A 57671-nucleotide genomic window follows, 5' to 3' on the forward strand; every position below is an offset into this window, starting at 1 on the left:
ATGGTCCCCTGATCATGAGCAGATCCTGATGCCTGTGGGTCAGAATAAACAATGTTGCCACCGAAATCTGAAAGGACCGATGTTCCCCCTCTGGCGGTAATCACCCCGGTTGATGTATTGGTCCAGGTATCTGTACTTTGTGCCGAATCCCCCCCCAGGATAAAGAGACTGGTGGTTATCACATTATCCTTACCAGCAAAAGCATACTTTCCATCCTCACCGAGCACAGAAATGGTGCCTGAATTATAAATATCTGAGCTGTTCAGGCTGATAATTGAACTAAACCGGCCAGTGACAGCTCCGGTATTAATAAATACACCATTGTCCAGCCGTACAGCATCAAGTGTATACATATAATTGTTTGGGGCAAAAGCAAAGGTAGAATCGTCAACGCCATCATCCAACTCCATACGTCCTGAATTCAAAAATATGGCGTTATCCTCTATCCTTACACGGCCTTTATCATTAATACCATCAGGAACATAAACAGGAAGTGAACTCACTTGGTATGGGTCTATCATATATTTTTGGCCAACTTTATTTTCCACCACTATAGTGCCGGTATATATAATTTCCCCGTTTTCCAATTTCCCACTCACATCGAGATATTGCGACGTCCAGATTTTTTTCCCGGTGGGTGTCGTTGCATCCAGGGTCCATGATTTTCGATCGGCAATGCTGTAACCGGTGATCGCGCCCGTGGCCTGATCCAGCGTCTGCGCAGTATAGGTTTTGCCCGTCGAATCCGTGACAAGCCAGGTGCCGTTCGCCTGCTTCACTGCCTGCATAGTCTCACCGCTGAGCGTCAGCGAAGCGGTCGTTGCGCCCGGCACCATCGTCACTGACAGTCCGTTTGGATAAGTGGTGGTCATCGGCGTTTGATCTGGCGTATCGCCACCATCATCGGGATCCGGTGGCGTATCACCGCCATCGTCCGGATTCGGTGGCGTATCACCGCCGTCATCCGGATTCGGTGGCGTGTTACCGCCGTCATCCGGATTCGGTGGCGTGTTGCCGCCGTCGTCCGGATTCGGTGGCGTGTTGCCGCCGTCATCCGGATTCGGCGGTGTGCTGCCGCCATCATCTGAACCGCCACCGCCACCGCCAGCTGACATGGCAATACCGACCACCGCAGCCACTCCGGCAAGCGCGCCTCCCGTTATCCATAACTGCTGCTCAGTAATTCCTGATTTTTGACACGCTGCGGGAAGTGCGTCTTTATCGGCCTGACTTAAACCATCAATATTTTTTGGACAAGCGGGAGCAGGACCGGAGAGCGGAGTAGCAGCAAATGAATTCTGCTGACTCAGGGCAAGAATAATACAAAGGGGTAATAACTTTATCTTTTTCATTAAATGAATCCTTTCAAACAGAATAAATAATCCCTCATGACCTCTAAAAAAACTCAACCCCTCTGTTAATCAATAGCTGGAGAGTATTTATTTTAGAAGTGCAGGAGTGATCAACCTCATTAACATTTCTGAATAAAAATAATCCATTATATTTTCCATAAAAAATGAAAATTTTCGATCCTGACGATCTAATAATCAAATAAGCAGTAGTTTTATGCAGTTACAGAATATTTACTCGATCAAACCGATCGACGATCTTAAGTAAAATAATATTCTTAGAGAATATATTAATATACAGAATATTTGATTTCTAATTAATAGTTTTTTTATATAGGTTATATATTTCTCTCTTCGGACAGGACTATGCCTCTGTAAAAGAGCGCAGGATTGACTGAAAGATCGGGGGAGAAATCATTACGTCAGGCAAAGAAGTCAGGATGTTGAAAAGGGGGATTTTTCAGAGCGGAGGGAGCTGTGGAATAGGGGCAAAAAAAAACTGGCCACCGAAGTGACCAGCTTTTTAACCCGAAGGTGACGTATTCTTGATGAAACGCCGTATCAGGCTTCGATCGCCACACGCAGTTTTTTCATCGCGTTCTTTTCCAGCTGACGAACACGCTCTGCGGACACGCCGTACTTGTCGGCAAGCTCCTGCAAAGTCGATTTGTTATCGTCATCTAACCAGCGTGCACGAATGATATCCTGGCTGCGCTCGTCCAGACCTTCCATTGCTGAGGAAAGTTTGTCGGTCGCGTCCTGATCCCAGTTATCTTCTTCGATGGTTTCTGCGAAGTCAGAACTCTTATCTTGCAGATACAACATCGGTGCCATCGCCGCGCCGTCGCGTGGTTCGTCATCCGGCGTTGGGTCAAACGTCATGTCCTGTGCGGCCATGCGCGATTCCATTTCCAGCACATCTTTGCTGGTCACGCCCAGTTCGCGGGCAACGTGCTCCACTTCGTCGTGGCTGAACCAGCCCAGACGCTGTTTGTTTTTACGCAGGTTGAAGAACAGCTTACGCTGCGCTTTGGTGGTGGCGACTTTCACGATGCGCCAGTTACGCAGCACATATTCGTGAATTTCGGCTTTGATCCAGTGCACCGCAAAGGACACCAGACGTACACCCACTTCCGGATTAAAACGGCGAACCGCTTTCATCAGGCCGATGTTACCTTCCTGGATAAGGTCCGCCTGTGGCAAACCGTAACCTGAATAGTTGCGGGCAATGTGAGCAACAAAGCGCAGGTGAGACAGGATCAGGTGTTTAGCCGCTTCCAGGTCACCGTCGTAATGCAGCCGTTCAGCCAGTGCCCGTTCTTCCTCTGCGGTCAGCATAGGATAGGCATTGGCCGCCCGAACATAGGCTTCCAGGCTACCTTGGGGTACCAGTGCTAAAGTGCGCATTTCTTTGGTCATTCAAGCCTCTCATGTATGACGTAATGCAGGTTTTATACCACGTTGCTGCGGGATGATACCGCCCTGTTGCTGGCCTAAATTGAAACACAATCTGACCACAACAAAGCAACGCCGAGCCCTTCATATTCGCTGCTTTTCGACCACGAATTTTACAAAAAGTTCAGGGGCAGATTCAACAGTCTGAAGACTGTAAGTGACAGACTGACTATTGGATAGTGAATTTGTGCCATTGAGGGAAAGCAGGAAAGAGAATGAAGATGAGATGAAGCGGCTCTCCCCCTGAAACACAATTCTTGAGCAGCAGGGGGAGATTATAGCAAAAAAACGCTACTGTGGTGTAAATCGCCGTAAATGTTGAACCGTTGCCAGCCAGGCGGCGATCCAGCCGATCATCGCAGAAATCAGGAGCAACAGCAGACTTTCATCCCAGCCCAGACCGTGAAGATCAAAGGTGGTACCGAAGACTTGCGCGACCTGCGTCACCACGCTCTCAAGGCGCAGCACCAGCACTTCCGAGAGGATCAGCGAGAGTAATGCGCCGGTAAATCCAAGCATCGCGCCACCGTTAAGGAACGGCCGCAAAATGAATCCATCGGTTGCGCCAATCAGCTTCATCACGTTGATGGTATCGCGGCGGCTGAAGATGCTCAGACGCACACTGTTACCAATGACCAGGAATACGGCAATGACCATCAGGATGCCGATCATCGCAGCAATCTGCCCGACCAGCCCCGTCAGCGCCGCCAGACGGGCAAACCAGCTGTCATCCATACGCACTTCATCCACGCCCTGTACCGCTGCTACGCGATCGCGCAGGGTGTTGAGTGTGGCGGAGTCCTGGAAATTCATTTTCGGCGTAATGATCGCCACAGCGGGCAGCGGATTTTGCTCAAGCATATCCATTGCACCGCCAAAACCTGACCAGTTACGGAACTCACCCATCGCTTCTTCGCGCGACAGATAGTTAACCTTGTCCACGCCCGCTTCGGTTTTGAGGGTTTTCACCACGTTTTCCGCGGCGTTGTCGTCCAGCGCTTTGTCGAGATACACCGTCAGCTGTGGCGTGGGATACCACTGCTCTGCCGCCGTACTGACGTTTTTCCACACCAGATAGCACACGCTCGGCAACGTCAGGGAAATGGCGATCACCATCACCGTCAGCAGCGTCGCCAAAGGCTGACGCAGCATGTCGGCCAGCGCATTCATCCACGCATAGCGCCACTGTTCACGCCAGCCGCCCTGCAACGCCTTACTTTTGGCGGCGCGGGCGCTTTTTGCGGTTTTTGTCGGGTTTGGGCTGTTCGCCATCAGTACATTCCTCCCGACATACGCCCCTGACTCAGCGTCAGCGTGCGGTAATTACGACGGGCAATCAGACCCACGTCGTGCGTTGCCATCAGTACGGTAACGCCAACCCGGTTAAATTCTTCGAATAAACGCAAGATACCTTCCGACAGTTCGCCGTCGAGGTTACCGGTCGGTTCATCCGCCAGCAGCACCGCAGGCTTGTTGACCACCGCGCGGGCAATGCCCACACGCTGTTGTTCACCACCAGACAGCTGGATGGGCAGATTTTTGGCTTTATCCAACAACCCGACTTTATCCAGCGCTGCCGAGACGCGCCGGCGAATATCTTCGGTGCTCGCACCGGCGATAATCAGCGGCATCGCCACGTTGTCATACACCGTGCGATCCATCAGCAGATGGTGGTCCTGGAAGATCATACCAATCTGACGACGCAGGAACGGCACTTCACTGGATTTCAGGCGGCTGATGTCGTGGCCGCCAAACAAAATCTGTCCGGCGCTGGGACGCTCAATACCGCAAATCAGCTTCAGCAGGGTACTTTTACCCGCGCCAGAGTGACCGGTCAGAAATGCCATTTCCGCTTGCTGGATGTGAAAATTGACGCCCTGAAGCGCCTGTCGTCCGCCCAGATAAGCTTTACTGACCTGTTCAAAGCGAATCATCCGTATTAATCCTCTCGGGCAAAAAGTGCCTCAATAAAATCGTCTGCCTTAAACGGCCTTAAATCTTCGATACCTTCGCCGACCCCGATATAACGAATCGGAATGCTGAACTGATCGGCGATGGCGAATATCACGCCGCCTTTCGCGGTGCCGTCCAGTTTAGTCAACGTAATGCCGGTTAGCCCGACCGCTTCGTTAAACAATTTCGCCTGGCTGACGGCATTCTGGCCGGTACTGGCGTCAAGCGTCAGCATAACCTCATGCGGAGCATCTTCGTCGAGCTTCTTCATCACACGGACGATTTTCTTCAGCTCTTCCATCAGATGCGCTTTATTTTGCAGGCGGCCTGCGGTATCAGCGATCAACACGTCGACGTTACGGGCTTTGGCTGCCTGAATGGCATCAAAAATCACCGAAGCTGAATCTGCACCGGTTTGCTGAGCAATCACCGGGATCTTGTTACGCTGACCCCAGACCTGCAACTGTTCAACCGCCGCGGCGCGGAAGGTATCGCCTGCGGCAAGCATCACTGATTTGCCCTGCGCCTGGAACTGACGCGCCATCTTACCGATGGTGGTGGTTTTACCCACGCCGTTTACGCCCACCATCAGAATGACATACGGGGTTTTCCCGCTGACATCCAGTGGCTGTTCCACTTTTGACAGAATTTCGGACATTTCTTCCTTCAGCTTGCCGTAAAGCGCATCCGCGTCTTTCAGCTGCTTACGGGAAGCGTGCTCGGTCAGGGAAGTGATGATTTTGCGCGTGGTTTCGACGCCAACGTCGGCGATCAGCAGCTGTTCTTCCAGCTCCTCAAACAGCTCGTCGTCGATTTTCTTACCACGGAACAGGCCGACAAAACCGGAGCCCAGATTCTGACGGGTTTTGACCAGACTGCGTTTGAGACGGGCGAAGAAGCCTTCTTTGGTCGGGCGTTCCTGCTCGGTTTCACCGGCGGGCAGCACAACGATCGGCTCCAGCGCCACAAGCGGTTCATCGTCAACCGCCACGCTGTCGTCGATGGCATCAAGAACGTCTTCGCGGGCGTCTTCTGCCATCTCGGCGGCTGACTCGACGAATTCGTCTTCAACAATCTGCGATTCCTGCACCACCGGCTCTTCCACCACCGGCGCGGCAATAATGATCGGCTCTTCGATTTCAGCTTCAATGACGACCGGCTCAGGTACGGCGGTTTCTTCCGCCACCACCGGCTTAGCAGCAACCTGTTCGGTGATGTGAACGATGTCGTCTGCCAGTTCCTCAGCGGCGGCTAAAGGTTCAGGCTCCCTGACCTCTGGCTCAGGTTCTTTAAGAGGTTCAGGCTCGATAACCGGCTCGGGTTCAGTGACCGGCTCCGGTTCAACGGGGACGCCGGGCTCTTCGACAACCGGCAGTTCTTCGCGTGTTTCTTCTTTCTGCTGCTCTTCTTCCTGACGGCCACGGCCAAACCAGGAGAAGAAACCGCGTTTTTTGTCTTTTGCCATTTTACAACTTCACTCCTCGCCGCTAATGATTGGCGAACGGATTATTAATAGGGTTATGATCGGGCAGTCTATCACTTTCCCCTTCCGGCAACACGCCCGTGTGTTGAATTCCGCTGGTTTTTCAATCGCCAATGTTAAACATTTGCCCATTGCCCGCACACCGGTAGAATAGCCCTCCAAACGATATGCAACGAAGCCCGACGGCTTCGGATTACTGAAGTGAACTATGGCAAAGAAACCTAACACGCCCGCAGCAGGCCAGATACGCATTATTGGCGGCCTGTGGCGCGGACGCAAACTTCCGGTTCCACACAGCCCGGGGCTACGTCCGACCACCGATCGCGTGCGCGAAACGCTGTTCAACTGGCTCGCACCGGTTTTACAGGGCGCGCATTGTCTGGACTGTTTTGCAGGCAGCGGCGCACTGGGTCTGGAAGCGTTGTCACGCTACGCCGCCAGCGCCACACTGCTCGAGTTTGAACGCCCGGTTGCACAACAGTTAGAGAAAAACCTGGCGCTGCTAAACGCCAAAGATGCGAAAGTATTCAACGTCAACACATTGAACTGGCTGGCAAAAGCCGGGAATGCCTTTGACGTGGTTTTCCTCGATCCGCCTTTTCGCAAAGGCATTCTGCAAGACACCCTGAATCTGCTTGAGCAGAATCAGTGGCTGGCCGATGAGGCCTGGATTTATGTCGAAACAGAAGCCGAGCACGACACTCTGGACGTGCCCGCCAGCTGGCGGTTACACCGTGAGAAAGTCGCCGGACAAGTTGCTTATCGCCTTTACCATCGCGATGTGACGCCTGAAACCGGCTCACCTGAACAGGAGCAGTAAGATGTTGATCAATATTGGTCGGTTGTTGATGTTATGTATCTGGGGGTTTCTGGCGTTTAACCTGATCCACCCGTTCCCTAAGCCGATCAAATATTTTCTGGATGTGGCGATTGTGTTCATGTTTTTCATGCACGGCCTGCAGGTCATGCTGCTGAAAGCCACGCAGGGCAAGGACAAAGACACCATCGGCCCGTGGCTGCAAACGCGCATTTTCCTGTTTGGCGTGTTTGAACTGATGGCATGGCAGAAAAAACAGCCACCGATGCCGGGCAAAAAGTAATGCCTGCTTTTACGGCGTGCTCTGCGCCGTAAACGCCCCCTTCCTAAACCCACGGTCACCAAACCTGCCGTTACGGGGATTTCTGATTGTCGCCGGTGCGCCCTCTCTCCTACACTGAAAGCAAGTACCGGAAAACAGGATGTGTTTTCCCGAAGGCAGACCTTGCATCGGTTTTATGTTCTGTTCTGAAAGATAAAAGGATAAACAATGAGTTGGCCATTCCTCGCTGTATTTTTCTCCGGCTGGTTGTTCGTTGATGCCAGTTACCGCGGCCTGCGCTGGCAACGCTGGGTCTTCAAACCTGTCACCCTGTTGCTGCTGCTGTTACTGGCATGGCAGGCGCCCACGCTGAATGTTTACAGCTATCTGATCCTGCTGGGTCTGGCGGCAACGCTGGTGGCAGACGGTCTGCTGCTGCTGCCTGAAGAACGCTTTATGTACGCCATCGGGGCGTTCTTCCTGTCGCATCTGCTCTATACGCTGAGTTTCGCCAGCCAGATGACCATTACCTTCTTCTGGCCACTGCCGCTGACGTTGCTGGTGATCGGCGCAATACTTCTTGCGGTGATCTGGACGCGACTGGCCGAACTCAAATGGGCAGTGACCACTTACATCGCCATGACGCTGCTGATGGTCTGGCTGGCAGGCGAACAGTATTTTGCGCGCAGCACCGACATGGCGTTCTCGCTGTTCTGCGGCACAGTGCTGCTGCTGCTGGGTAATATTTTCTGGCTTGTCAGCCGCTACCGCTTTAAATTCCGCGCCGCCGACGGCCTGGTCGCCGCCTGCTATTTCGGCGGGCACTTCCTGATTGTCCGGTCGCTGTATCTTTAAATCCCTTCACCCGCGGAACCGTTCAGGTTCCGCGAGTTAAATACTTCTTGACCTTAGAGCTGACTCCAACGTTTAGACTGGGTGTAATTCCACTCGGTTTGAAACCGGAGGCTCTATGATCCCCCTTAAAAGAACGAACATGTGTCAGTGCGGTTGCCAGGGCAAACATACCCCGGCGTTGCATATCACTAAAATCAGCACCCTTTCCCCCGCAGGCACTCCCCCTGCCGGATGTTGCAGTGAAAGCGCCCCGCTGGCGGCCTCTGCCGGCACCTGCTGCACGCCTAAAACAGCGGAACACGCACACTGTTCTGACGACAGCGGCACGGAAAGTTCACCGGGTGAAGATGATCCCAGCGCGCCTCTTCCCGGAAACCAGCAATACAGCTGGCGCGTCGAAGGCATGGACTGCCCGGCCTGTGCACGCAAAATTGAAAATGCCGTTTCCGGCCTGAAGGGCGTCAGCCATGCAAAAGTGCTGTTTGCCACCGAAAAACTGGTGATTGACGCCAGCCACGACATCTCGCAAAACGTGCTGCAAGCCGTCACCGGCGCAGGGTTCACCCTGCAATCTTTGGATAAAAGCCAGAATCCTCCCGCGCAGGACGAATCATGGCTGAAAGAATATCTGCCGCTGCTGGCGCTTTCGGCGCTGATGCTGCTGAGCTGGATACTCGACAGCGTCAATCCTCAGGCCGGTGAAATTGCGTTTATCGCCACCACGCTGGTCGGCCTGTGGCCGGTGCTGCGTCAGGCGATTCGCCAGACCCGCGCCGGATCGCCGTTTGCCATAGAAACCCTGATGAGCATTGCGGCACTGGGTGCGCTGTTTATTGGCGCAACCGCCGAAGCCGCCATGGTGCTGCTGTTGTTTATGGTCGGCGAACGCCTCGAGTCATTTGCCGCCAGCCGTGCGCGCAGCGGCGTAAAAGCGCTGATGGCGCTGATACCCGATACCGCCGTTCGCGTGAATGAGGGCAAAACGGAATCCGTACCGGTCGCCAGCCTGCGTCCCGGCGATATGATTGAAATCGCCGCAGGCGGACGTCTGCCTGCCGATGCGGTGCTGCACAGCGCGGCCAGTTTCGATGAAAGCGCCCTGACCGGCGAGTCCGTGCCCGTCGAACGTCAGCCCGGCGAGAAAGTCCCGGCGGGCAGCCTGTGCGTTGATCGTCTGGCCCGTCTGGAAGTGGCTTCCGCCCCCGGCAACAGCGCCATTGACCGCATTTTGCAACTTATCGAAGAAGCCGATGAGCGACGCGCGCCGATCGAGCGCTTCCTTGATACCTTCAGCCGCTATTACACACCTGTCATTATGCTGATGTCGCTGCTGGTCATCATCATTCCACCGCTGGCGATGGGGCTTTCCTGGGATACGTGGATTTATCGCGGCCTGACGTTACTGCTGATAGGCTGCCCTTGCGCGCTGGTGATTTCAACACCGGCGGCGATCACCTCCGGGCTGGCAGCGGCGACGCGTCAGGGTGCGCTGATCAAAGGCGGTGCTGCGCTTGAGCAGCTGGCGCTGATCGAAACCGTGGCGCTGGATAAAACCGGTACGCTGACTGAAGGTAAACCGGAAGTGACCCATGTGCAGGTGCTTAACGGCGCCAGCGAAGGCGAAGTGTTAAGCCTCGCGGCGGCGGTGGAAGAAGGCTCCCACCACCCGCTGGCGCAGGCGATTTTAGCGCGTGCGCGAGAACACAATCCGTTGCCGATAACCGCTCAGGACCGCCGAGCGCTGGCCGGTTCCGGTGTGGAAGGCGTTGTCTCAGGCAGAAGGATCCAGGTACTGGCTCCTGTGCGTGTGGCGCCAGGCGTGCTGAGTACGGACGCCACCACGCAAATTACGGGCTGGGAATCTGAAGGTAAAACCGTGGTAGTGGTGATGCAGGACGCACAGGCGATCGGTCTGGTGGCGATGCAGGACCGGCTGCGGGAAGATGCTGTTGAGGCGCTGCGCGATCTGCAGGCGCTCGGGGTTTCTGCGGTAATGCTGACCGGCGACAACCCGCGCGCGGCGAAAACTATCGCTGACCGGCTGGGCATCGAATTCCGGGCGGGCCTGCTGCCGGCGGATAAAGTCTCGGCGGTGACCGCGCTGAATGCCGTTAAACCGGTAGCGATGGTCGGTGACGGGATTAACGATGCGCCGGCGATGAAAGCCGCCACTATCGGTATTGCCATGGGCAGCGGCACCGACGTGGCACTGGAAACCGCCGATGCCGCGCTGACGCACAACCGTCTGAGCGGGCTGGCACAGATGATCAGCCTGTCACGCGCCACACGGGCCAATATCCGTCAGAACATCACCATTGCGCTGGGGCTGAAAGCGATATTCCTGGTCACCACCATTATGGGGCTGACCGGATTGTGGCTGGCGGTGCTGGCCGATTCCGGCGCAACGGCGCTTGTCACGGCTAACGCCTTACGGTTGTTGCGCAATAAATCACGTTAAGGATGTCGGGCTGGGTTTGGTCTACAGCCCTTTGCACAGCAGATAGCGGTACGGCAGGTTTTCGGTATCGGACGCCAGCAACCTGTGCTCCATAAAGCGGCAGAAACCCGGAATATCGCGGGTGGTTGCCGGATCATCGGCGACGATCAACAGGGTTTCCCCGTCTTTCATGGTGCGTACCGCTTTGCGAACCATCATTACGGGTTCCGGGCAACGCAGGCCCAGCGCATCAAGCTGATGGTCCGGGTTGATAAAGGGATCGTTCATTTCGTTTCTCAACATCTGGGTGCAGGAATGCGCGGTTGTCTGGCAAAGGCCAACAGTTTAACCCGCAGAATTTCTGGTGCAACTCACGCGGCTCATTGCGCTAAAATTAACCGTTGGATCTGTTGCGCAAACGGTGCGCAAACAGGTACTATGCGCGCCGCACCGAATTATCGGCGCGAAAAGTCACAATATTCTTGGGTTCCCTCACCCCAATTCACTAAAAAGGTCACATCTATGTACTCTTTTACTGCTCAGCAGCGGTTTTCCGCGCTGATATGGCTTTCGCTATTCCACATCGCCATCATCACCTCCAGTAACTATCTGGTTCAGTTGCCCGTCTCCATTTTTGGTTTCCACACCACCTGGGGCGCGTTCACCTTTCCGTTTATTTTTCTGGCCACCGATCTGACCGTCCGTATTTTTGGTGCTCCGCTGGCGCGACGCATTATTTTGTCGGTGATGGTGCCGGCACTGGCGATCTCCTACGTGATTTCCGCGCTGTTCTTTGAAGCGCAATGGCAGGGTGCACAAGCGCTCAGCAGCCTGAATATCATGGTCGCGCGTATCGCCACCGCCAGTTTTATGGCGTATGTGCTGGGGCAAATTCTCGACGTTCACGTGTTTAACCGCCTGCGCCAGAACCGCCGCTGGTGGATAGCGCCGGTCGCCTCGATGTTCCTCGGCAACATCAGCGACACGCTGTCGTTTTTCTTTATCGCCTTCTACAAAAGCAGCGATGCGTTTATGGCCCAGCATTGGGTGGAAATCGCGATGGTGGATTACACGTTCAAAGTGCTGATCTGTCTGGTGTTCTTCCTGCCGATGTACGGCATGCTGCTGAACATGCTGCTCAGGCGTTTGTCCGCACAGGGAAATCACGACCACCCGGCCCTGCGCGCGCACTGAAAATTCGCGGGGGCAAATGGCTCCCCGCTCACCTCGCTAAAAACAAAAATCGCGCCATAATCTGACTTGCATTTGTGGCGTGAATAGGTTGCCATAAGGCCGTTAAATCAACATCTCAGCCTGATAAACAGGTCACTTAAGGAAGCCCGATGCGTAACTTCGCTAAAATGATGGGAATGGCAGTACTGATCGCCGGTCTGGCTGCGTGTGACGGGAAGTCCACTGATGCACCGGATGCCAATAAAGCCGCCGCCGCCGCCGCGACAACCGCGCCAGTCAGCCTGCTGGATGGGAAAGTGACTTTCTCCCTGCCGCAGGGAATGAGCGACCAGAGCGGTAAGCTGGGCACGCAGGCAAACAACATGCACGTGTATGCTGACAGCACCGGTCAGAAAGCGGTGATTGTGATCCTCGGCGATAACACCACGGAATCGCTGGAAGTGCTGACTGCCCGTTTGCAGGATCAGCAAAAAGCCCGTGATACCAACTTGCAGGTCGTGACCAACAAATCGATTCAGGTTAACGGACAGACCATGCAGCAGTACGACAGCGTCATCACCTCGGCCGGTCAGAAAGCCTATTCTTCAATCGTGCTGGGTAAAGTGGACAGCCATTTGCTGACGCTGCAAATTACTCTGCCAGCCGACAATCAGCAGCAGGCGCAGGCTGATGCAGAAGCCATTATCAATACGCTGAAAGTGCAGTAAATTCAGGGTCAGTGACACCCTCAGGCGGAGCTCAGGCTCCGCTTTTTTTTATCTCCGTCAGCCACTTTGCTTCTCCGCACGCACCTCCGTAATAAAAATGTAACAATTCTGTCATAACTCACAGTTCGTTTGCGCGCAAACCGCTAACATGATGTTCGTTTTAGAACACACTTGCTCATGACGAGTCAGACCTGATTTATGCCATCGGAGGCATGTATGCTCAGTATTTTCAAACCCGCACCACACAAAGCTCCCGTGGATGAAAACCACGTCGACCCGCTTTATCGCCGTCTCCGCTGGCAGATTTTCATGGGGATTTTCTTCGGTTACGCCGCCTATTATCTGGTGCGCAAAAACTTCGCACTGGCCATGCCGTACCTGATCGATCAGGGCTTCTCCCGTGGCGATCTCGGTTTTGCGTTATCCGGTATTTCTATTGCGTACGGCATCTCAAAATTCATTATGGGGTCGGTATCAGACCGCTCGAATCCGCGCATGTTTCTGCCCGCCGGTTTGATTCTGGCTGCGGCTGTGATGCTGTTTATGGGCTTCGTGCCGTGGGCAACCTCAAGCATTGCCATCATGTTTGTTTTGCTGTTCCTGTGTGGCTGGTTCCAGGGAATGGGCTGGCCGCCGTGCGGACGCACCATGGTTCACTGGTGGTCACAGAAAGAACGCGGCGGCGTGGTATCGGTATGGAACTGCGCACATAACGTCGGCGGCGGTATTCCTCCGCTGCTGTTCCTGCTCGGGATGGCGTGGTTTAACGACTGGCACGCAGCGTTGTACATGCCTGCTTTCGGCGCGATCCTGCTGGCCGTATTTGCCTTCATGACCATGCGCGATACCCCGCAGTCCTGCGGTTTACCGCCGATTGAAGAGTATAAAAACGACTATCCGCCGGACTACGTGAAAGAATCGGCTGAGCAGGAACTGACCGCGAAACAGATTTTCATGCAGTACATTTTGCCGAACAAACTGCTGTGGTATATCGCGCTGGCAAACGTATTTGTTTACCTGCTGCGCTACGGCATCCTCGACTGGTCACCGACTTACCTGAAAGAAGTGAAGCATTTCGCGCTGGATAAATCCTCATGGGCATACTTCCTGTATGAATATGCGGGGATCCCGGGGACGCTGCTGTGCGGCTGGATGTCGGACAAAGTCTTCAAAGGGAATCGCGGCGCAACCGGCGTGTTCTTTATGGTGCTGGTGACCATCGCCACCGTCGTGTACTGGCTGAACCCGGTCGGCAATCCGGGCATTGATATGGCCTGCATGATCACCATCGGCTTCCTGATTTATGGCCCGGTGATGCTGATTGGTTTACACGCGCTGGAGCTGGCACCGAAAAAAGCAGCGGGCACCGCGGCAGGTTTCACCGGTCTGTTTGGTTATCTTGGTGGCTCGGTCGCCGCCAGTGCGATTGTCGGTTACACCGTGGATTACTTCGGCTGGGACGGCGGTTTTATCGTGATGATCGCCGGTTGTGTGCTGGCCGTGCTGCTGCTGGTTCTGACCATGCTCAGTGAAAACAAACACAAAGCGCAGCTGGCTAAAAGTGCCTGATTGAGGATCACCGGCAGCCAAAAGGCACCCCTGGGTGCCTTTTGGTTTTCTACGCCATGGCCTGTGGGATCCGCTTTCCCTGTGCATCAAACAGTAAAACACTGGCGGCATTAAACCCGAACCTGAGGGCGGTATGGCGGGGAAACGAAAGCTGTTTCGACGATTTCATCTTCAGGGCGTGCTCACCAAATGTTGCGTACACCAGCGTCGAATCCCCCTGAAGTTCCGTAAAATCGACCACAACGTCAAACCCATGATCTGTCGCTTCCTCCAGGCGTAACAGCTCGGGGCGGATGGCGAGCGACACCCTTTGTCCGTCCTGCGCCGCCGGGAATTTATCCCCCAGCGGAAACAGCGGCTGCCCGTTAACCCGAAGCTGGCGGCCAACGACCTGCGCCGGGATCACATTGATTTTCGGCGTGCCAATAAAACCGGCAACAAAAAGGCTGGCGGGATGGTTATAAAGCTCAACCGGCGTGCCGATTTGCTCAATATTGCCCTGATTAAGCACCACAATCCTGTCGGCCAGCGTCATCGCCTCGACCTGATCGTGGGTCACGTAAATCATGGTATTTTTCAGGCGGCTATGCAGCTGACTGATTTCCTGTCGCATCTGTACGCGCAGTGCGGCGTCAAGATTCGACAACGGCTCATCAAACAAAAACACTTTCGGCTGCTGGACAATAGAGCGGCCAATCGCCACGCGCTGACGTTGTCCCCCGGAAAGATGTTGCGGTAAGCGATCAAGCATCTCGTCGAGACGTAAAATCAGCGCAGCCTCCTGAATGCGTCGCGCGATTTCTTCCGGCGGCGTGCGGATATTCTTCAGGCCAAAAGCCAGATTCTGCCTGACGGTCATGTGCGGATAGAGTGCGTAGGACTGAAATACCATCGACAGTCCGCGTTTTCCGGCGGGCAACCCGGTGACGTCGGTTTCCCCGATGCAGACAGTGCCGGCGCTGAGCTGATCCAGCCCGGCAATCAGGCGCAGCAACGTCGATTTCCCGCAGCCTGAGGGGCCGACCAGCACCAGAAATTCACCGGAACGGATCTCCAGCGACAAATCGGCAATGACGGTGATTTTGTCATAATACTTTTTGATATTTTTGAGCGTTAAGCCTGACATAACGTTGTCCTTTCAAACCAAAGGGAGCGCGATACGAGGAATTACTCCCCTGCCAGCGCCAGCAGTGCCCGGGTACTTTCGGCAAGTAACGCCGTGGAGTGACGGGTTTCAACATTGAGGCGTAAAAGCGGTTCCGTATTGGAAGCGCGCAAATTAAACCGCCACCGTTCGAATTCCATACTCAGCCCGTCAACGACGCTGACCGTCACGGCCTGGCTGGCATAATGCTCACGCACACGGCGGATGGCTTCTGCGGGCTGGCTGACGGTGAGATTTATCTCGCCGGATACCGGGAAAAGCGCTTTACGGGCGGCAATCAGACCGGACATTTTCTGGCCGGATTTGCTGAGATGTTGCAACATCAGCAAGGCGGGGATCATTCCGCTGTCGCAATAGCCAAAATCGCGGAAATAGTGGTGCGCGCTCATCTCGCCGCCATAGATGGCGTTTTCGCTGCGCATTCTTTCCTTCATAAAGGCATGGCCGGTTTTTGTTTCCACGGCGATGCCCTGACGGGCAGCGACAATGTCACGGGTATTCCAGATCAGGCGGGGATCGTGAATGATCTTCTCGCCGGGCGAGCGTTGCAGAAACTGCGCCGCCAGCATGCCGACGATGTAATAGGCTTCAACGTAGTCCCCCTGCTCATCAAAAATGAAGCAGCGATCAAAATCGCCATCCCATGCAATACCGATATCCGCCTGATGCAGGCGTATGGCAGCCTGAGTCGCGTGGCGGTTTTCAGGCAGCATAGGATTCGGAATACCGTGGGGGAAGGCGCCGTCCGGCTCATGGTGAATTTTAATCAGTGTCAGCGGGATGTTGCGCGACTGGAAGGCCTGCTCCAGCGCATCCAGCGTCGGGCCTGCTGCGCCGTTGCCGGCATTCACCACCACACGCAGGGGGCGCCCAAAAGGCAACGTTAAATAACTGAGCAGGTGATCAAGATACGCGCTGCGGTTTGAACATTGCTGATAAAAACCGGCCTGCGCTGTGCCAGAGAAATGATGATTTTCGGCCAGAGCCTGAATTTCATGCAAACCGTTATCGCTGCTGACCGGCCTGGCATCCCGGCCAACCAGTTTCATGCCGTTATAATTGGCCGGATTATGACTGGCCGTGATCTGAATGCCGCCATCCGCCCGAAAATAGCGGGTGGCAAAATAAACCTCTTCACTGCCGGTCATTCCGATATCGATCACGCCGACGCCCTGATCGCGCAGCCCGCACGCGACGGCCAGTTTGAGAGACGGTGAGGTCAGGCGAATATCATGGCCGAGCACCACCCGTTCAGGGTGATAAAAATGGGCAAAGGCGCAACCGATGCGGTAAGCAATATCCTCGTTAAGTTCGGCGCCAAGAATGCCGCGGATATCGTAAGCGGTAAAACAGGTTAATAAGGCCATATTTCATCCTGAAAACAGACATAATTACTTTCGTCTTTATGGCCCCGCCATATATCAGGTAGAGCCACGTATAATTAACGTAAATTCAAGATCGTGGTGAATGTTTTTGTTTCCCTCCAGCAACAAAGTGGCGGCAATCTCTCCTTTTTTAACCGGATCCTGCGCCACGGTAGTGAGCGCAATCTCATTATCTGACCGGGGAATATTATCGAAACCGGTAATAGCAATGTCTTGCGGAATACGTAACCCTGCTTTCCGGCAATACGTGATTGCGCCCAGCGCAAAACGATCCGACAGGCAAATTAATGCCGTTATCTTCGGGTTACTTTTTAGCAATGTCTCCGCGGCCATTTCTCCAGATTCTTCATGGTGGGCGGTTTCACAAAGAAAACATTTATCCAGATTAATATTCCGACTCAGAAACTTATCCACACAGGATTTCACCCGGGTGATCATGACGTCATTATCCCCGGTTATCTCTTCACTTAAGGGATTAACGCCCTTGCGCCCCTGCAATGAAGGGAAAGAAATAATCCCAAATTCGCGGTGGCCTTTTTCAAGCAGATGCTGGCAAACCTCCTGCATCGCCTTGTAGTTATCAATGGAAACGCTGCTGTGCGGCGGAATTTTAAAATCAGTCGTCACTACAGGCAGATTCTTCGACAACGCCTTGGCGATAATGTGATCGTTATTGTGCGTGGCATTCAGAATATAACCATCCACCGCCGTATTGATCACACCGGCCAGCGCTCCCTGACCGTTATGCAACGGAATCAATATGATACTGACCCCTTCCCGGTCGCATTTTGCGGCAATTCCCTGCATCAGCTGTACGTCATGGCTGTCTGTAAACACATAACTGAGCGTGTCATTAAAAATAATCCCTATGGCATCCGACCTGCCGGTGCGCAATGCGCGCCCGATATTGTCAGGTCCGTAAAAGTTAACGGAATGCGCATAATCTATTATTCTTTTTCTTAATGATTCAGATAACTTCCCCGGATGATTAAATGCATTAGATACCGTGGTGTGCGTGACACCTAATTCTTCGGCAATTGACTTCAATGTTATCTTGCGCAGTTTAAAAACTCCAAAACGCTTTTAATAATGGAACAGAGCCCGGCTCAACTTTATCAATTCGACAATATATACTCACAGAAAAAATACTTTTGCAACGAACAATGACAATAAAGTTTAACGTTAAACAAAATCATTTATGTGACCGCTATAACGTTTATTCATTGAATGTCCATGCTAGCGTTTAAATAGAAATCCATCCATAAAATAATAATATGAATACTCTGCAAGTATAATTGTGGATTATTAATTACAACCTAATGGAAACAGGAAATAAATAATGAAAACAATGAAACTGGCTGCGTTTACGGCTATGGCGTTATTGTTATCAGGTTGCGGACCTGAAGAGAAAAATCAGCAGAGTATAAAAATGTGGGTTGCGCCCAATGTCACTCAGGAAGTGTATTGGGGAGAAATTGTCAAAGAATGGAACAGTAATCCGGCAAATAGAAAAGTGGAATTCACGCCTATTCCCGCGGCGGGAAGTTCCGAAGAAGCGATTATGAATGCGCTGGCATCCGGTACTGAACCTGATATTTCCACCAATATATTTATCGGCTTCGCAAGACAGTTAACTGAACTTAAACAGCTCAATGATTATTCCAAAATGCCAGGGTTTCAGGCGCTCGTCGAAACCCGTCACATGGGCAACGCAATGGCTTCGTGGAAGTTCGACGGGCAGCAAAACGTCATTCCAATTTATATCAGCCCGATAGTCTACTGGTGGAGAAGCGACCTTCTGGCTGACTATGGCTTCGATCATGTACCGGTCACTTATGACGAGATTTACACGCTGTCGGAAAGGATGACGCAGAGCCACAAAGGCTACAGCCTGCAAATCACCAGCGGCAAAAACTGGTGGGATCGCTGGTTCGATTTTGTCCCGTTGTATTACGCCGCCTCACAGGGCAGCCCTTACATCCAGAACAACAAAGCCACCTTTAATAACGATGCGGGCGTGCAGACCCTCACTTTCATCAACAAAATGTTCGCTAACAAATGGACCAGCTACGACTTCACCGCCTCTGACGACCCGCTGGCGGCAGGTACCGTGCTCGGTGCCGTGCGCGGACCATGGGATATCGATCGCTATCAGAAACAATTCCCTGAGGTGCTAAAAACCATCCGTATCGGCCAGATGCCGACACTGACCGGAGACGCTGAGGCGGCCACCATGGCTGACAGCAAAGGGATGGTGATGTTCAGCACCTCGAAGGTCCAGCCCGATGCCTGGAAGTTTATTCAATGGGTTTACAGCAATCCGAAAAATGACCTGCGCTGGCTTGAGCTGACCGGGATGCCGCCGGCGCGTGAAGATCTGCAAAGTAATCCTGTCTTTAAAAGCTACCTGCAACAGCATGAGTTAGTGAACGCTATTGCCTCCTTCGTGCCGAAAGCGGTTCCTCCGGCACCGATCACCAAAACGGTCGAAGTCCAGCGGACAATGACCCAGATGATTGAAAAATTAGTGTTTAAAAACAGCCCGATCCCCGAGGTCATTCAGGCGTCTTCCCAAGAGATCGACAACACGCTGGGGCAGTAAAGCGATGATCAAAGTGAAAGAGTCATCACTCGGAGGCCTTTTGGCCTCCGGTTACCTGGGATATTCGCTGGTATTCTGGTTTTATCCTTTTATCTGGCTGGCCGTGCTGAGTTTTACCGACTGGAAATTTATTGGCACACCGTCGTTCAACGGCGTAAAAAACATTATTGCCGTTATGCAGAACCCTTTGTTCTGGACGTCAATCTTTAACGTCTTTAAGTTTCTCCTTTATTATCTGCCGATAGTGTTTATCTCCTCATTATTATTCGCGTTCGGATTACGGAAAATTAAATATGGTAAAGCTTTCGTCGCACTGAGTTTTTTACTGGCAAATGTCTCTTCCGGCGTGGCGTACTCTATTGTTTTTTCCAAACTGTTTAGCGAAACCGGACCGGTTAACCATTTCCTGATGGCGTGGTTTGGCATAAATGTGCCCTGGTTTACCCACCCCGACGTGGCAATGTTATCCATCGCGCTCATTGTGACCTGGAAGTTCGTGGGTTATTACGGCCTTATTTTTTACTCCGGGCTTATCACCATCCCGAAAGATATTTATGACGCCGCCGAGCTCGACCGTACGTCCGGCGCTGGCAAAATATGGCATATCACACTTCCTCTGATGAATGCGCAGATCGTGATGGTACTGGTGTTAGCCATTACCGTGGCATTCAGTATTTTCACCGAGCCTTATCTCATCACCGGCGGCGGTCCGCTGGAGAGCACCACCACGCCGATGGTGGTGATGTACGAAGCCGCATTCCGGCAGATGCAACCCAGCTGGGCGGCCACTATGTCCATCATTGTCGCCCTGTTCAGTTTCTCTTTGATCTGGGTCGTGCGCCGGTGTCTGGAAAAGAAAATCGAGATCGTATGATGAGGACAACCCTGTGGAAACGTTAAATACGGCACCTGCCTTAACGCATCGCCAAAAAATAAACATCCGTTCTGTGGTGATCCACCTGTTAATGTTTTCTCTGGCATTAACCTGGTTATATCCCTATTTATGGATGTTGATCGGATCGTTTAAGAAGACATCTGACATTTATACCACAACACTTTTTTCCGGCCATCTGTCGCTGGATAATTATGCCTTTCTTTTCGATGGTACAAATAAAGCGGAAAAACCGTTTCTGCGCACTTTATTTAACTCTATATTCATCACGCTGACCATTACGGTCTGCGTCACATTAACCTCCTCTTTCATTGGTTATGCACTGGCAAAAATGGAATTCAGAGGACGGGATATTTTTAAAAACCTGCTGATTCTGCAAATGGTGTTTCCCGTATTCATGTTTATCATTCCCCACTTTGTATTAATCCGTCAGCTGGGCATGATTAATTCCTACGGCGCACTTATTTTGCCTTTCGTGATGAATGGCTGGGGGATATTTATGATATCCCAAAGTTTTAAAGGCACACCGAATGACTATATTCATGCCGCGAGATTAGATCACGCCGGTCTGATAAAAATTCTGCTCCACGTCATGCTGCCGCTCAATAAATCTATTCTGGCTATCGTCGCGATTTTCACGTTTACCAGCGCCTGGGACAATTTCCTCTGGCCGCTGATTGTCATGCAGGACGTCAACAAAATGCCGCTTTCCGTTCTGCTGGCGACATTCAGTAAGTCGTATGGCATTTACGTCGGGCCGGTGCTGGCGGGGTCAGTGGTACAAACCCTGCCGATCGTGGTGTTGTTTATTCTCTTCAGGAAGCATTTCCTGGAAGGGATGTCGCTTTCACTTAAATAGCAGGCATGAAGGATGAATAACCTGAAGACATGGCAGGACCGGGTATTTTATCAGGTGTATTTGCCGTCGTTTTGCGACGGCAATGCGGACGGATTGGGCGATTTTCTGGGTCTGATTTCAAAGCTCGATTATCTGGCGGATCTGGGCATCGGCGGCATCTGGGTTACGCCGTTCTATCCCTCTCCGCTGGTGGATAATGGCTACGACATCAGCGATCACTGCGCCGTTGACCCGCGCTTTGGCACACTGGCCCTGTTCGATGCGCTTATTTCCGCCTGCCATCAGCGAGATATTTTGCTGGTGATCGACGTGGTGATCAATCACGTCTCAGATCAGCATCCGTGGTTCCAGGCGGCGCTCAGTCACCCCGACAGCCCGTTTCGCGACTTCTTTTTCTTTCGTGAAAAAATCAATAACTGGACCTCGTTCTTCGGCGGTCCGGCCTGGACGCAGGAACCCGGCGGAACCGCCAGTTACTACCATAAATTCTCGCCCCAGCAGGTTTGCCTGAACTGGTCGAATCCTGCCGTTGAGCATGAAATCAAAAAAATCTTCGATTTTTGGATCGCGCGCGGCGTCGATGGCTTCCGTTTTGACGTCATTAATTTTCTCACCACCGACGGCATCGGTGAAGACCATCCGCCCGCCACACCGGGCGCAGAGCCGCCCCACGACAACGATATCAATCAGCCTGGCGTGCTGAATGTGGTGAGAAAACTCTGCCAGCACATCCGCGAACAGGGTGAGTTTTTACTGATTGGTGAAGTGGGCAGTGACCTGTTACCGGTGATGGCCCCTTATCAGGGGCCAAAACTGCTGGACGTGGTATTCAATTTCAACCTTGGCAGCCAGAAACGCTTCGATATCGCAGCGATCTTCGCCGAAATGAAAGCGATGGAAGCGACACTTTCCGGATTACCGACGCTCTTTTTCTCCAGCCACGATATGTCACGCATGATCAGCCGTTTTGGCGAATCACACCGCGATGTTTCGCGCGCCGTGGCCGTTTTCGCCCTGCAAATGACCGCCAGCGGCCTGCCTTTTATCTATCAGGGTGAAGAGATCGGCATGACCGATTTCATCCCGCAGAGCGTGCAGCAGATGCGGGACATTCAGGGCATCACGCAATATCAGGCCGCTATTTCACGGGGTATGGACGAGAAGCAAGCGCTCACTTACGCATTACCCTTTTGCCGCGATGCCTCCCGTTTGCCCGTTCCCTGGACGCCCGCGGATGCCGGTGAGGGACAAATTAACGTTCAAACTGAGAGTAAGCACTCACCATCAATTCTGAACATCTATAAGAAGCTGATTAAATTGAGAAATTCTCATCTCTCTCTTCAGCGTGGCCGCTATGAGTACCTCACACTGTTTAAACAATGCCTGATATTTCGCCGCTTTCTGGCCGGGGAATGTCTGGAAGTGATGATCAATTTTGGCGCGCCGGTCGCCAACGTAGGCTGCGGCGATGGCAACCCCGTCTTATTCGGCACGGATGCACCGCTGCTGGAAAAAAACGCTATTCTTATCAAGAAGGTAAACCATGAAAATGATCCGAAGTGATAAAAACCCGCTGTTAACCCCCGCCGATGTGGTGCCGTCTCAGCCCGGCTGGAAAGTGGATTGCGTGTTTAATGCGGGCGTCTGTGCGTATCAGGGGGAAACCCTGCTGCTGCTTCGCGTGGCGGAAAGCGTGATATCGACCGACGCCAACTGCCTGGAAGTGCCGCTGTTGCTGAATCAGCACAACGTCTGGCAGGCAGGCACCAAACGTTTTCACCGCGATGACCCGGCTTATGATTTCAGCGACCCAAGAATGATTGCGCTGAAGGCTGACCCTTCGGTGATCTGGCTGACCTCCATGTCACATCTGCGTCTGGCGCGCAGTACGAACGGCGAAGATTTTGTGGTGGATGCTCAGCCATTTTTGACCGCCGATACGCAATACGAACAGTTTGGCTGTGAAGACCCGCGCATTACGCTGATCGACGGCATTTTTTACATCAACTATTCGGCCATTTCGCCTTACGGCATTTCCACCGCGCTGGCCACCACCCCTGATTTTGTGACCGTGGAAAAACAGGGCGTGATTTTCTGCCCGGACAACCGTGATGTCTGTTTCTTCCCGGAAAAAATCAACGGCAAATATCAGGCGCTGACCCGCCCTTCGCCGAAACATTTCGGAAAGCCGGAGATCTGGATTTGTGAGTCTCCGGACATGCTGCACTGGGGCAATCACCGGCATTTATTGGGCAGCGCGTCCGGCGACTGGGATGCGCTGAAACTGGGCGGCGGCGCACCGCTTATCAAAACGGCGCGCGGCTGGTTGCAGATTTACCACGGCGTGGACCAAGATCAGCGTTATTGCCTCGGCGCGATGCTGCTCGACCTGAATAATCCGTTCAACATCCTCGCCAAATCCTCTGAACCCCTCTTACAGCCGGAAGCCATTTATGAAAAAGAGGGATTTTTTGGCAACGTCGTCTTTACCTGCGGCGCGCTGCTGGAACGGGACGTGCTGAAAATCTACTACGGCGCTGCCGATGAATGTATTGCGCTGGCGACCATGCCGCTCGATGCGTTATGGGCGCATCTCGGATTGACGCAGTGAACACGATTGACGCCTTATTGCGGCAATTTCATGACCTGAAATTGCCGCTGCCCGCCGGAGAAAAAATTCAATTTTCCGGTGTGGGTAACCATGATGTCTATAACCTGACCGCGCCGTTTCGCTGCGGCGACCTTATGGTCATTGCCGCACGCGTCGAACCAAGACACTCCGAATTATCGCAAATCCGTTTTTTCGAATTTGATGGCTTCCGTCAGTGCACATTACTGCCGGACGCGCCGGTCTTCGCCTTACAGGATCCGTTTTTCACCCGTATCAACGGGGAGTTTATCTTTGGCGGAGTCTGCGTTGAAGCCGATGAAGACACCGGTGAAATTCTGCACTGGAAAACCCTGTTGTACCGTGGCGCGGATATCTATTCCCTGCGCCTGTTTTTCATCGGCCCGGAGGGCATGAAAGACATCCGTCCGGTGGGTTTACCGGACGGAAAAGTGTTGCTGTTTACCCGCCCGCAGGGGGAAACCGGCGGGCGGGGCACCATCGGTTATACCCTGCTGGATTCGCCCGACGATCTGACCCTGCACAACGTGACGCAGGCGAGGTTATTACACGGGCAGGTGAGTGCCGAAGAATGGTGTGGCGTGAATGCGGCTTACGTTCTTGAGGAGCATCGCGTCGGTGTGCTGGGCCATGTCGGCCGTTTTGATGCGCAAGGGCACCGGCACTATTACGCCTGTTCGTTTATTTTCAACAGCCAGACGCACCACTGTTCAGCCCTGAAAATCATCGCTGAACGCAGCCAGTTCAAACCCGGTGCCGCCAAACGCGCCGATCTGGAAGACGTCATTTTTCCCGGCGGTCTGTGCTTCACAGCATCATCCGCGCCCCGCTTATATTGCGGTACCAGCGATTGTGAAGCGCAATGGACAGAGATTGATGACCCTTTCAGATGACAGGTATGCAGAGAAGTGCCCCGGACAGGGCATAAAGCCTTGTCCGGGGGTCACGCGGATCAGATATCTTCAGACAAATACATTTTGCGCAGGTAATGCGGTACGGCGTCATCGGCGTTGGAACCGATGATTTCTGCGTCCGGCATGGCGGCTTTCAGGCGCGGCAATGAACCGCTCATCAGGCAGCCTTTACCGGCCATTGTCAGCATTTCAAGGTCATTCAGACCATCACCGAAGGCGATGCAGTCTTTCAGCGTATAACCCATCAGTTTTGATACGTACTCAAGCGCATGACCTTTCGAGACGCCGCCCGCCATCACTTCCAGACAAACCGGCAGTGAGAAGCTGACGTTAACGCGGTCGCCCCAGCGTGCGTTGATCGCCTCTTCGAGCGGCAGCAATTTCTCGTGATCTTCACAGGTGAAATACACTTTGCAGATGCCGTCAGTTTCCAGCAGGCCTGGTTCATAGAGCTTGTATTTGAACACTGATTCGCGGAAGAAATCGTCCTGGTCGGCACGGTCGCGGTTCATGTACCAGTCGTCATTGCGATAGACGTTGGTCAGAATATCCGGGTTGTTGTGCATGATACCGAACAGATCTCTGGCGATGTCTTCATCCAGATTGTGCGAAAAAATCAGATCGCCGTCGGTGTTATGCACGCGCGCACCGTTTGACGTGATCATGTATGCGCTGATGTCGAGATTGTCGCGCATCTGCGCCACATCGATATGGTGACGCCCGGTGGCGAACACGAAGTGCACGTCGCGCTGGGTCAGCAATTTCAGCGTCTCTTTCGCGAACGGGCTCAGGGTATGGTCAGGTGATAGCAGTGTGCCATCTAAATCGGAAGCAACAACATGGTACATAGCGTAGGTTCTAACCTCTGATGGAGTTGTGCGCGGCGAACCGCGGATTAATGCTGTCGCGCAAAAAAGCGCATGATAGCGTCCAGCGCCTGTGCCCGAAGGTCGTCCCGCTCGAACAGGATCTCATGGCGCGCGCCTTCAATGACCAGCGGTTTATCCCCTTCACAAGGGTGACCCGCCACGGCCATGGCCTGACAAAAAGCAAGGTGCGACCGGTTATCGACCACGCGGTCTTCGCTTGCCTGCAATAAAAGGACCGGTGTGGTGATTTTTTCCGCTTCTTTCAGGATATGCATCCCGGCGTCAATGCCTTCACGCACCCAGTGATAGGTCGGCCCGCCGACCTGCAGTTCCGGATAATCCGCGTAATACCGCAGATTACGACGATAACGCTCGCGGCTGTGGGTCAGGCGATTCACCACAAACGGCAGCGGACGCCAGTGGCCGGTACCGAGCGCATAGCCGTCGCGGCGCACCGGACGGTTTTCCGCCCAGTTGAGGATACGGCGGGATATCCAGCCCGGCATCGGCAAATAGATGCCGGTCATCGGCGCAAGCAGTGCCGCCGCGTCAAAACTTTGCGGGTTGTTCGCCAGATAAAGCGCCAGGATCGCGCCGCCCATGGAGTGTGCCAGTGCGAACTTTTTCGCATACTGACGTGGGGCAATCTCCAGCTGATAAAAGCGTTCGAAATCTTCAACGTAATCGTCAAAGTGCTGAACGTGACCGCAATGCGGATCGTCCAGCATGCGGCCGGAACGCCCCTGCCCGCGATGATCCACAATCATCACATCGTAACCACAGTGGAATAAATCGTAGGCGACTTCCGGGTATTTTACGTAACTTTCGATACGCCCCGGTGACACCATAATGACTTTATCATGATCGGGAGAGCAGAACCGGACGTAGCGGATCGGGACATCGTCAACGCCGTTAAACTCACCTTCCTCACGCTGCCGCCAGAAATCGAGCAACGGCCCGGTAGCAAAGGCGGAAAACTCCTTTTCACGTGTTAACCACCTTGCGTAATTCGCAGACATTCAGTTGATCCAAAATTGTTAGGCAGAGAGGAGAAAAGTGTTATTTGTGAGCTATAGCGCAAAGACAGACAATGGCGTATTGTGCCACAAAACAACATAAAACGTATTCAGGGAGTCTCGCAATGACACTGGACTGGTGGTTAACCTACCTGCTCACTACTTCTATCTTAAGTCTTTCTCCGGGTTCCGGTGCCATCAATACAATGAGCACGGGCATCAGCCATGGCTATCGTGGCGCCGTGGCGTCAATCGCCGGTTTACAGCTGGGATTAACGATCCATATCGTGCTGGTCGGTGTCGGGCTGGGCGCGCTGATCTCATCCTCGCTGCTGGCCTTTGAGTTTCTCAAATGGTTTGGTGCAGCCTACTTAATCTGGCTCGGCATCTGCCAGTGGCGCTCTGCCGGGGCGATTGACCTGAACGCCCTCGCCAGCAGCATGCCGCGCCGCCGTTTATTCAAACGCGCCATTCTGGTGAACCTCACCAACCCCAAAAGCATAGTGTTTCTTGCCGCATTATTCCCACAGTTTATCATTCCTCACCAGCCGCAGGCTGCGCAATACGTGGTACTCGGCGTCACTACGGTCGTGGTCGATATCATTGTGATGATTGGTTACGCCACGCTGGCAACGCGTATTGCCGGTTGGGTTAAAGCGCCGAAACAAATGCAGTTGCTGAACCGCATTTTCGGCTCGCTGTTTATGCTGGTGGGGGTTTTACTGGCGAGTGCCCGCAAGGTGTAAGTGTTAAGAATACAAAAAGGGTCCGGTGGTAAGCCGGACCCTTTTTTATGTGCAGAATCGCTGATTAACGGTTCACGATAAGCGCAATACCAAAGCCTGCAAATACCACGCCTGCCACGCCATCAATCCATTTCGCTAAACGCTGATACCCGCGACGCATCGCTGGCAAGGCAAACACCAGCGCGACGAGAGTAAACCAGGCCAGTGTCTCGGCGATGATCAGGATAAACAGACCCCAGCGCTCGCCGCCTGTCACGCTGTCGCCGACAAACATAGAGAATACACTGCCGAAGTAGATAACGGCTTTCGGGTTGGAAAGATTGGTCAGCAGGCCACGCATAAAGGTGCGTCCGTTTGCTGGCAACGCCACGGCGGTTTCAACCACTTCCGTTTCGCCCGCCTGTTTTTTAGCGCGCGCTGATTTCAGCAACTGCCAGCCCATCCAGCACAGGTACAGGCCACCGCCGACGGTGATAATCTGGTGCAGCCAGGCCATTTTTTGCAGGATCAGATGCAGACCCATCAGCGCCACTGCCGCCCATACCGCAACGCCGAGCGTAATCCCAATGACACCCATCATGGCTTCTTTACGCGAGCGGCTGGCTGCCGTTTGCGAAACAAAGAAAAAGTCCGGGCCCGGACTCGCCAGCGCGATCATGTGCATCATCGCAACCATCAGGAACAGCATCAGCATGATTTACTCTCTTTATGGTGTGTGGGGAATTCTTGACTGTCAGTCGTCGCCGTTATCAATGTGATCGCGGATCATCGCCATAAATGGCCGCCCGAACTTCTCCAGCTTCCGCTGGCCGACGCCGGTAATATCCAGCAAATCGCTCGGGCTTATCGGCAGATGTTCAGCCATTTCCAGCAGCGTGGTGTCGTTAAACACCACGTATGGCGGCACATTATTGTCGTCGGCCAGTGACTTACGCAGCTTGCGCAATTTGGCAAACAGCTTGTGATCGTAATTACCGCCGTACGTTTTCTGGCGGGACGGACTTTTAATTTTCAGCGTCTGAATACGCGGTACCGCCAGCTGTAACGGGATCTCTCCACGCAAAACCGGACGCGCTGCTTCTGTCAGCTGCAAGGCCGAGTGCATGGCGATATTTTGCATAATCAGCCCGAGGTGGATCAGCTGACGCACCACGCTGGTCCAGTGTTCGTTGCTGTGTTCTTTACCGATGCCGTACACCGTCAGTTTGTCGTGGCCGTATTCGCGGATACGCTGGTTATTGGCGCCACGCAGCACTTCGACCACGTAACCCAAACCAAAGCGTTGCCCGACGCGCGCCACGACTGACAGCGCTTTCTGCGCATCCAGCAGGCCGTCGTAGCGTTTCGGCGGATCGAGGCAGACGTCGCAGTTTCCGCAGGCGTTTTGTTTGCCTTCGCCAAAGTAATTCAGCAGCACCAGACGGCGGCAGGTTTGCGCTTCTGCAAACGCGTTCATCGCATTCAGCTTGTGGCGTTCAACGTCCTGCTGCGCACCCGGTGGTTTCTCTTCCAGGCAGCGACGCAACCAGGCCATATCCGCCGGATCGTAAAGCAGTACCGCTTCCGCCGGCAGGCCATCACGCCCGGCACGGCCAGTTTCCTGATAGTAAGACTCTATGGTGCGCGGAATATCAAAGTGCACCACAAAACGCACGTTGGGCTTGTTGATGCCCATCCCGAACGCCACGGTAGCCACCACGATTTGCAAATCATCGCGCTGGAAACCTTCCTGCACCCGGGCACGGGTGTCGTTATCCAGCCCGGCATGGTACGCGCCGACGCTCAGGCCACGGCTTTGCAGACGCGCCGCCGTGTCTTCCACTTTGGCGCGGCTGTTGCAGTAGATAATGCCGCTTTTGCCGCGCTGGTCTTGCACGAAGCGGATAAGCTGATCGAGCGGTTTAAACTTCTCCACCAGCGTGTAACGGATATTCGGGCGGTCAAAACTGCTGACCTGAATCAGCGGATCGTTAAGCTCGAGCAGACGGACAATGTCGTTGCGCGTAGCTTCATCCGCGGTCGCGGTCAGCGCGATCACCGGTAACTGCGGATAACGCAGTTTCAGCTGGCCGAGCGCACGGTATTCCGGGCGGAAATCGTGGCCCCATTGGGAGATACAGTGGGCTTCATCCACGGCAAGCATCGCCGGATTCCACTGTTGCAGCTGTTCGAGGAAATCACCCAGCATCAGACGTTCCGGCGCGATATACAGCATTTTGATGCGGCCGGTACGGCAGCCCGCCATCACTTCCTGTTGCTGCTCGCGGGTTTGCGTCGAGTTGAGGCAACCGGCTTCCACACCCGCCGCCATCAGCTGATCGACCTGATCTTTCATCAGCGAGATGAGCGGTGAAACCACCAGCGTCAGGCCGTCCATCACCAGCGCAGGGATTTGATAGCACAGCGACTTACCGCCGCCGGTCGGCATGACAACCAGACAATCCCGGCCAGAAATGGCGGTATTGATGATCGTTTGCTGACCCGGTCTGAATTGCTGATAGCCGAAGGTATCGCGTAATACCTGATGAGCCAGCTCTTCTTTATTTATCACTGCCGCCGTAGACACTCAATTCCCCAACTGTTCAAACCACCCGGCTAAGCCCTAAAGCCGCCGGGGCTGTACTGCAATGACACAATATACCCGAAAGGCGGCAAGCGAGGGCATCCCGCTGCGCCTGCCGGAGTCAGTGCTCCGGGGCCGGGCGCCGCCAACGCACCTGCAACCTGAAGTAAGACGGGTATTTTTACATCATATCGTTAAGCATGATACCCACACCGACGCGAGTCTGCTTGTGGTTGTAGTCAATTAATGACTCACCGTAGCCGCTGAACACTTGCGTGTAGAAGCGTACGTGCTTGGAAATCGGATAGCTCCAGCCCGTGGTTGCGCCGCCGTAGCCGGTGTTCCAGTTGTAACGGCTTTCCACGCTAAAGACGCTGTCGCCCCAGGCGTAGCCTACTTTCAGACGGTAATAACCCATGTATTTGGTGATGTCGCGGTTATCGTCGTTTTCATCGCTTTCAGGAATGCGGTACCAGGGCTTGAGATCCACCTGCCAGTTACCGTTCTGCGCCATAAAGCGGGCATACACGCGGTTCCAGCTGCGGGACGTCGGGTCTGAGCGACCGTTTGACTGGTGGCTAACACCGTACTCGGCTTCACGCAGCGTCCAGCCCAGGAAATCGTAGTCCGTCGCCCACGCCAGGAAAAGCTGTGGTTCGTAATTGGTTTCACGGAAAGGTGAAGACTGGCCGCTGTTCGACAGCTGCCAGAACGATTTCTGCGTGTAGGACGCGCCAAGCACCGAGTTGTCACCGGCAATGCCGCGCCACAGCGGGAAGGCCAGGCTCAGCTGGAATGCCACTTCGTCATGACGGGCTTTATCAGCCCAGTCATAAGACTCAATGGCTTTCTTATTGATATTGCTGGTGTCGGTGTAAAGCAGGTAGTTCGACTCATAAGGGTAAAGCGTAAAAGGGTTATCGTGATCCTGCAACATGCTGGCCACGATGCTGCCACGCACGGCGGGCTTATCATGCACTTCTTGTACCGTTGCTTCTTCTGCATGTCCCAGTAATGGCAACGCCAACATGGTGGCCCCGACAGCCCAAATTTTACGCATTTGTCCTCACCCTTTAGTGTTAAATAATGTTGTTAGTCTTTGTGGTTTAAAATAGCCGGCTGCCGGCCGGTATTCAGAAACTGAGAAAGCAGAGCATTTTACACACATATACATTCCGACAAGAGTATTGAATAGATTTATCGCGCACGAGGTAGAATTCCCCGTCTCCGGCACTTAAGATCAACATTCCATTAACTCTTTGCGCGACTATAGCGCTCTTGTCGTTTGGATCAGGAAACCTTTCATGTCTGCGTCATCCCTAAGCCACGAAGCTGCTCTGCAACTGATTGGTAATATTTTCGTTTATGACATGCCTTTTAACCGCGAACTCGGTCTGGAACTTAAACGCCTCGACTGCGATTACGCGGAGCTGAAATTTGCCAATCAGACCAAACTGGTCGGCAACGCTGCGCAAAAAATCTTACACGGTGGCGTTATCGCGGCCGCGCTGGACGTCGCGGCCGGGCTGGTGTGCGTGACCAGCTCGCTTATTCGGCGCGATAAACCCGATCATCCTCTGCTTGAGGCTGAAATGCGCCAGCGGTTAGCAAAAATGGGCACCGTCGATTTACGCGTCGATTATCTTCGCCCAGGCCGTGGCGACTTCTTCATCGCTTCTGCCAGCCTGATCCGCGCCGGAAATAAAATCTCTGTGGCCCGCGTCGATCTGCACAACGACAGCGGCATTCATATCGCGACCACCACCGCGACCTACATGGTCGGCTAAAATCTGCTTAACACGTTGCTGAAAAAGAAATCTGGCAGCGTAAATCAGGTACACTCGCGATCCGTTAATCTCTTTCTTTTCAGGTACCCACATGGATGCACAACGTACCCGGCAAGGCGTTATTTTTGCCTTTATCGCCTATTTGATTTGGGGGATCGCACCGGCGTATTTCAAGCTGATCAAAGAAGTGCCCGCCGATGAAATTCTTACCCATCGGGTGATCTGGTCCTTCTTCTTTATGTTAGTGCTGCTGTCCGTCAGCCGCAGCTGGGGCGATGTCCGGCGGGTGCTGGCACAGCCTAAGAAAGTCGGCATGCTGCTCGTCACCGCGCTGTTTATCGGGGCGAACTGGCTGATTTTTATCTGGGCGATCAATAACAATCACATCCTCGAAGCCAGCCTCGGTTACTTTATCAGCCCGCTGGTGAATGTCGTGCTGGGCATGCTGTTTTTGCGCGAAAGGTTCCGAAGTTTGCAATGGCTCGCCGTGGTTCTGGCGTTCGCCGGTGTGCTGATCCAGGTCTGGATGTTTGGCTCAGTGCCGGTTATCGGGCTGGGACTGTCGCTCACCTTCGCCTTTTACGGGCTGTTGCGTAAGAAAATCGGCGTGGATTCCCAGACCGGTATGCTGATCGAAACGCTTTGGCTGCTGCCGCTGGCGGGCATTTATCTGTTCTTTATCGCCAACAGTCCGACCAGTAATCTGTCGGCTAATCCGTGGTCACTGGATTTACTGCTGATGGCTGCCGGGATTATCACCACTATCCCTCTGCTGTTCTTCACGGCGGCGGCGGCGCGTCTGAAGCTGTCGACGCTGGGCTTTTTCCAGTATCTCGGCCCGACCCTGATGTTCCTGCTGGCGGTGGTGTTCTACGGAGAAACCGTAAATACCTCGCAGCTCATCACCTTCGGCTTCATCTGGGTGGGGCTGCTGTGCTTTATCACTGACGCGCTCTATACGCAGGGCCGCCTGCGCCGGGGCGTGACGGCAAAAGCCTGACCGATCGAAAAAGCCCCTCTCCGTTTTTGCGGTGAGGGGCTTTTTTATTGGATAACAGAACGTTACAGCCAGTTTTTGCGCTTGAAATACAGGTAAGGCGCCAGACCCGCGAGGATCATCAACCCGATCGCTCCCGGATAGCCAAACGCCCATTTCAGCTCAGGCATGAATTCGAAGTTCATCCCGTAGCTGGATGCCACCAAGGTTGGCGGCAGGAAAACGACCGATACCACCGAGAAAATCTTGATGATGCGGTTCTGCTCGATGTTGATAAAACCCATCGCCGCCTGCATCAGGAAGTTCACTTTCTGGAACAGGGATTCGTTATGGGGCAGCAGGGATTCGATATCGCGCAACACTTCACGCGCCTGCTCCAGCTGGCCTGCCGGTAAACGCGCTTTCCGCACCAGGAAATTCAGGGCGCGCTGGGTATCCATCAGACACAAACGGACTTTCCAGCCGATATCTTCCAGCTCTGCCAGCGTGGAGAGCGCGGCGTCATACTCATCGCCCTGATGCCCTTCCATGATCACGCGGCTGAGTTTTTCCAGATCGCTGTAGATGTTTTCGATTTCATCCGCCAGCTGTTCGATTTTGGTTTCGAACAAATCCAGCAGCAGTTCGTAGGCGTTGCCGTCGACCAGCGTCTGGTTGCGGGCACGCATACGGTAAAGACGAAATGCCGGTAATTCGCGCTCACGCAGGGTATACAGGCGGCCTTCGCGCACGGTGAATGCGACGGTGCTGTTACCGGCGTGGTCTTCGGCATCTTCATAATAAAAGAAGGAGTGAATGTGCAGGCCGTCTTCATCTTCGAAGAAACGCGCCGAGGCTTCGATGTCATCCAGCTCGGGACGTGTTGCCAGGCTTTGCCCTAATTCATGTTGAACGCGTTCGCGCTCTTGCTCATCAGGCTCGACTAAATCTACCCACAATGAGGTTTTGAGATCGTCTGCCTCGTCCAGCTCTAAACGGGATAAGCGGCTGTTTTCTAATTTAAAAGCACTCAGCATGTGCCCGTTCTCCCAAGAATTACAGAAAGTGGACAACGCGTTGAAGCACAGAAAATCACGGGGCGAAAAGAGTCACCGGCGTAATTCAGACCAAATTCAGATCTGACTCACAGCGACAGAACGGGGGTCGCTGACAACCACTAAGGCCATCAGCAAAGAGGAGGGCCTTAGAAGTGGTACCTAATGAACAGGTTATTGAGCCAGTATCTACTGGGTGTGTCCAAGGCGAAGTTCCTCATTGATAATAGTGCGCGCATGTTACGCCGGGAATAAAAAGACTGTCAACCGCCAACAAATCTAATCTGGCAACATTTCGGCATAAAAATCTTGCTCAGATGATAACCTTTACTGACTTATGTCTGACCGGTTTTTTGGCTACACTCAGAGGCCTGATCCCTCCTCCTTTCCAGAAGCCAACAATGATTAAGCAGATTTCCCAAGACACACTGTGCGACCTGATCACCCAGGCTGCGCATTCTCCCCGCCTGCGTCAGAATCTGAACATTCATCCTGCACCGGAAGATGACGTACAGCGCCTGGCGATTGCGATGGAGCCGGGCACGTACGTGCGCATTCACCGCCATCCGCATACCTGGGAAATGCTGACCGCGCTGCGCGGGCGTTTTCTGGTGCTGATTTACGATAACAGCGGCAAAATCACTGAACGTCTGTGGCTCGGCGCAGAAACCCGTCTGCTGGAAATCCCGGCCAATACCTGGCACAGCGTATTATCCCTCGACGAGGGCGGTGTGATTTTTGAAGTAAAACGCGGCGCGTATCAACCCGTTCAGGAACAGGACTGTCTGCCAGGCACCCCGCCGGAAGGCGAAGAAGGCGTAAAAGACACGCTGAAATGGTATGCGACAGCGGAAGTGGGTGAGGTTTTTAGCCTTTAGTTCTTTGCTCTTCCCCCTGCGAAGGGGGAAGAGTTAAAAATCAAACGGCTTCGAGGCGAGCATAAGCGGCGACCAGCCACTTAATCCCTTCCCCCGGGAATGCGACTTGCAGACGGCTGTGTTCGCCGCTGCCTTCCATATTGACGATGGTGCCTTCACCGAATTTAGGATGCACCACGCGCTGGCCGAGTTTGAAACCGGTGTCGCTGACGCTGGTCGGCGTGCCGACGCTGCGGTTGCTCATCGGGCGCGAGACGTTAGCCCGCATTCGTACTTCCTCTACGCAGTCCTCAGGCAGTTCACCGACAAAACGTGAAGGACGATGCGACACTTCCTTGCCGTACAAACGTCGGGTTTCAGCGTAGGTCAGGGTCAATTTTTGCATGGCGCGGGTCACGCCCACGTAAGCCAGACGGCGTTCTTCTTCCAGACGGCCACTTTCTTCCAGCGACATCTGGCTCGGGAACATGCCCTCTTCCATACCGACGATAAAGACCTGCGGGAACTCCAGTCCTTTGGCTGAGTGCAGCGTCATCAGTTGTGCAGCATCCTGATTCGCATCGGCCTGACCTTCGCCCGCTTCCAGCGCGGCATGAGACAGGAACGCCTGCAACGGCATCAGATCTTCGTCTTCATCCTGATAGCTGAACTGACGCGTTGCCGTCACCAGTTCCTCTAAGTTTTCGATACGTGCCTGCCCTTTCTCGCCCTTTTCCTGCTCATACATGATGAACAGGCCGGAATCTTTAATCACCCGGTCAGTCTGCACGTGCAGCGGCATATCGGCGGTTTCATGTGCCAGCGCATCCACCAGTTCGGTAAAGCGTTGCAGCGAAGAGGCTGCACGGCCCGCCAGGGCTTTGTCCTGCAACAAGGCACGCGTTGCCTGCCACATCGTCAGCTGACGGTCACGCGCGGTATGCCGCACCACGTCAAGCGTCCGGTCGCCAATGCCGCGCGTCGGGGTATTCACCACACGCTCAAAGGCGGCATCGTCATTGCGGTTCGCCATCAGGCGCAAATAGGCCAGTGCGTCTTTGATTTCCTGACGATCGAAGAATCGCTGACCGCCGTAAATGCGGTACGGCATCGCCATCTGCAATAACGCTTCTTCCAGCACGCGCGACTGGGCGTTGCTGCGGTAAAGAATGGCGCAATCTTTCAGCGCGCCGCCGTTGTCCTGCCAGGTTTTGATGCGGTTAACCACAAAGCGCGATTCATCCAGTTCATTGAACGCGCAATACAGGGAGATCGGCTCGCCCTCGCCGTCTTCGGTCCACAGGTTTTTGCCCATACGGCCGCTGTTGTTTTCAATCAGCGAGTTGGCGGCTTTCAGAATGGTGCTGGTGGAGCGGTAATTCTGCTCCAGACGGATGGTTTCCGCATTCGGGAAATCTTTCAGGAAGCGCTGAATATTTTCGACCTGCGCACCGCGCCAACCGTAGATCGACTGGTCATCGTCGCCGACAATCATCACGTTATTGTTGTCGCCTGCCAGCAGACGGATCCACGCGTACTGAATACTGTTGGTGTCCTGGAACTCGTCCACCATCAGGTTGGTAAAGCGTTCGCGGTAATGTTGCAGGATATGCGGCTTGTTCAGCCAAAGCTCATGGGCGCGCAATAACAGCTCGGCGAAATCCACCAGCCCGGCGCGGTCGCAGGCTTCCTGATAGGCCTGATAAATCCGCAGCCAGGTCGCTTCAATCGGGTTGTTATAGGTTTCAACGTGCTGCGGGCGCAGACCTTCATCTTTTTTACCGTTGATGTACCACATGGCCTGACGCGGCGGCCATTGTTTATCGTCGATGTTCAGCGCTTTGATCAGACGTTTAATCAGACGCATCTGGTCGTCGCTGTCGAGGATTTGGAAATCCTGCGGCAGTTTGGCATCCAGATGATGCGCACGCAGTAAACGGTGTGCAAGCCCGTGGAAAGTACCGATCCACATGCCGCCCTGACTGGTGCCGATCAGCTGATCGATACGGTGGCGCATTTCCGCCGCCGCTTTGTTGGTAAAGGTTACGGCCATTATCGAATACGGCGAGCAATTCTCCACCGACAGCAGCCACGCAATACGGTGAACCAGTACGCGGGTTTTGCCACTGCCTGCCCCGGCCAGCACCAACAGATTGCTGCGCGGCGCGGCCACGGCTTCACGTTGTTTTTCATTGAGGCTGTCGAGCAGGTCAGAAACGTCCATAGGCACCGTTTGTCAGAATGAGAAAAGCACTCACGCGATCAATGCCGCTGTGAACGCTTTTCTACTGTGAATTTATACAGAGTATTTAATGAAGGGATTATAGCAATGCTGTCAGCGATGCCAACTGCGAAATCTCAATATGCGGTAACAGACGGGCATCGCGGACGTGCATCAGGTTGCCTTCACGCAGATTTATCCAGCACGCCTGCATCCCGCAGGCCACGGAACCCGCCACGTCGGTGGTGAGATCGTCTCCCACATGCAGAATATTTTCCAGCGGGATATCGAGCTTCATCGACGCCTTTTTATACATGTCGGCGTAAGGTTTTGCCCGGCCATGATCGCCCGCGCGCAAGGTGAACTGGAAATACTGCGCCAGACCACAGGCGTGCGGATCGGCATTGCCGTTGGTGATCGCCACTAAAGGCCAGCGTTCGGCCAGCGCCGCCAGTGCGTCGTGGTTTTCGCCGGGAACATAAATCCGGCTGCGCCACTTCGCGAAGGTTTCCATCGCAACTTTAGTGCCATGCTTCGCATCGTCATCACTCAGACCCGCACGGGTCATGGCCAGATGCACCGCCTGACGTCGCCATTCGGTCACGTCGTGATAAATCTCAGCGTCCTGCGCCAGTAATTCTGTGCGCATCTGACGGATCGCATCCGGCGACATGTCTGCCAGCGCGGGGTGAAAGCCCTGAATAGACTTCAGGGTTTCAGTATCGGTACGGCGGATAACGTCGTAGTTGTCGTACAGCGTATCGTCTAAATCGAAAGTGATCGCTTCAATGCGTTTCAGCGGCCGATAGAACTTCATCAGGTTTTGCCTCGTTTTGCGCGGGGATGGGCGGCATCGTATACCGTCGCCAAATGTTGAAAGTCGAGGTGGGTATAGATCTGGGTCGTGGACAGATTCGCGTGACCCAGCAATTCCTGCACGGCACGCAGATCGCCACTCGATTCCAGAACGTGCGTCGCAAAGGAGTGCCGCAGTTTGTGCGGATTAATGTGGCTGTTCACACCCTGTTTGACGCCCCACTCAGCAAAGCGTTTCTGGACGTTTCGCGCTGAAATGCGGTTGCCTTTACTGGATAAAAACATCGCGTCGTCCTGCGGACCAAACAGCGGGCGGCGCGCCAGCCAGTGTTCAAGCCAGGTGACTGCGGTACGGCCAATCGGCACTTTACGCTCTTTGCTGCCTTTCCCCAGCACGCGGACTTCACCGGATGCCATATCGACGTGTTTGCAGTCGATGCCGACCAGTTCCGATAAGCGGATCCCGGCGCCGTACATCACTTCGAGCATTGCGCGGTCGCGGACGGAAAGCGGATCGTCGAGATTGATTTCCAGCAGCTTATTCACTTCATCGACGTCGAGATTTTTTGGCAGATGCTTGGGGGAACGCGGCGTTGAGATGCCTTTCGCGGGATTGGCGCTCAGGACGCCCTGCCGTACCAGCCAGTCCAGAAGACTGCGCAGCGAAGACATCCGCAGCGCCAGACTCGCCGGGCCTAGCCCTGCGCGTTTGCTGCGCGCCAGCAGCATGCGGACTTTGGGCGCGTCAAGCTGTTGCCAGTCGGAAACACCGATTTCAGCGGCCATCGCGATCAGCGCATCTAACTGACGGCTGTAATTGGTGGAGGTCAGCGGACTGAGCTGACGCTCGACGTGCAGATAACGCAGAAACGCCTCGACTGCGGGATACAGGGGCGATTCGGTATGATTCATACCCGTTCGATCCAGCGTTCCAGTAAACCGGGCAACATTTTTGCCAGCTGGTCGAGCAAGACGGTGCCCATACCAGGCTGATAATGTTGCGGGTCGCGGCTGCTGAAAATCAGCACGCCCAGTTCACCCTGTTCGCCCATCAGCGATAACGCGACTGAACCGACCGCTTTTGCTTGCGGTAAAAGCAGCAGTAATTCCGGGCCGTTCAGGCTGCCGAGATAATGCGGCGTTTCACCCAGACGCTGAATGCGCATGGATTCGAACGCGCTGCGGCTGACAGCCAGATGAGTAAAGTCAGACGGCGCGCCAATGCGCCAGCTCTCGCCGAACAGGCGCACGTTAGCCCCCGCCAGGCCGAGCGTACGTGCCCAGCGTTGCAGACAGTTCAGCATATCCTGCAAACCGCTGGCGGCGGCGAGCGTGGCCTGGAGTTCGATCATTCGCCCGAAAAGGGATTCATTGATCGAGGCCTGCTCCATCAGCAGCGTAATCTCTTCTTCAAGCTGAGCAATCTGATGACGCTGACGCCCGAGTTGCCACTCCACCAGCGAAGTGCTGCCTTTCACCGGATGCGGTACGTGCATTTGCTCGACGCTGCGCGCATTGCGAATAAAGAAATCCGGGTTTTGCAGCAGATACTGCATCACGCTGTCGTCGTCGAGTGCTATCACCGGGTCAATCTGGTCATCAAGATTGTTCATAGATGAATAAATCCGTCGTAAACATGAGTGGCAGGTCCGGTCATATACAGCGGATGACCCGGCCCTTGCCAGCGAATATCGAGGCTGCCTCCCGGCAGTTCCACCTGTACTTCCTCTGCAAGTAAACCTTGCTGAATGCCGATAGCGACCGCAGCACAGGCACCGCTTCCGCACGCCTGTGTTTCGCCTGCACCGCGCTCGTACACGCGCAGTTTCACGCTTTCCGGGCTGATTATCTGCATGAATCCTACGTTCACGCGCTCCGGGAAACGCTCATGGCTTTCGAGTATTGGCCCGAGCAGCTCCACTTCCGCTGTCAGTACGTCTTCAACCTGCAATACGCAGTGCGGGTTTCCCATCGAGACAACACCGCAAAATACTGTGCGCTCTTCAGCCCGCAGAATATAGGTCTTTTCCGGTTTCGCCGCGCGGAAAGGCACCTGCTGCGGTTCGAAAACAGGCTCGCCCATGTTCACCTGCACGGTTTCATCTTCGGTGACGGTCAGCGTCATGCGGCCGGTCTGTGTACTGACACGGATATCACGTTTGTTGGTCAAACCTTTGATACGGACAAAGCGGGCGAAACAACGCGCGCCATTGCCGCACTGCGCAACTTCGCTGCCGTCAGCGTTGAAGATGCGGTAATGAAAATCTAATTCAGGATCGTAAGGTGGCTCTACCACCAGCAGCTGGTCAAAACCTACGCCACGATGGCGATCGGACAAACGGCGGATCAACTCAGGGGAGAAATAGACATTTTGAGTCACGGCGTCAACAACCATAAAGTCGTTGCCCAGACCGTGCATTTTGGAGAACTGCATAACTGACTCCGTTTACCGCTGGTCAAATCCAGTCGCGATGATCCCTTCATAATGTGGACCCGGCAGAAAACTGCCGGAACCTTAGCCCGCAGGCTGATTAATCTCTGGAATTCGTCGAGAGGTTTTCTGGTGATACACCTTTTTGCTGCGAGGAACCGTCGTTGCTGGTTCCCGGAACCTGACTGGTTTTCTGCGTAGAAGATTTATCCGCAGGCGGGAAATACAACGGCCCTTTCAGTCCGCAACCGGAGAGAGAAAATAATATCGTCGCGGCCAGAGACCAGCGTAAAGCGTTTTTCATTTTATGAATGCCCGTAATTCATGCGACCAAGGCCTCTATAATCGCAGGTGGATCATGAAAAGCAACAGGAATCGATAAAACCCGCAGGCACACTTTCAGGATTTAAAGAGAAGGAAAGCCAGAGAATCTGCCGCGTGCAGGCGGTACATCACGCTTTTCTAATGCAGCTGGAATTGCTGTTTCAGCCGCGAAGGTTCGATCTCGCTCTCGGGCGGGGGAGCGCAGACTGCGGATAACGCATTGCTGCGAAAAGGGATCACCTGAATACGATCGTCGAGCGAGACAATCTGGTAGAACTGCGGCAAGTTGAAGTTAATAAAGCTGGAGCCGTAAGTGAAACGATCATGGGAAGACGAATAGAAACGGCTGACGTCACGCACCAAATCTTCTTTGCTGCCTTCGCAATGGTGATAAACCTCGACGCGGTTGGACTCATCGAGAATATAAATGTTAAAGCCGATATCGTCTGAGCTGTCTTCAAAGAAGAACTGAATGATCCCTTCACTGGCATAGCCGTCAATCACCGCCGGCAGGTGCGCCTGATCGGTCTGTAACTTCACGGATAAACCGTGCAGCTTGTTGTTAGAGATTGCACCATAGAATTCAATCGCATTTTCCAGCTTCTGCACCGACACGCTCAGGCGCTCGAAGAACAGACCCCAGGTTTGCCCGGCAACGCGCACGGCTTTGAACCGGCCCGGTTCGAGGCGTTTGCTCGACAGACGCAGCTCGATGCACTCGGTGACCAGTTGCTGAATACGCGTGCGGATAAGACCGCGCAGATGCTGGCTGTAGCAGAACACTTCCACGGACTCCGGCGGCGCGGCGTCCTGATGCATTTTGCCCAGAATGGTTTTCAGCGCTTCGAGTACCGCCTGCTCGCCGCTGAAATGCAGTGTTCGCACTTCATTCCACGAGTTGCGATAAAGCAGATCAATGCTGCCCACCATGCATTCCTGATTCTGCCCAAAGCTGAAGACATCCAGCTTACGGAAATCAAAATGCACAACCTGATTACGGAAGGCGGCAGTCGGATCATGCTCAAGGTTGACGATAATCGCCAGGTGCCGGATTTCACACGGGCTGTACAACGCTTTCGGCGTCGGTGCCGCTAAACGCAGCGGGAAGTTGTGTGAAACATCGGCCACCAGCTCGCGCAATTTGGCGATATCACACAGGCCACCACTTTTAATGTGCAGCCGCGTGGTGGAGGTCAGCAGGCCATTGAAATAGGCCCATGCCACTAGTTTATTCAGGTAACGGTTATATTCCAGCGGCTGATGACTGACGATCGATTCCATCGACGGCGACTGATTATACAGATACCAGCCCGTGCGGTTGGCGCGGCCAATCGGCACATGAATAAAGGTTAAATCGTTCTCTGACAGGTCGGGCGAAATCTGCGGGTTAACCAGCGTGACTTTTCCCGGCAGCGCTTCGAAGGCGGCGTACAACTTACGGGTCAGCACGCCAATATCCTGCGGGCTGGCACTGACGCTTAAATTGTTGCGGCGGGCAAAGCGGATCAGATTGCGATAACTTTGCATCATCGCATCGAGCAATTCGTTGTGAGCTTCGCGCACCCGTTCGATTTTCCAGTTCGCCCGGTTATCCAGAATTGCCAGACGCTCTTCGTCCCAACCCCATTCCGCCACCAGCTGGCTGAGAATTTCACGACGCCAGCCCACCGACGCACGGGCGCGGGAGAGTTTTTCGCAGACTTTTAAATAGAAACAGCGGCGGACTAAATCAAGGCGGGTCGTATCTTCAATCTGGGTCAGGTAACGGGTCACGCGGTCGAGCATCATACAATAGGAATCAAGCCCGAAGCAGACGATTTCCCCCTGATGCAGACGCTGTTTGATGTCCATTGCCAGTAACTGCGTTTGAGGATATTCCCAGGAATAGGCTTCCAGCAGCAGGGTTTTCAGCACGGCTTTGTAGGGGGAATCGATGCTTTTATACAGCTGCCACAGGCTGGCGCCGAAATACTCTTCCGCCGACAGGGTACTGAGGCCGCCAAGATCGAGCCATTCATTTGGCGTCAGCGCACCCTGCGCGTAAAGCGACAGCACGTATTCATCGTAATGCGCTTCTTCTTCACCCGGCACCATATTCCACAGAATACGCTTACCGCCCATCCGCACCGCGGTACGGTAGAATTCATCAAGCAATAAGATGTACTGAGTGGAACCGCAATCCTCACCGCCCAGACTGCCACTTTCATTGTGGCGGAAACGGTTTTCGTCGATCAGGAAGAAGCTGACTTCCACGCCCAGCGAGGCGGCCCATTTTTCCAACAGGCTGCATTTCTGCTGTAAGCGGTTGCGTTCTTCATTATCAAGCCAGGACTGATGGCAGACCCAGATATCCAGATCGGAACTCTGACTCTGGCCAATAGATGAGGTGCTGCCCATCGAATAGACGCCGGTGATCGGCAATTCGCCTTTCGCCAGAGGCTCAAGCGCGCTGCCCCATTTGTCTTCGAGGTCAGTCAGATAGGTTTTTTGAGAGTCATCAGGCGTGAAAAGGCAGATACCATGCGGAACCTTACCTTCAAGGTATCCCGGTATCAGAGGGTGATGATGATGTAGAAAGACGGGAAGCAACGTGTAGACCTGTTGAAACGCAGGCCCCATTGCCGCCAGTGCACGATCGACTCGTAACTGGTTGATCGCATCCAATCTTTGCTTCAGTGTCTCGATGTAGAGGTACAAGACGTTTCGCCTGATTATTCAGTGTCTGGAAAGAACCCCGTTCCAAATCCGTCATTTATCGTGATGCTTATGCTTTGAACAACCGCGATTGTGCAAATAGTTGACGAATTATTGCTGGAAACGTGATCAATTTAACACCTTGCTGATTGACCGTAAAGAAAGTAACGCACCACAATTACTCTTCCGCTTCTCTCGATTTTACCGTTTGCCGTCAAACAGAACAAATCTCCTTTACGACCGTTACCCTTCTTTTACGAATGGCTTCTTACGCTGACAGCTTTCTATTGTCAGTGGTAGGATGGTCACAGAGACAGATAAACGGTAACAAAAATGTTAGACAAAATCATTCGAATTGCCACCCGCCAGAGCCCGCTGGCTCTGTGGCAGGCACAATATGTTCAAACTCAGTTAATGGCTTGTCATCCCGGTTTGCAGGTTGAACTGGTTCCTATGGTCACGAAAGGCGATATCATTTTAGATACTCCTCTGGCCAAAGTGGGCGGCAAAGGTTTGTTTGTGAAAGAACTTGAGCTGGCGATGCTCGATGGCCGCGCGGATATTGCCGTACATTCCATGAAAGATGTACCGGTAGAATTCCCCGAAGGTTTAGGTCTGGTGACCATTTGTGAACGTGAAGACCCGCGCGATGCGTTCGTCTCCAATCACTATGCCAGTCTGGCCGAATTACCGCACGGCAGCGTGGTCGGGACCTCAAGCATGCGCCGCCAGTGTCAGTTGCGTCAGCAACGTCCCGATCTGCACATCCGCGATTTACGCGGTAACGTCGGTACGCGTTTATCCAAACTGGATAACGGCGATTATGATGCCATTATTCTGGCGGTCGCCGGGCTGAAACGCCTTGGCCTGGAGAGCCGTATCCGTGCTGCGCTGACGCCGGAAGAGTGTCTGCCTGCGGTCGGACAAGGTGCTGTCGGTATCGAATGCCGTCTCGACGATCATTTCACCCGCGAATTGCTTGCTCCTCTGGCGCACCGTGAAACGACCTTGCGCGTTCAGGCGGAACGCGCCATGAATATGCGTCTCGAAGGCGGATGTCAGGTGCCTATTGGCAGCTATGCCGAGCTCGACGGCGACGAGCTGTGGTTGCGCGCACTGGTTGGCGCGCCGGATGGCAGTCAGATGGTGTGCGGCGAACGTCGCGGCCCGGCAGCCAATGCAGAGAGCATGGGCATTGATCTGGCGGATGAATTGCTGGCGAATGGCGCGCGTGAAATTCTGCAAGAGGTCTATCAGGGGAACGCACCAAAATGACCATTCTGGTAACCCGTCCTTCTCCGGCAGGAGAAACGCTGGTCAGTCGGCTGCGCGCTCTGGGTCGGGTCGCCTTCCATTCTCCGCTCATTGAATTTGCGCCGGGGAACCAACTCGCATCGCTGCCGAACCTGCTATCCTCATTAGATCAGCAGGATCTGGTGTTTGTGCTTTCACAACATGCCGTGAATTACGCCGATCGCGCATTACGACAGTCTGCTACCCGCTGGCCGGACACACTTTGTTATTACGCGATTGGCCGTACGACGGGCCTGCTGTTCCATCGTGCCAGCAGTCTGCCGGTTCTCTATCCTCAGGACAGCGAAACCAGCGAGACATTGCTGAATCTTCCGTCATTGCAACGCATTCAGGGCAAGAAAGCGCTGATACTGCGCGGCAACGGCGGGCGCGAAAAGCTGGCGGAAACGCTGACTGAACGCGGTGTTGAAGTGTCGTACTGCGAGTGTTATCAACGCAGCCCGATTCACTACGATGCCAGTGAGCAAAGCGCCGTCTGGCAACGCGCCGGCGTAGATACGCTGGTGGTCACCAGCGGCGAAATGCTGCAACAGCTGTACCAGTTAGTTCCTGATTACTACCGACATTCATGGTTACTGCGCTGTAGCCTGGTGGTGGTCAGCGAACGTTTGGCAACCCTTGCCCGCCAGCTCGGCTGGCACGCTATTCGGGTTGCCGAGAATGCAGACAATGATGCGCTGATTCGCGCATTACAATTACCTGACTAAGGGATGTGCCAAAATGACGGAACAAAAAAATCCTTCCGTACCGGATGATGAGATTGTTATCGCCCCGGCGGTTGAGAGCCCCCAGCCAGATGCTTCCGTACGGGATCAGGAGCTGAAGACGTTGCGTAAAAAACAGCGTACCGCACCGGTATTAGGCGCTATCGCCATTGTGTTAGTGATCGCGCTTGGCGCCGGTCTTTACTATCACGGGCACCAGCAGGCGCTGGCCAAAGCCGCTTCTGATGAAGCACTTTCTGAACAACTCGATGCCCTGCAAAAAAGCCAGCAACAGGACAAACAGCAAATCGCGACCTTGTTGGCTCAACAGGATAAAAACCAGCAAACCGCCGATCGTCAGCAGGCCTCATTTGGCCGTCAGCTGAATGAACTCCAGGATAAAGTCGCCAGCATTTCCGGCAGCGATGCCAAAACCTGGTTGCTGGCTCAGGCCGATTATCTGGTGAAACTGGCGGGCCGCAAACTGTGGAGCGATCAGGATGTCACCACGGCCGCAGCGCTGCTCAAAAGCGCGGATGCCAGCCTGGCAGATATGAATGATCCAAGCCTGATCGACGTTCGCCGCGCACTGAATGAAGACGTCAGCAGCCTGTCTGCGGTAACGCAGATTGATTTCGACGGCATCATTTTGAAACTCAACCAGCTGTCTAATCAGGTGGATAACCTGCGTCTGGCCGACAATGATAATGACGATTCGCCGATGGACAGCGACAGCACCAGTCTTTCTGGTTCACTGACCGAATGGCGTCAGAACCTGACCAAAAGCTGGCACAACTTTATGGATGATTTCATCACCATCCGTCGTCGTGATTCCACCGCAGAACCCCTGCTGGCACCTAATCAGGACGTCTACCTGCGTGAGAACATCCGCTCAAGACTGCTGATTGCCGCACAGGCCGTACCGCGCCATCAGGATGAAGTGTACAAACAGTCGCTGGAGAGCGTATCGACCTGGGTACGGGCGTATTTTGATACCACAGATCCTTCGACCAAAGCCTTCCTCGAGGAGCTGGATAATCTCAGCCAGCAATCCATTTCGATGGACGTGCCTGATCAGCTGAAAAGCCAGCCGATGCTGGAAAAACTGATGCAAACCCGCGTGCGTAACCTGCTTCAGCAGCCCGCCGCCGCAACGCAGGGGGAATAACGCATGTTACGAGTTTTCGTGTTATTCCTGATTGTGTTTGCCGGGATTATCGTCGGCCCGATGCTGGCCGGTCATCAGGGCTATGTGCTGATCCAGACCGATAACTACAACATTGAAACCAGCGTGACCGGTTTAGTGATTATGCTGATCGTTCTGGTTCTGGTGCTGTTCTTTATCGAATGGATCCTGCGACGCGTTCTGCGCACCGGCGCACGCACACGCGGCTGGTTTGCCGGGCGTAAAAGTTCTAAAGCGCGTAAGCAAACCAAAGAAGCCATGCTCAAACTGGCAGAAGGCGATCACCGCAAAATGGAGAAATTGCTGGCGCGTAATGCCGACCATGCCGATCAGCCGGTGGTGAACTACCTGCTGGCAGCAGAAGCGGCGCAACAGCGTGGTGATACCATCCGCACCAATCAGTATCTGGAACGTGCTGCTGAAATCGCGGATACCGACCAGATGCCGGTGGACATCACCCGCGTACGCATCCAGCTGGCGCAGGGCGAAATCCACGCTGCACGCCATGGCGTGGATCGTTTGCTCGGCCAGTCGCCGCGCCATCCTGAGATCTTACGTCTGGCAGAACAGGCATTTCTGCGTACCGGCGCCTACGGGTCATTGCTGGAGATTCTGCCTTCTATGGCGAAATCGGATATTCATACCGATGACGAAATCCGCGTCCTGCAGGAGCAGGCTTATATCGGCATGATGAACCAGCTGATGGCGGAAGAAGGCAGCGATGGCCTGAAGCGCTGGTGGAAAGACCAGAACCGTAAAACCCGTCATGAAGTTGCCCTTCAGGTGGCAATGGCGACGCATCTGATTGAATGTAACGATCAGGATCTGGCGCAGGAAGTGATTCTCGACGGGCTGAAACGCCAGTATGACGAACGTCTGATCGCACTGATGCCGAAACTGCGTTCCGGCGATCCGGAGCAGCTGGAAAAAACATTACGGAATTTGATCAAGCAAAATGGCACATCGCCATTGCTAAGCAGCACGCTCGGTCAGTTGCTGATGAAGCACGGGGAATGGCAACAAGCGAGCGAAGCCTTCCGTGAAGCGCTGAAACAGCGTCCTGATGCGTATGATTACGCCTGGCTGGCAGATGCGTTGGATAAGCTTCATAAACCGGCTGAAGCGGCGGAGATGCGCCGTGCAGGGCTGATGTTAACCCTGAACAATTCGCAGCAACCGTAATAATCTTGCTGTCTGTTAAGGCTCCTTCGGGAGCCTTTTTTATGCCTGCGGTAAATTTCAGGCAAAAAAAACACTTGTCTGAAGGACAAGTGTCTAAAAACAATCAGGTCTAGGACAACAGATTTAGTGCCTCACTCAACGTTTTGCCTTCTGGGTGATAGCGCTTGCGCGTTATCGGTCAGGATGACAATAGGCACTGTAAATTGGCTCTGCATCATTCCCAGGTTTATGAAGCCGGAGCAAACATAATGGGTGGAATGAGCATCTACGGCGGGAATATTGCAGGACGCGTGCCAGAATGGCAAGCATCAGTTTATAATTTTTTATGTCACTGATAATTAACAACTTTATTTTTATAACACACCGGAACTCTGTTTCTCAGAAGGCGGATATGCTCCGGCAATCCCCCATTCTGTCGCCAGGGAGCGACGCAGGAATGTCAGCTTAGGTGAGTCTTTATTTATCAATAAGATAAGTGTCTCCAGAAAGAGACAGAGAAAAGTGCGTATGTCGCAGATAAACAACAAGATCAGGAAGAGACGTGAGAGCAGTTTTTAAAAGCAGAAAACAAAAAGCCCTGCATTTCTGCAGGGCTCTTTATTTGAATTGGTCGGCGAGAGAGGATTCGAACCTCCGACCCACTGGTCCCAAACCAGTTGCGCTACCAAGCTGCGCTACTCGCCGATGTCGTGCATCTTACTACTTCTTGACGCTAACTGCATCATTTAAATGCATTTTGTGTGTGTGGTGCGAAGGGAGGGACTCGAACCCTCACATCCAAAGGACACTAACACCTGAAGCTAGCGCGTCTACCAATTCCGCCACCATCGCATGTCACATTCACAAAATCATTTAAAAAATTTGGGGTGGCTAATGGGGCTCGAACCCACGACAACTGGAATCACAATCCAGGGCTCTACCAACTGAGCTATAGCCACCATTTCAAACTCTTCTACATCGTGGACTGCTTAACTTCAAACAAGACCACCGCAACTCTAGCGCAAACTTAATGGTGCGCCCGACAGGATTCGAACCTGAGACCTCTGCCTCCGGAGGGCAGCGCTCTATCCAGCTGAGCTACGGGCGCTTAGCGCCGTTGCGGGTGGGGATACTACGGTTTTAACGCATGGCTGTCTAGTGCTTTTTTTCAGAAATATTGCGTTTGATTACGCTTTGTCCAATACGCATTAAAAGTAAGCGCCCAACCTCCCCCACCCATGACTTAAGACGTTATTTTGCCTTTTCTGCCGTCAGCGCAGCACGCTTATGCATGCCGAGGCCGAAGTATATCAGTGACACTCCGGAGATGAAAATCCCGCCTACCAGCAAAGAAATTCGCGTATCCGGGTTAATTGCCATACCCACGAGCACGCAGGCCAGGAAAATCAGCGTCAGATAATTGGTATAAGGGAAGAGAATAGATTTAAACGGGTGGTTCTTCAGTTTCTCTTTATGCGCTTCACGAAAACGCAACTGGCTAATCAGTACTACAAACCACGGCACCATTCCCGGCAGAACACTGGCGCTGTAAACGTAAACAAAGACTTTCTCCGGATTCGGGATCAGGTAATTCAGGCACGAACCGACCAGCAAACACAAAATCGTGATCGCGATGCCGTAAACAGGGACGCCGCTTTTTGAGACGTTGCTCAGGAATGCGGGCAGTTGGCGATTCTTCGACAACGCATAGAGCATGCGCCCGCAGCTGTACATTCCGCTGTTACAGCCGGAGAGCGCCGCCGTCAGCACCACAAAGTTGATGATACCTGCCGCCGAGGCAATGCCGATCTTCGCGAACGTCAGGACGAACGGGCTGCCGTGCGTGCCCATTTCGTTCCACGGGAAGATGGTGATGATGACGAAAATGGCACCGACGTAGAAAATCAGGATCCGCCACAGGATGTTATTGATGGCGCGTTTAAGCGTCACCTGTGGATTTTTCGCTTCACCGGCGGTAATTCCCACCAGTTCGACGCCCTGATAGGACGCCACGACGATACACAGCGCAAACAGGAAACCTTTCCAGCCCCCGGCGAAGAAGCCGCCGTGCGCAGTCAGATTCGCAAAGCCCACCGGCTCGCCGTGATTACCGAAGCCGAAGAAGATCACCGCCAGACCGACCACAATCATCACAATGATGGTGGTGATTTTGATCAGCGCAAACCAGAACTCCATCTCACCGTAGAGTTTCACCGCGGCCAGGTTGGCCGCTGCGACAATCGCCACGGCCATCAGCGCCGGGATCCACTGCGGTAATTCCGGGAACCAGTATTGTGCATAAACGCCGATCGCGGTGATTTCAGAAATCCCCACCGCAATCCACATAAACCAGTAACTCCACGCCGTCAGATAGCCATAGTAAGGCCCGAGGTATTTATGTGCGTAGACCGCAAACGAACCGGCCACAGGCTCCAGATGCAGCATTTCGCCCATCGAACGCATGATAAAGAAGACAAAAATACCGGCCAGAATGTACGCCAGTAAAACAGAAGGCCCCGCCCATTTCAGGGTGCTCGCCGCGCCCATAAACAGCCCGACGCCGATGGTACCGCCCAGGGCTATCAGCTCAATGTGTCTGGCTTCCAGCCCCCGGTGTAGCCCACCCTTTTCTTCTTGATTCGCCATAATTCCTCAGTTTCTCAGTGTTTGTGTTTGCCTTCCGGAATGACCGGAATGTTATTTTTTTATTGTGATAATGCCCGCATGGGGCGGAAAAACGGCGTTATGGTTCCGCATTTCAGGATGAGTTGCAAACCACAATTGAGAAAGATACGCATCAGTAGACACGGCGGGATGCAAGAGAGGGTAACCGGAGGTGAGAAATGAGAGGTAAAACGCCGCGCTGAAAATCAGTCGCGGCGCAAGTTTTACAGACGGCCTGTGTAGTAATAACGGACGAATTTGAGGAGTTTCAGTTGACGGCGCAGACGGCTGGGTTGGGAAATCAGGCGATACAGCCACTCGAGCCCCATCTTCTGCCAGATCTTAGGGGCACGCTTCACATGGCCGGTAAACACATCATAAGTGCCACCGATGCCCATATACAGCGCATCCGGATGAACCCGGCGGCAATCACGCATCAGGATTTCTTGTTTCGGCGAGCCCATTGCCACCGTCACAATGGCCGCCCCGCTGGCTTTGACTCTTTCGAATAACGCCTCGCGCTGGTCGGGAGTGAAATATCCGTTCTGGCTGCCCGCAATATTAACGTTCCACTGCGCACGCAATTTGTCTTCGGTTTGTTGCAGGATCTCCGGTTTGCCGCCGATCAGAAACACCGGCGTACCTTCCGCGCCTGCACGCTGCATCAGGCCTTCCCACAAGTCTGCCCCGGCAATGCGCGACACCCTGGCCTGCGGATATTTCTTGCGGATAGCGCGGACGATGCTGATACCGTCGGCGTATTTGTATTCGGCTTCACCTATCAGCGTGCTGAGCTCCGGATTAGTTTCAATGGTCAGCACTTTTTCAGCATTTATCGCCACCAGCGCACCGGTTTTCACCTGACGACCGGCAAACAAATAGTCAATGAAATGCGCCATATCGCGAAAGCCCCAGAGGCGAATCCCGCGGATGTCATAGTGTGGAATGGTATTATTTTCAGAGTTCATTAGCTTTCCCTACAGCGACCGTCGCGACACGGTGTTCCCGGCGCGGCATCTTGGCGCGGATAAGCCCTGCGGCGTCCAGCATCCAGTACAACATTTTGGCCGCGACCAGACAGGCCCCGAACACGACACAGAAAAAGACCACACGGGAAAAGAACGAGTCCACCCCTTCCCTGGCCAGCACGATAATATTGAAAACGGCACCGAAACAGAAACTTTGCAAAATGGCTGCTTTATATATGTTGGTGTCGGCTTTGCCTTTCTCATACAACCAGTCAAACCATTTGATGATCATCCCCACCGCGACAGCCCCCAGCGGAATAAACCATACGCCGCCCATGACGACCAGTGAACCAATCAGCGTCGGGGAGATCGCCAGGCCGGAATGGTTATCCAGCACTTCCCAGGTGAAATAGTTGGCGGAGTTGAGAACAATGCTCGGGCGGTCATGCCATAACCAGCTTGGGATAAACACGTAGAAATCTCGCACGATAGGCGCCAGCCCCTGGAAGCTGATTTTGTCGTAATTCTGCAACAGCAGCCCCAGGTTTTCCCACGGTGAGAACGTATCGCGCGTCAGGTACAGGAAAGTATAAAACGCCTCCGGCCCGCTGACGTTCAGACCGTAGCGCTTCAGCGCCAGCCAGAACATCCCGACAATTCCGAGCACGCCTGCCGCCGCCAGCATCCACAACGATATCCATCCACGGACAATGCCGATAAACAGAAACAGCGCGAAGGCGATGATGATATTGGCACGCGTGCCGCCCACGATCACATACGTGAGGAAACCAAAGGCAACGGTGCTGGCGAGGAAAAACAGCCAGCGGCGGACGTCGGGTTTCAGGAAAAACAGCACCAGCATGGCGGGAATGAAGAAATAGAAGAAGCGTTTGAGCGCCACGCCCGAGACGTCACTGGAGAAAATCTGGCTGTACGACTTCAGCTTAAACAGTAAAAAACCGTTGTGCATAAAGAAGATCGACACCGTCACCACGGCAATCAGCGCCAGCAAAATCCAGGTCAGGTGAGTTTCCACCCGGTTCATAGTAAATATCGGGCGCGACGGGCCGTCATGTTTCGCCTTCAGCCGCGTTTTATAACAGACATAGTAAATGCCGTAGAAGCAGGTCGCGGCCAGCATGGCTTGCAACAAGTTTTCCACCGGCACCACTTTGACGTCAAACTGGAAAACCAGCAGACAGGTCAGCGGAAATCCGAAGTAAAACGTCAGCAGATACAGCAGCGAAAACAGGACGTTGAAATTGAACCGCACCCGGCGAAATTCTTTGTAAGTCAGCGTCAGGATAAACAGCAGCGAAAGCGCATAAACCACAGACAGGCCGCCTAACTGTGCCAGCGTCATGATGCTTCCCCCGCCGCCAGCAACAACGCCTGTTGCCAGCCCGTGACGTAGTTTGGATTGAAGAAAGCGATGTTCTGCCGGTCAGTATTGAGCAACTGCCTGCGTGCCTCTGCCACGGTTTTCGCATCCAGAGCATCACCGTAGAACAGCACCGGAAGATGCTGTTCCGCCAGATCCTGCCAGAACGGGTTCTGGCGGCTGACCACAAAGGGTACGCCGAACTGAATCAGTAAACACTGCGTACCAATCGCCTGCTGACGATCGAAAATAAAATAGCCCAGCGAGCAGCGGCGCAGCACGTTGAGGTAATCCTCAAAGGCCATCGCATCCGTCAGCAGTTCCACCTGAGCAGGGGCAAACAGTGTCAGCGCTTCGGCCCGCACCTGTTCGATATAAGTCTGATTATTGGCCGGATAGCCCATCGGGATAATCACGCGGATATCTGCGCCGAACTGCTGATGCAGCGAACGCAGCGCTTCAATGTGGCGATTACTGCGATCGCCGGAATTCCCGACCAGCACCGTCATCGGCCCTTCGGGCTCCGGGATGTCAGACGGCTGCGTCAGCGCAGGATCCATCCGGGTCGGGAAGTAGAGCAACGACGACGGCACCCGCGGGTGACGTTGATGAAAATGAATCAGGTCACCGCGCGTACCGAAAACATGTCCAATACGGCCCTGAGCCAGACGGCGCAGAAGATAGAACAGACGGAATTTCAGGCTACCCGCAGATTCATACAAATCTGCGCCCCAGATATGCCAGGTGACCTGCTGCGATTTGATTTTGCCGGTCAGAATAGCCAGCCAGAGCGTCGGGTTAAATTGCCCGTGAAAGAAAAAATGGTGCATCCGTTCTTGCGCGCGGGTGATCACCGCGGCCGCCAGCGATTTTTTATCCGGATAAACGCGGATATCCAGACGCGAGAATTCAGCAAACGCTGACGCATCTTTCGCGGCCACCATAAAATGGCAGATCAGTTTTTCAGGCGCGCACTCAGCCAGTACGTCATTAAAGAAGCGCAGTACGGTGACATTATGGTGGGGAATGTCAGATCCCAAAACGTGAATCAGCGTTGTCATGCTCGTCTACGATAAAGAAGGAATACGGTGCAACACAGGGCAAAATAGACGATGTAAGTCGCCATATAGGCCTGAGCCGCGCCCAGAGAACCGTGAATCGGGATCAGCCAGTGTGAAAATCCGGTCAGTAATGCGAACTGGCTGATTTCAGTCAGCACGTAAAAACGCAACGACGCACGGGCAATCACCAGATAACCAAACACATACGAGCCGACTTTCAGCACATCACCGACCAGCTGCCAGGCAAACAAATCGCGCATGGCCATAAACTGTTTGGAGAACAGCAACCAGATGGCGAAATCGCGCAACAGCCAGACCGAAAAACTGACGGCGGCCACGGCGGGCAGCACGAATTTCAGCGACCTGACGATCTCCTGAGAAATCGCCTGCTTATCCTTGAGTCGCGACAGCGTCGGCAACAAATAAACGCTGAAAGAGGCGGTGATAAATTGCAGGTACGCATCAGAAATACTGCTGACACCCTGCCAGATCCCCACTTCTTTCCAGCTGTAATGCTCCGCGAGAAGATTTCGCATCATCACGTACGCCACCGGAATAGTGACAGAGGTGATCAGCGCCATCAGCGTAAATTTGCCCAGATGGCTGGCGATAAAGCGATCCCAGCCCGGTTTCAGATACCGCAGCGGAAAGGGTTTACGCCGCCACAGCATGCCGCCGGCAGGCACAATCACCAGCGCAGGCACCAGCGCCAGCCCGGCCAGTGCGCCCTCATAGCCACCCAGTTTGTAACACAGTGCGAAGGCCAGCAACCCGATCAGGCTGCCGCCGATCACGGCCAGCGCGTTGCCTGCCGCATCGCGATAGCCTTTAAGGATCGCCTGAAAATAGTTGGCGTAGGCGATGCCCATCTGGATAAAAGCCACGGCGCGAACCACGGCCTGATAGCGATCGTGCCCGAACAGGCCAACGCTGACCGGCGCCGCGGCCAGCAGAAAAACCGCGGCCAGCAGCGTCGAAAACCCTAAAATCAGCGATGACGACGTGCCCAGCACGGCACTGAGGCGCTCAGGATTTTCATGGTGTTCGGCGACGTATTTGGTGACGCCATTGAAAATTCCGGCGCCGGACAATACACCGAGCACCGTGACCATCTGACGGAAATTGCCTGCCTGACCGACGCCCTCAGGGCCGAATGCCACAGCCAGCAGTTTCACCACCAGCAGCCCGGCACCGATTTTGATGAGCGTGGAACCGGCGGTCCAGACCGATGCTTTTGCCAGCGACATATCAGGCGAAGTATTGCAGCAAGGCCGCAATCACCGTGCGCTGCGTGTCATCGCTCATGTTGTAGAACAACGGCAGGCGCACCAGACGTTCGCTTTCCTGGGTGGTGAAGCGATCGGTGCCGTTAAAACGGCCAAAATCTTCCCCCGCCGGACAGGCGTGCAGCGGAATGTAATGGAATACCGTCAGAATATCCGCGGCTTTCATGTGGCGGATAAAGGCATCGCGATCCTCGATATCTTTCAGACGCAGATAGAACATGTGGGCGTTTTGCACACAATCCTGCGGAATACCCGGCAACTGGACGCGGCCTGCATCAGCCAGATCCTGCAATGCCTCGTAATATTCATTCCAGACAGAAAGGCGGCGCTGATTAATCTTTTCGGCAGCGTCCAGATTTCCCCACAAATACGCCGCCTGCAAATCGGACATCAGATAACTGGAGCCGATATCGCGCCAGGTGTATTTATCCACCTGTCCGCGGAAGAACTGGCTGCGGTTAGTGCCTTTTTCGCGGATGATTTCGGCACGGTCAATCAGCGCCGGATCGTTAATCAGCGTTGCACCGCCTTCCCCGCCTGCCGTGTAATTCTTGGTTTCGTGGAAACTGAAACAGCCGATATGGCCGATGGTGCCCAGCGCTTTGCCCTTGTAAGTCGACATGACGCCCTGCGCCGCATCTTCCACCACAAACAGACGGTGTATTTCAGCCAGCGCCATAATCGTGTCCATTTCGCAGGCCACGCCGGCGTAATGCACGGGCACAATCACTTTGGTTTTGTCGGTGATCGCCGCTTCAATCAGGGTTTCGTCGATGTTCATGGTATCGGGGCGGATATCCACAAAGACGATTTTTGCACCGCGCAGCACAAACGCATTGGCGGTAGAAACGAAAGTGAAACTCGGCATGATGACTTCGTCGCCGGGCTGGATATCCAGCAGAAGCGCGGCCATTTCAAGCGAGGCGGTACAGGACGGCGTCAGCAACACTTTCGGGCAATTGAAACGCTGCTCAAACCATTTCTGGCAACGCAGGGTAAACCCGCCATCGCCGCACAATTTGCCGCTGCTCATTGCCTCACGCATAAAATCAATTTCAGTACCGACGATCGGCGGCGCATTAAAAGGGATCATTGTTTCACCTGTACAGCCAGTACGCCGCGCGGGTGATTTTGCCACCGCTGGCGAGATATAGGTTTAAGGCCGCGAGGTTGCCGGTCTGGGTGGCGACGTGTAAACGCGACACTCCCTGTTCAGCACACCACTGTTTCGCAGCCGCCATTAATATTCTGCCCACTCCCCGCCCCTGACACTCAGGTCTGACGGCCAGCAGGCCAATTCTTGCTTCATCTGTCGACAGCTTTCGCAGCGTCACAAATCCGGCGTCCTTCCCCTGATCCTCCGCCCACAGGCAAAGATGATCAAAGGTGCCGAGCACCGCTTTTTCCGCCCACATCGCATAGAAACGGGCGCTGTCATCCGGCTGATACCAGGGTGCGCGAAAACGGCTGAGGTGAAACGCCTGACGGGCGATCGCCACCACATCGTGGATCTCTTCCGGCACTGCCGGGCGCCCTGCGGCCAGCGCGCTATACTGCGCCACCACATTGATACACACGTCAGTTTCGCCTTCCGCCAGACGAAAGCCCAGCGCAGAGAGCGCATCCAGCGTGGGCAGTTGATCGGCACCGACTTTCACCTGCACCAGCGCATACGCTGCCAGAGCCTGCGCCGTGACGTCGCCCGCAGAATCATCGAGCGTCAGCTTCGCGCTCTGCAACCGGAAGAATTCACTCTCCCAGCTGAGGGGGTCAAGCGTGCCGCGCAGGCTTATCGCCATACGCCTTTTGTATCCACGATCCATGCCTGATCAACCTGAGCGGCGGGGATCGCTTTAAAGGACGCATGATCAACCAGCATGACCAGCAGATCAGCACTTTCCAGCGCCTCTTCCAGAGAATGCAGGGTGACTTTTTCGGCCAGGGAAACGGGAAGCTGATGAACATTCGGTTCGACAGCCCAGGTTTCGCCGGCATGCCAGTCAGCAATCAGATGCGTAACTTCAACCGCAGGGCTTTCGCGCAAATCGTCGATATTGGGTTTAAATGCCAGGCCAAAGCAGGCGATTTTCACATCGGCGGCACGTTTTCCGGTGGCGGTCAGGCAATCTGCCAGCGCCGCTTTCACGCGATCGACCACCCAGTGCGGTTTACTGTCGTTCACTTCGCGGGCGGTGCGGATAATCCGCGCCAGCTCAGGGTTTTGCGCGACGATAAACCACGGATCAACGGCGATACAGTGGCCGCCCACGCCAGGGCCTGGCTGCAAAATATTCACGCGTGGATGGCGGTTCGCCAGCGCAATCAGCTCCCAGACATTAATCCCCTGCGCATCGCAAATCAGCGATAACTCATTGGCAAAAGCGATATTCACATCGCGGAAGCTGTTTTCAGTCAGCTTGCACATTTCGGCTGTGCGGGAATTGGTAACCACACATTCCCCTTTGAGGAAAATGTTATACAGCTCGCTGGCACGCTGCGAACACCGCGCCGTCATGCCACCGATAACACGATCGTTTTTGATAAGCTCGACCATCACCTGCCCTGGCAATACGCGCTCCGGACAATACGCAATGCTGATATCTGCCTGCTCACCCGCCTGTTGCGGGAAACTCAGGTCAGTACGCGCTTCTGCCAGCCATGCGGCCATCTGCTCCGTCGCGCCAACCGGCGATGTCGATTCCAGAATGATCAGGTCGCCTTTCTTCAGCACCGGTGCCAGTGAGCGCGCGGCAGATTCGACGAATTTCATGTCCGGCTGATGATCGCCTTTGAATGGCGTCGGCACGGCAATCAGGAAAGCGTCTGCGGGTTCCGGTTGGGTCACGGCACGCAGGAATCCCCCGTCGACCGCCTGCTTCACCAGCAGATCAAGATCGGGCTCAACAATATGAATGGCGCCACGGTTAATGGTGTCGACCGCGTGCTGATTGATGTCCACGCCCACCACTTTTTTCTGGTGCGAAGCAAAAGCAGCGGCAGTAGGCAGACCGATGTAACCCAGTCCGATAACAGAGATCGTGTTAAAGCTCATTGCGATACCCAA

General features: G+C 54.0%; 52 protein-coding genes and 4 tRNA genes (2 of these 56 cut by a window edge). 21 read left to right on the forward strand and 35 right to left on the reverse strand.

Annotated features, from left to right (window positions below; genetic code table 11):
• From ACO0U8_RS21950 to ftsY, 5 genes are all read right to left on the reverse strand, one after another.
• A protein-coding gene (locus tag ACO0U8_RS21950) for an autotransporter domain-containing protein (protein ID WP_421671621.1) crosses the window boundary here: on the reverse strand, positions 1-1352 show its 5' end (the start). 1801 nt of this gene lie to the left of the window's left edge; the window shows 1352 of its 3153 coding nt (coding positions 1-1352); its start codon is at positions 1350-1352; the stop codon falls past the left edge of the window.
• Positions 1353-1910: 558 nt separating this feature from the next.
• Entirely contained in the window at positions 1911-2768 is an 858-nt protein-coding gene (gene rpoH, locus ACO0U8_RS21955; protein ID WP_056772172.1) for an RNA polymerase sigma factor RpoH, read from the reverse strand.
• A gap of 327 nt (positions 2769-3095) precedes the next feature.
• Positions 3096-4076, reverse strand: a complete 981-nt coding sequence (ftsX, locus tag ACO0U8_RS21960; RefSeq protein WP_122096532.1) for a permease-like cell division protein FtsX — start codon at positions 4074-4076, stop codon at positions 3096-3098.
• Positions 4076-4738: a cell division ATP-binding protein FtsE gene (gene ftsE, locus ACO0U8_RS21965; protein WP_056772179.1), complete on the reverse strand. Its 663-nt coding sequence runs from the start codon at positions 4736-4738 to the stop codon at positions 4076-4078. Before ftsE ends, ftsX begins: the two co-directional genes overlap by 1 nt.
• Positions 4739-4743: 5 nt before the next feature.
• Positions 4744-6222, reverse strand: a complete 1479-nt coding sequence (ftsY, locus tag ACO0U8_RS21970) for a signal recognition particle-docking protein FtsY (RefSeq protein WP_421671622.1) — start codon at positions 6220-6222, stop codon at positions 4744-4746.
• A gap of 226 nt (positions 6223-6448) precedes the next feature.
• Here ftsY and rsmD point away from each other — a divergent pair, with 226 nt between their 5' ends.
• The 4 genes from rsmD to ACO0U8_RS21990 all read left to right on the forward strand — a co-directional run bounded on the left by rsmD (position 6449) and on the right by ACO0U8_RS21990 (position 10632).
• On the forward strand, positions 6449-7060 hold the full coding sequence (rsmD, locus tag ACO0U8_RS21975; RefSeq protein WP_056772185.1) for a 16S rRNA (guanine(966)-N(2))-methyltransferase: 612 nt from the start codon (positions 6449-6451) through the stop codon (positions 7058-7060).
• A gap of 1 nt (position 7061) precedes the next feature.
• Complete coding sequence (locus tag ACO0U8_RS21980) at positions 7062-7340, forward strand: DUF1145 family protein (protein ID WP_056772188.1); 279 nt, start codon at positions 7062-7064, stop codon at positions 7338-7340.
• 207 nt (positions 7341-7547) lie between these two features.
• Positions 7548-8174: a lysoplasmalogenase gene (locus ACO0U8_RS21985; protein WP_421671623.1), complete on the forward strand. Its 627-nt coding sequence runs from the start codon at positions 7548-7550 to the stop codon at positions 8172-8174.
• 115 nt (positions 8175-8289) lie between these two features.
• Positions 8290-10632 carry a zinc/cadmium/mercury/lead-transporting ATPase gene (locus ACO0U8_RS21990; RefSeq protein WP_421671624.1) on the forward strand — a complete coding sequence of 781 codons (2343 nt, stop codon included), beginning with the start codon at positions 8290-8292 and terminating at the stop codon, positions 10630-10632.
• Between the two features lie 21 nt (positions 10633-10653).
• Here the strand turns inward: ACO0U8_RS21990 and tusA are convergent, their stop codons facing one another.
• A complete protein-coding gene (gene tusA, locus ACO0U8_RS21995) occupies positions 10654-10899 on the reverse strand; it encodes a sulfurtransferase TusA (protein WP_056772199.1) in 246 nt (81 codons plus the stop codon).
• Between the two features lie 234 nt (positions 10900-11133).
• On the opposite strand from tusA, the gene ACO0U8_RS22000 reads away from it, so the two are divergent.
• The 3 genes from ACO0U8_RS22000 to glpT all read left to right on the forward strand — a co-directional run bounded on the left by ACO0U8_RS22000 (position 11134) and on the right by glpT (position 14081).
• The gene (locus tag ACO0U8_RS22000) at positions 11134-11805 is read left to right on the forward strand and encodes a 7-cyano-7-deazaguanine/7-aminomethyl-7-deazaguanine transporter (RefSeq protein ID WP_183850380.1); all 672 of its coding nucleotides are present in this window, start codon (positions 11134-11136) and stop codon (positions 11803-11805) included.
• A gap of 149 nt (positions 11806-11954) precedes the next feature.
• Positions 11955-12512 carry a DcrB family lipoprotein gene (locus ACO0U8_RS22005; protein ID WP_056772204.1) on the forward strand — a complete coding sequence of 186 codons (558 nt, stop codon included), beginning with the start codon at positions 11955-11957 and terminating at the stop codon, positions 12510-12512.
• Between the two features lie 216 nt (positions 12513-12728).
• The gene (gene glpT, locus ACO0U8_RS22010; RefSeq protein WP_421671625.1) at positions 12729-14081 is read left to right on the forward strand and encodes a glycerol-3-phosphate transporter; all 1353 of its coding nucleotides are present in this window, start codon (positions 12729-12731) and stop codon (positions 14079-14081) included.
• A gap of 49 nt (positions 14082-14130) precedes the next feature.
• Here glpT and ACO0U8_RS22015 read toward each other — a convergent pair whose 3' ends face one another.
• From ACO0U8_RS22015 to ACO0U8_RS22025, 3 genes are read right to left on the reverse strand one after another with little or no spacing between them, the layout of a single operon-like run.
• Positions 14131-15207: an ABC transporter ATP-binding protein gene (locus ACO0U8_RS22015; protein WP_421671626.1), complete on the reverse strand. Its 1077-nt coding sequence runs from the start codon at positions 15205-15207 to the stop codon at positions 14131-14133.
• A 41-nt stretch (positions 15208-15248) separates the two neighbouring features.
• Positions 15249-16613, reverse strand: coding sequence for a phosphomannomutase CpsG (locus ACO0U8_RS22020; protein ID WP_421671627.1), 1365 nt, complete (start codon positions 16611-16613; stop codon positions 15249-15251).
• 54 nt (positions 16614-16667) lie between these two features.
• The gene (locus ACO0U8_RS22025; protein WP_421671648.1) at positions 16668-17684 is read right to left on the reverse strand and encodes a LacI family DNA-binding transcriptional regulator; all 1017 of its coding nucleotides are present in this window, start codon (positions 17682-17684) and stop codon (positions 16668-16670) included.
• 286 nt (positions 17685-17970) lie between these two features.
• On the opposite strand from ACO0U8_RS22025, the gene ACO0U8_RS22030 reads away from it, so the two are divergent.
• The 6 genes from ACO0U8_RS22030 to ACO0U8_RS22055 all read left to right on the forward strand — a co-directional run bounded on the left by ACO0U8_RS22030 (position 17971) and on the right by ACO0U8_RS22055 (position 24506).
• Positions 17971-19233, forward strand: a complete 1263-nt coding sequence (locus ACO0U8_RS22030; RefSeq protein ID WP_421671628.1) for an ABC transporter substrate-binding protein — start codon at positions 17971-17973, stop codon at positions 19231-19233.
• 4 nt (positions 19234-19237) lie between these two features.
• The gene (locus ACO0U8_RS22035) at positions 19238-20107 is read left to right on the forward strand and encodes a carbohydrate ABC transporter permease (protein ID WP_421671629.1); all 870 of its coding nucleotides are present in this window, start codon (positions 19238-19240) and stop codon (positions 20105-20107) included.
• 91 nt (positions 20108-20198) lie between these two features.
• A complete protein-coding gene (locus tag ACO0U8_RS22040) occupies positions 20199-20984 on the forward strand; it encodes a carbohydrate ABC transporter permease (protein WP_421671649.1) in 786 nt (261 codons plus the stop codon).
• Between the two features lie 12 nt (positions 20985-20996).
• Positions 20997-22547: an alpha-amylase family glycosyl hydrolase gene (locus ACO0U8_RS22045; protein ID WP_421671630.1), complete on the forward strand. Its 1551-nt coding sequence runs from the start codon at positions 20997-20999 to the stop codon at positions 22545-22547.
• A complete protein-coding gene (locus tag ACO0U8_RS22050; RefSeq protein ID WP_421671650.1) occupies positions 22534-23595 on the forward strand; it encodes a glycoside hydrolase family 130 protein in 1062 nt (353 codons plus the stop codon). The genes ACO0U8_RS22045 and ACO0U8_RS22050 overlap by 14 nt, the downstream gene beginning before the upstream one ends.
• Positions 23592-24506, forward strand: a complete 915-nt coding sequence (locus ACO0U8_RS22055; RefSeq protein WP_421671631.1) for a DUF1861 family protein — start codon at positions 23592-23594, stop codon at positions 24504-24506. The genes ACO0U8_RS22050 and ACO0U8_RS22055 overlap by 4 nt, the downstream gene beginning before the upstream one ends.
• A gap of 59 nt (positions 24507-24565) precedes the next feature.
• Here the strand turns inward: ACO0U8_RS22055 and yigL are convergent, their stop codons facing one another.
• On the reverse strand, positions 24566-25375 hold the full coding sequence (yigL, locus tag ACO0U8_RS22060) for a sugar/pyridoxal phosphate phosphatase YigL (RefSeq protein WP_183850366.1): 810 nt from the start codon (positions 25373-25375) through the stop codon (positions 24566-24568).
• Between the two features lie 47 nt (positions 25376-25422).
• Positions 25423-26415 carry a lysophospholipase L2 gene (gene pldB / locus ACO0U8_RS22065; RefSeq protein WP_122096519.1) on the reverse strand — a complete coding sequence of 331 codons (993 nt, stop codon included), beginning with the start codon at positions 26413-26415 and terminating at the stop codon, positions 25423-25425.
• Positions 26416-26537: 122 nt separating this feature from the next.
• Here pldB and rhtB point away from each other — a divergent pair, with 122 nt between their 5' ends.
• Positions 26538-27158 (forward strand): homoserine/homoserine lactone efflux protein, encoded by a 621-nt coding sequence (gene rhtB, locus ACO0U8_RS22070; protein ID WP_421671632.1) that lies wholly within the window; start codon positions 26538-26540, stop codon positions 27156-27158.
• A 64-nt stretch (positions 27159-27222) separates the two neighbouring features.
• Here the strand turns inward: rhtB and rhtC are convergent, their stop codons facing one another.
• The 3 genes from rhtC to pldA all read right to left on the reverse strand — a co-directional run bounded on the left by rhtC (position 27223) and on the right by pldA (position 30781).
• On the reverse strand, positions 27223-27852 hold the full coding sequence (gene rhtC / locus ACO0U8_RS22075) for a threonine export protein RhtC (protein WP_421671633.1): 630 nt from the start codon (positions 27850-27852) through the stop codon (positions 27223-27225).
• Between the two features lie 39 nt (positions 27853-27891).
• Complete coding sequence (gene recQ / locus ACO0U8_RS22080) at positions 27892-29724, reverse strand: ATP-dependent DNA helicase RecQ (protein ID WP_056772243.1); 1833 nt, start codon at positions 29722-29724, stop codon at positions 27892-27894.
• Positions 29725-29902: 178 nt separating this feature from the next.
• Positions 29903-30781, reverse strand: coding sequence for a phospholipase A (gene pldA, locus ACO0U8_RS22085; protein ID WP_122096518.1), 879 nt, complete (start codon positions 30779-30781; stop codon positions 29903-29905).
• A gap of 244 nt (positions 30782-31025) precedes the next feature.
• Here pldA and ACO0U8_RS22090 point away from each other — a divergent pair, with 244 nt between their 5' ends.
• Both ACO0U8_RS22090 and rarD read left to right on the forward strand, forming a co-directional pair.
• Positions 31026-31508 (forward strand): thioesterase family protein, encoded by a 483-nt coding sequence (locus ACO0U8_RS22090; RefSeq protein ID WP_421671634.1) that lies wholly within the window; start codon positions 31026-31028, stop codon positions 31506-31508.
• Positions 31509-31599: 91 nt separating this feature from the next.
• Complete coding sequence (gene rarD, locus ACO0U8_RS22095; protein ID WP_183850361.1) at positions 31600-32508, forward strand: EamA family transporter RarD; 909 nt, start codon at positions 31600-31602, stop codon at positions 32506-32508.
• 62 nt (positions 32509-32570) lie between these two features.
• Here the strand turns inward: rarD and corA are convergent, their stop codons facing one another.
• Positions 32571-33521, reverse strand: coding sequence for a magnesium/cobalt transporter CorA (gene corA, locus ACO0U8_RS22100; protein WP_056772255.1), 951 nt, complete (start codon positions 33519-33521; stop codon positions 32571-32573).
• A gap of 419 nt (positions 33522-33940) precedes the next feature.
• On the opposite strand from corA, the gene ACO0U8_RS22105 reads away from it, so the two are divergent.
• On the forward strand, positions 33941-34417 hold the full coding sequence (locus ACO0U8_RS22105) for a WbuC family cupin fold metalloprotein (protein ID WP_421671635.1): 477 nt from the start codon (positions 33941-33943) through the stop codon (positions 34415-34417).
• A 40-nt stretch (positions 34418-34457) separates the two neighbouring features.
• On the opposite strand, the gene uvrD is transcribed toward ACO0U8_RS22105, so the two are convergent.
• The 7 genes from uvrD to ACO0U8_RS22140 form a co-directional block, all read right to left on the reverse strand.
• Positions 34458-36620, reverse strand: coding sequence for a DNA helicase II (uvrD, locus tag ACO0U8_RS22110; protein WP_056772262.1), 2163 nt, complete (start codon positions 36618-36620; stop codon positions 34458-34460).
• Between the two features lie 97 nt (positions 36621-36717).
• On the reverse strand, positions 36718-37434 hold the full coding sequence (yigB, locus tag ACO0U8_RS22115) for a 5-amino-6-(5-phospho-D-ribitylamino)uracil phosphatase YigB (protein WP_217203008.1): 717 nt from the start codon (positions 37432-37434) through the stop codon (positions 36718-36720).
• A complete protein-coding gene (gene xerC, locus ACO0U8_RS22120) occupies positions 37434-38345 on the reverse strand; it encodes a tyrosine recombinase XerC (protein WP_136374663.1) in 912 nt (303 codons plus the stop codon). Before xerC ends, yigB begins: the two co-directional genes overlap by 1 nt.
• Positions 38342-39046, reverse strand: coding sequence for a DUF484 domain-containing protein (locus ACO0U8_RS22125; protein ID WP_421671636.1), 705 nt, complete (start codon positions 39044-39046; stop codon positions 38342-38344). Before ACO0U8_RS22125 ends, xerC begins: the two co-directional genes overlap by 4 nt.
• Positions 39043-39867 carry a diaminopimelate epimerase gene (gene dapF / locus ACO0U8_RS22130; RefSeq protein WP_056772273.1) on the reverse strand — a complete coding sequence of 275 codons (825 nt, stop codon included), beginning with the start codon at positions 39865-39867 and terminating at the stop codon, positions 39043-39045. The genes ACO0U8_RS22125 and dapF overlap by 4 nt, the downstream gene beginning before the upstream one ends.
• 97 nt (positions 39868-39964) lie before the next feature.
• Positions 39965-40168, reverse strand: coding sequence for an LPS translocon maturation chaperone LptM (gene lptM / locus ACO0U8_RS22135; RefSeq protein WP_072158057.1), 204 nt, complete (start codon positions 40166-40168; stop codon positions 39965-39967).
• A 158-nt stretch (positions 40169-40326) separates the two neighbouring features.
• Entirely contained in the window at positions 40327-42885 is a 2559-nt protein-coding gene (locus ACO0U8_RS22140; protein WP_056772276.1) for a class I adenylate cyclase, read from the reverse strand.
• Positions 42886-43215: 330 nt separating this feature from the next.
• On the opposite strand from ACO0U8_RS22140, the gene hemC reads away from it, so the two are divergent.
• From hemC to hemY, 4 genes are read left to right on the forward strand one after another with little or no spacing between them, the layout of a single operon-like run.
• Positions 43216-44157, forward strand: coding sequence for a hydroxymethylbilane synthase (hemC, locus tag ACO0U8_RS22145; protein WP_421671637.1), 942 nt, complete (start codon positions 43216-43218; stop codon positions 44155-44157).
• Positions 44154-44903 (forward strand): uroporphyrinogen-III synthase, encoded by a 750-nt coding sequence (hemD, locus tag ACO0U8_RS22150; RefSeq protein ID WP_056772283.1) that lies wholly within the window; start codon positions 44154-44156, stop codon positions 44901-44903. The genes hemC and hemD overlap by 4 nt, the downstream gene beginning before the upstream one ends.
• Before the next feature lie 13 nt (positions 44904-44916).
• The gene (gene hemX, locus ACO0U8_RS22155) at positions 44917-46068 is read left to right on the forward strand and encodes a uroporphyrinogen-III C-methyltransferase (protein WP_056772286.1); all 1152 of its coding nucleotides are present in this window, start codon (positions 44917-44919) and stop codon (positions 46066-46068) included.
• A 3-nt stretch (positions 46069-46071) separates the two neighbouring features.
• Positions 46072-47268: a protoheme IX biogenesis protein HemY gene (hemY, locus tag ACO0U8_RS22160; protein ID WP_421671638.1), complete on the forward strand. Its 1197-nt coding sequence runs from the start codon at positions 46072-46074 to the stop codon at positions 47266-47268.
• 607 nt (positions 47269-47875) lie between these two features.
• On the opposite strand, the gene ACO0U8_RS22165 is transcribed toward hemY, so the two are convergent.
• The 13 genes from ACO0U8_RS22165 to wecB all read right to left on the reverse strand — a co-directional run.
• Positions 47876-47952 (reverse strand) — tRNA-Pro (locus ACO0U8_RS22165).
• Between the two features lie 61 nt (positions 47953-48013).
• Positions 48014-48099, reverse strand: a tRNA-Leu gene (locus ACO0U8_RS22170).
• A gap of 31 nt (positions 48100-48130) precedes the next feature.
• A tRNA-His gene (locus tag ACO0U8_RS22175) sits at positions 48131-48206 on the reverse strand.
• A 72-nt stretch (positions 48207-48278) separates the two neighbouring features.
• Positions 48279-48355 (reverse strand) — tRNA-Arg (locus tag ACO0U8_RS22180).
• A gap of 143 nt (positions 48356-48498) precedes the next feature.
• Entirely contained in the window at positions 48499-49893 is a 1395-nt protein-coding gene (thrP, locus tag ACO0U8_RS22185; RefSeq protein WP_421671639.1) for a bifunctional threonine/serine APC transporter ThrP, read from the reverse strand.
• 242 nt (positions 49894-50135) lie between these two features.
• Positions 50136-50879: a lipopolysaccharide N-acetylmannosaminouronosyltransferase gene (gene wecG / locus ACO0U8_RS22190; protein ID WP_421671640.1), complete on the reverse strand. Its 744-nt coding sequence runs from the start codon at positions 50877-50879 to the stop codon at positions 50136-50138.
• Positions 50869-52242 carry an ECA oligosaccharide polymerase gene (wzyE, locus tag ACO0U8_RS22195; protein ID WP_122096511.1) on the reverse strand — a complete coding sequence of 458 codons (1374 nt, stop codon included), beginning with the start codon at positions 52240-52242 and terminating at the stop codon, positions 50869-50871. Before wzyE ends, wecG begins: the two co-directional genes overlap by 11 nt.
• On the reverse strand, positions 52239-53321 hold the full coding sequence (locus tag ACO0U8_RS22200) for a TDP-N-acetylfucosamine:lipid II N-acetylfucosaminyltransferase (RefSeq protein WP_217202966.1): 1083 nt from the start codon (positions 53319-53321) through the stop codon (positions 52239-52241). Before ACO0U8_RS22200 ends, wzyE begins: the two co-directional genes overlap by 4 nt.
• Positions 53318-54568, reverse strand: coding sequence for a lipid III flippase WzxE (gene wzxE / locus ACO0U8_RS22205; protein ID WP_421671641.1), 1251 nt, complete (start codon positions 54566-54568; stop codon positions 53318-53320). Before wzxE ends, ACO0U8_RS22200 begins: the two co-directional genes overlap by 4 nt.
• Before the next feature lies 1 nt (position 54569).
• The gene (gene rffA / locus ACO0U8_RS22210) at positions 54570-55700 is read right to left on the reverse strand and encodes a dTDP-4-amino-4,6-dideoxygalactose transaminase (RefSeq protein WP_421671642.1); all 1131 of its coding nucleotides are present in this window, start codon (positions 55698-55700) and stop codon (positions 54570-54572) included.
• Between the two features lie 4 nt (positions 55701-55704).
• Positions 55705-56430, reverse strand: a complete 726-nt coding sequence (gene rffC / locus ACO0U8_RS22215; RefSeq protein WP_421671643.1) for a dTDP-4-amino-4,6-dideoxy-D-galactose acyltransferase — start codon at positions 56428-56430, stop codon at positions 55705-55707.
• Positions 56397-57659, reverse strand: a complete 1263-nt coding sequence (wecC, locus tag ACO0U8_RS22220) for a UDP-N-acetyl-D-mannosamine dehydrogenase (protein ID WP_217202963.1) — start codon at positions 57657-57659, stop codon at positions 56397-56399. Before wecC ends, rffC begins: the two co-directional genes overlap by 34 nt.
• Positions 57656-57671: the 3' end of a non-hydrolyzing UDP-N-acetylglucosamine 2-epimerase gene (gene wecB / locus ACO0U8_RS22225; protein ID WP_056772316.1), read on the reverse strand. 1115 nt of this gene lie beyond the right edge of the window; only the last 16 of its 1131 coding nucleotides appear in the window; the start codon falls outside the window, past its right edge; its stop codon occupies positions 57656-57658. The genes wecC and wecB overlap by 4 nt, the downstream gene beginning before the upstream one ends.

Origin of the sequence: Rahnella sp. EDr1-12 (genome assembly GCF_049206505.1) — a bacterium.
Taxonomy (GTDB): Bacteria; Pseudomonadota; Gammaproteobacteria; order Enterobacterales; family Enterobacteriaceae; genus Rahnella; species Rahnella rivi.

Coding starts and splice junctions, on each gene's coding strand:
- rpoH (WP_056772172.1), bottom strand. CDS start 2,768: ATGACCAAAGAAATGCGCACTTTAGCACTGGTACCCCAAGGTAGCCTG.
- ftsX (WP_122096532.1), bottom strand. CDS start 4,076: ATGGCGAACAGCCCAAACCCGACAAAAACCGCAAAAAGCGCCCGCGCC.
- ftsE (WP_056772179.1), bottom strand. CDS start 4,738: ATGATTCGCTTTGAACAGGTCAGTAAAGCTTATCTGGGCGGACGACAG.
- ftsY (WP_421671622.1), bottom strand. CDS start 6,222: ATGGCAAAAGACAAAAAACGCGGTTTCTTCTCCTGGTTTGGCCGTGGC.
- rsmD (WP_056772185.1), top strand. CDS start 6,449: ATGGCAAAGAAACCTAACACGCCCGCAGCAGGCCAGATACGCATTATT.
- ACO0U8_RS21980 (WP_056772188.1), top strand. CDS start 7,062: ATGTTGATCAATATTGGTCGGTTGTTGATGTTATGTATCTGGGGGTTT.
- ACO0U8_RS21985 (WP_421671623.1), top strand. CDS start 7,548: ATGAGTTGGCCATTCCTCGCTGTATTTTTCTCCGGCTGGTTGTTCGTT.
- ACO0U8_RS21990 (WP_421671624.1), top strand. CDS start 8,290: ATGATCCCCCTTAAAAGAACGAACATGTGTCAGTGCGGTTGCCAGGGC.
- tusA (WP_056772199.1), bottom strand. CDS start 10,899: ATGAACGATCCCTTTATCAACCCGGACCATCAGCTTGATGCGCTGGGC.
- ACO0U8_RS22000 (WP_183850380.1), top strand. CDS start 11,134: ATGTACTCTTTTACTGCTCAGCAGCGGTTTTCCGCGCTGATATGGCTT.
- ACO0U8_RS22005 (WP_056772204.1), top strand. CDS start 11,955: ATGCGTAACTTCGCTAAAATGATGGGAATGGCAGTACTGATCGCCGGT.
- glpT (WP_421671625.1), top strand. CDS start 12,729: ATGCTCAGTATTTTCAAACCCGCACCACACAAAGCTCCCGTGGATGAA.
- ACO0U8_RS22015 (WP_421671626.1), bottom strand. CDS start 15,207: ATGTCAGGCTTAACGCTCAAAAATATCAAAAAGTATTATGACAAAATC.
- ACO0U8_RS22020 (WP_421671627.1), bottom strand. CDS start 16,613: ATGGCCTTATTAACCTGTTTTACCGCTTACGATATCCGCGGCATTCTT.
- ACO0U8_RS22030 (WP_421671628.1), top strand. CDS start 17,971: ATGAAAACAATGAAACTGGCTGCGTTTACGGCTATGGCGTTATTGTTA.
- ACO0U8_RS22035 (WP_421671629.1), top strand. CDS start 19,238: ATGATCAAAGTGAAAGAGTCATCACTCGGAGGCCTTTTGGCCTCCGGT.
- ACO0U8_RS22040 (WP_421671649.1), top strand. CDS start 20,199: ATGTTTTCTCTGGCATTAACCTGGTTATATCCCTATTTATGGATGTTG.
- ACO0U8_RS22045 (WP_421671630.1), top strand. CDS start 20,997: ATGAATAACCTGAAGACATGGCAGGACCGGGTATTTTATCAGGTGTAT.
- ACO0U8_RS22050 (WP_421671650.1), top strand. CDS start 22,534: ATGATCCGAAGTGATAAAAACCCGCTGTTAACCCCCGCCGATGTGGTG.
- yigL (WP_183850366.1), bottom strand. CDS start 25,375: ATGTACCATGTTGTTGCTTCCGATTTAGATGGCACACTGCTATCACCT.
- pldB (WP_122096519.1), bottom strand. CDS start 26,415: ATGTCTGCGAATTACGCAAGGTGGTTAACACGTGAAAAGGAGTTTTCC.
- rhtB (WP_421671632.1), top strand. CDS start 26,538: ATGACACTGGACTGGTGGTTAACCTACCTGCTCACTACTTCTATCTTA.
- rhtC (WP_421671633.1), bottom strand. CDS start 27,852: ATGCTGATGCTGTTCCTGATGGTTGCGATGATGCACATGATCGCGCTG.
- pldA (WP_122096518.1), bottom strand. CDS start 30,781: ATGCGTAAAATTTGGGCTGTCGGGGCCACCATGTTGGCGTTGCCATTA.
- ACO0U8_RS22090 (WP_421671634.1), top strand. CDS start 31,026: ATGTCTGCGTCATCCCTAAGCCACGAAGCTGCTCTGCAACTGATTGGT.
- rarD (WP_183850361.1), top strand. CDS start 31,600: ATGGATGCACAACGTACCCGGCAAGGCGTTATTTTTGCCTTTATCGCC.
- corA (WP_056772255.1), bottom strand. CDS start 33,521: ATGCTGAGTGCTTTTAAATTAGAAAACAGCCGCTTATCCCGTTTAGAG.
- ACO0U8_RS22105 (WP_421671635.1), top strand. CDS start 33,941: ATGATTAAGCAGATTTCCCAAGACACACTGTGCGACCTGATCACCCAG.
- uvrD (WP_056772262.1), bottom strand. CDS start 36,620: ATGGACGTTTCTGACCTGCTCGACAGCCTCAATGAAAAACAACGTGAA.
- yigB (WP_217203008.1), bottom strand. CDS start 37,434: ATGAAGTTCTATCGGCCGCTGAAACGCATTGAAGCGATCACTTTCGAT.
- xerC (WP_136374663.1), bottom strand. CDS start 38,345: ATGAATCATACCGAATCGCCCCTGTATCCCGCAGTCGAGGCGTTTCTG.
- ACO0U8_RS22125 (WP_421671636.1), bottom strand. CDS start 39,046: ATGAACAATCTTGATGACCAGATTGACCCGGTGATAGCACTCGACGAC.
- dapF (WP_056772273.1), bottom strand. CDS start 39,867: ATGCAGTTCTCCAAAATGCACGGTCTGGGCAACGACTTTATGGTTGTT.
- lptM (WP_072158057.1), bottom strand. CDS start 40,168: ATGAAAAACGCTTTACGCTGGTCTCTGGCCGCGACGATATTATTTTCT.
- hemC (WP_421671637.1), top strand. CDS start 43,216: ATGTTAGACAAAATCATTCGAATTGCCACCCGCCAGAGCCCGCTGGCT.
- hemD (WP_056772283.1), top strand. CDS start 44,154: ATGACCATTCTGGTAACCCGTCCTTCTCCGGCAGGAGAAACGCTGGTC.
- hemX (WP_056772286.1), top strand. CDS start 44,917: ATGACGGAACAAAAAAATCCTTCCGTACCGGATGATGAGATTGTTATC.
- hemY (WP_421671638.1), top strand. CDS start 46,072: ATGTTACGAGTTTTCGTGTTATTCCTGATTGTGTTTGCCGGGATTATC.
- thrP (WP_421671639.1), bottom strand. CDS start 49,893: ATGGCGAATCAAGAAGAAAAGGGTGGGCTACACCGGGGGCTGGAAGCC.
- wecG (WP_421671640.1), bottom strand. CDS start 50,879: ATGAACTCTGAAAATAATACCATTCCACACTATGACATCCGCGGGATT.
- wzyE (WP_122096511.1), bottom strand. CDS start 52,242: ATGACGCTGGCACAGTTAGGCGGCCTGTCTGTGGTTTATGCGCTTTCG.
- ACO0U8_RS22200 (WP_217202966.1), bottom strand. CDS start 53,321: ATGACAACGCTGATTCACGTTTTGGGATCTGACATTCCCCACCATAAT.
- wzxE (WP_421671641.1), bottom strand. CDS start 54,568: ATGTCGCTGGCAAAAGCATCGGTCTGGACCGCCGGTTCCACGCTCATC.
- rffA (WP_421671642.1), bottom strand. CDS start 55,700: ATGATCCCTTTTAATGCGCCGCCGATCGTCGGTACTGAAATTGATTTT.
- rffC (WP_421671643.1), bottom strand. CDS start 56,430: ATGGATCGTGGATACAAAAGGCGTATGGCGATAAGCCTGCGCGGCACG.
- wecC (WP_217202963.1), bottom strand. CDS start 57,659: ATGAGCTTTAACACGATCTCTGTTATCGGACTGGGTTACATCGGTCTG.